Here is a 55,949-nt window from a genome sequence, read left to right on the forward strand (position 1 = left end):
CTGGCGCGGCGCGGAAGTGGACAACATCCTGCGCTTTGAACAGGACTTCCCCGGCGCGACGGTGATCCGGCTGGAGCGCAATTACCGCTCCACCGGCCATATCCTTGGCGCGGCGGCAGGCCTGATCACCGCCAACAAGGCGCGCCTGGGCAAGACACTGTGGACCGAGGATCAGGCGGGCCACAAGGTTCAGGTGTCCGGGCTCTGGGATGGCGAGGCCGAAGCCCGCTTTGTCGCCGACGAGATCGAGGCGCATATCAAGGGCGGCGGGCGTCATTCCGACATCGCGGTTCTGGTGCGTGCGTCCTGGCAGATGCGGGCGTTTGAAGACCGCTTCATCATGCTGGGCCTGCCCTACAAGGTGATTGGGGGGCCGCGCTTCTTTGAACGTGCGGAGATCCGCGACGCCCTCGCCTATCTGCGGCTGGTGCGCAGCCTGTCAGATGATCTGGCGTTCGAGCGTGTGGTGAACACGCCCAAACGCGGCGTCGGCGACACCAGTGTGCAGAAGATCGCCATGGCCGCGCGCGGGGCGCAGGTGTCGATGGCCGAGGCTGCGCGCCTGATGACACAGACCGACGAGATCAAGGGCAAGGGCCGCACCGGCCTCATCGCCTTCCTGCGCGATCTCGACCGCTGGGCCGAGCAGGCCGAGACCATGCGCCATGACGAGCTTGCGGAAGTCATTCTCGATGAAAGCGGCTATACGGCCATGTGGCGCGAGGACAAGAGCCCGCAGGCCGCGGGCCGGCTCGACAACCTGAAAGAACTCGTCCGCTCCATGGGCGAGTTTGACAGTCTTGAAGCCTTCCTTGAGCACATCGCCCTCGTCTCGGACGCCGACCGCACCGAGAACGGCGATGAAGTCTCGATCATGACGCTGCACGCGGCCAAGGGCCTCGAATTCCCGCTGGTCTTCCTGCCGGGCTGGGAAGAGACGGTCTTCCCCTCCCAACGCTCCATGGATGAAGGCGGCACGGCGGCGCTCGAAGAGGAACGGCGCCTTGCCTATGTGGGCATCACCCGCGCCCGCGAACGCGCCGTCATCAGCTTCACCGCCAACCGGATGATCTTTGGCCGCTGGCAATCGGTGCTACCCTCGCGCTTTATCGACGAAATGCCGGCCGAGCATTGCGAAGCGAAATCGGAGACCGGCTATTACGACGCCGGGCCGGGTTTTGAGGGCGTCGCCGAAGTCGCCGACCCCTTCAAGTCGAGCTATGAAAGCCCCGGCTGGAAACGCTTCCAAGCCAGCAAGGCGTCCGGCCGCCGCGCCGATCCCGGCGTCATCGAGGGCAAGGCCACGCTGATCGACACCAGCTCGGTGGGCGGAGACTCGAAATGGAAACGCGGCGACCGCGTCTTCCACCAGAAATTCGGCTACGGCACCGTCAAAGCCGCCGACGGCGCCAAGCTCACCGTCGCCTTTGACAAGGCCGGCGAGAAAAAGGTCGTCGCGAGCTTTGTGGAAGAGGCGCCTTAGGCGTTTGATTCTGAGGGAGGCCCCGGCTCAAGGCCGGGGTTTCAAGTGATTTTAAAAGGTGAAACCCCGGGCGAGCGCAGCGAAGACCCGGGGCCTCGCTCAGAATAAAGCGCCCGGTTTTTTAGCCCGAAATATCCGGATAAAGATCTCTCCAGTCCGGGTTGGCCTGTTCGATAAGCTCAACCTTCCAGACGCGTTTCCAGCGCTTCATACGTCGCTCTTGTTCTGCCGCTGCGGTCACATCTACGAAGCCCGAGAACCAGACCAAACGCTTGCAGTTGTATTTGTGCGTGAAGGATGATCCGCCGCCTTCACGATGCTCCCATATTCGGCGCCGCAAATCGGCATTGCACATGCCTGTATAGAGTACGCCATCTGGCCTGTTCGTGAGCATGTAGACCCAGGCGCGTGTCATAAATCCTCTCCCTTTCCCGACTGACCAAAGGGAGGCGGGGTCTAAGTCAGAGTATAGCGCCCTATGCTGAAGAAGGCCCCGGGTCTTCGCTACGCTCGCCCGGGGTTTCAGTTGGTTGAAATGTTTATGGGCGCTAGTTTGATCCGAAATCAGAACCGGATACCCCCATGCGCCTCGCCCTCTGTCTCACCGCCGCCCTCCTCCTCGCCACGCCTGCGTGCGCTCAAGACCCGTACGCCGACGCGCGCCCGATCAGCTGGCGGGATCTGCTCGACCGGGAACGTGCGCCCGCCGACGCCCGGATCGCATACGGCCAGGGCGAGGAGCAGTACGGCGAGCTGTGGCTTCCCGATGGCGACGGTCCCTTCCCGCTGGTGATCATGATCCATGGCGGATGCTGGCAGGCGGCCATTCCGGGCACCATCCTGCAGGACCAGCTGAACGCCGATCTGAAAGCGCGCGGCATCGCCGTGTGGAACCTCACCTATCCGCGTCTGGGGCATGAGACGGGCGGATATCCGGGCACGTTTGAAAGCGTGGCCATGGCGACCGATTATGTCCGGGCGCTGGCCGAGACCTATCCCATCGACCTTGAGCGCTCCGTGCTGATGGGCCATTCCGCGGGCGGGCATCTGGCATTGTGGGCCGCCGCGCGCGGCCAGCTGCAGGACACGCCGCTTTCTGTGGAAGACCCGTTCATCCCCAACGGCGTCATCACGCTCGCGGGCATCAATGATCTTGAGCTTTACCGCGCTGAAGGCCCCGGCCGCTGCGGCGAGCCGGACACGGTGGACGCCCTGATCGCCGGCCATCCCGGCGATGCGCCCTATGCCGACACCTCACCCGATCAGCTGCTGCCCCTGCATGTGGAGCAGGTGATCGTTTCAGGCGAACTCGACCCGATCGTGCCGCCGCAGTTCGGCGCGGCCTATGCCGCTGAAGCCGAAGCCGCAGGTGATACGGTGACCGAGATCAAGCTGGAAAACGCCGGTCATTTCGAGCTGATCGACCCGACGGCGCCCGCGTGGGCGGTTATTCTGGATGAGGTCGAGCGGTTGCTGGGGGAGTAGGCGCTCACTTTCTCTTCCCCTGCATAGGCAGGGGCCCAGAGCCGACAACGCAAAGTCCTGATGATCACTGGGTCCCCGCCTTCGCGGGGAAAGAGGAAATTCAAATACCTCGCACACATGTCATCCCCCGCGTCATGCGGGGGATCCATGCCGGTGGCTCAGATCACAGGTCACGGCATGGGTTCACCGGAAAAACCGGTGAATGACACGTTGAGAGGGAGGGGCGCTCACCCCCCGATGAGCGCCAGCCATTCATCCTCGGTCATCGTCTGGACGCCCAGCTCCTGCGCTTTCTTCAGCTTGGAGCCCGCGCCGGGACCGGCGACGAGGATGTCGGTCTTGCCCGAGACGGAGCCCGAGACCTTGGCGCCGAGTGATTGCGCCTTGGCCTTCGCCTCGTCCCGGGTGAAGCGTTCGAGAGAACCGGTGAACACCACCGTCTTGCCCGCGACAGGGCTTTCGGCGGCCACCTGTTCGGCGTCTTCGACCGTCACATGGGCGAGCAGGGCGTTGAGCGCGTCCTGATTGTGGCTTTCGGCGAAGAATTCGGCGAGAGCTTTGACCGCCGTCTCGCCAATGCCGTCAATATCCATGAAGGCGGCGAAGGCTTCGCCGGGCTCGTTCGCGGCTTCCGCCGTCTCGCGCACGGCCTGCCAGCTGGTGAAGCTGCGCGCGATCAGACGCGCGGTTTCCTCGCCCACATGACGGATGCCTAGGGCGAACAGGAAACGCGCGAGGCCAATCGTGCGTCGCTGATCGATGGAGCCAAAAAGGTTCGCCGCCGAGCGCTCGCCCCAGCCTTCGCGGGTCTGGATGGGCGGGTTGATCTCGCCCGCCTCGTTGCGTGCGCGCAGGGTGAAGATGTCGGCGGGTTGCTTGACGAGGCCTTCATGGAAGAAGGCCTCGATCTGTTTCGCGCCCAGCCCTTCAATGTCGAAGGCCTTGCGCGAGACAAAATGCTTGAGCCGCTCGACCGCCTGTGCGTCACAGATGAGACCGCCCGTGCAGCGACGGACGACCTCGCCCTCCTCGCGCACGGCATGGCTGCCGCAGACGGGGCACAGGGTGGGGAAGGCGAAGGGTTCGGCGGCCTCGGGGCGCTTGTCGAGGACGACTTCAACCACCTGCGGGATCACATCGCCGGCGCGCTGGATAATCACGGTGTCGCCCACGCGCACATCCTTGCGCTCGATCTCATCCTGATTGTGCAAGGTGGCGTTCGACACCACCACCCCGCCCACGGTGACGGGTTCGAGCTTGGCGACAGGGGTCAGCGCGCCTGTGCGGCCCACCTGGATCTCGATGGCGTTGAGCCGGGTGACGGCCTTTTCGGGCGAGAATTTGTGCGCAATCGCCCAGCGGGGCGCGCGGGCGACAAAGCCCAGCCGCTCCTGCCAGTCGAGCCGGTCCACCTTGTAAACCACGCCATCAATGTCATAGCCGAGATCGGCGCGTTTGGCTTCGAGCGCGCGGTAATGGGCGAGCACATCCTCGACGCTCTCAACCCGCACCATGTCGTCATTGATGACGAATCCCAGCTGCCCGAGGCGTTTGACGGCGTCATACTGGGTCTCGGCCAGAGGCTCGCTCAGCTCACCCCAGGCATAGGCGAAAAAGCGCAGCGGGCGCTCTGCCGTCACATTGGGGTCGATCTGGCGCAGGGAGCCGGCGGCGGCGTTGCGCGGGTTCTTGTAGGCGGGCTTGCCGCGTTCTTCCTGCATGGCGTTGAGCTGGGCAAAGTCGGCATGGCTCATATAGACCTCGCCGCGCACCTCCAGCACGTCCGGAACATCGCCCTCAAGCCTGTGGGGAATGTCGGCGATGGTCTTGAGGTTGGCGGTGACGTTCTCGCCCGCCCGGCCATCGCCCCGCGTGGCGCCGATCACCAGCTCGCCCTTTTCATAGCGCAGATTGGCGCTCAGCCCGTCGATCTTGGGCTCGGCGGTGAAGACGAGTTTCTCGTCCCTGAGATTGAGGAAGCGGCGGATGCGGTCGGCGAAATCGCGCACATCCTGGTCCTCGAAGGCGTTGCCCAGCGACAGCATGGGCACGGCATGGACCACTTCACCGAACTGCTCGGCGGGTTTCGCGCCGACGCGCTCAGACGGGCTGTCCTTGCGCTTGAGATCGGGAAAGCGTTCTTCGATGGCGCTGTTGCGCGCGCGCAGGGCGTCATAGGCTGCATCCGAGATCTTCGGCGCGTCCTTTTCGTAATACGCCTTGTCGTGCCTGGAGATTTCGCGGGCGAGACGGTCGAGTTCAGTGGCGGCTTCTTCGGAGGTCAGCGCCTCCACATCCTTCATCGCAGCGTTCATGAGCCCATCAGCTGGTCGGCGGCGGCGCGGGCCGCATCGGTGATCTCCGCGCCCGACAGCATGCGGGCGATCTCTTCGCGGCGGTCGGCTTCGGCGAGGCGCCGCACCGTGGTGCGCATGCCTTCGCCCTGCTCCGCCTTTTCGATACGATAGTGCGCGTCGGCGCGGGCGGCCACTTGCGGGCTGTGGGTCACAACCAGCGCCTGACCGGTTTCAGCGAGACGTTTCAGGCGCGAACCGACCGCATCGGCGACCGCGCCGCCCACGCCCTGATCCACCTCGTCAAACACCATGGTGCGGGCGTCATCGCCCACAAGGCAGACCTTCAGCGCCAGCGCAAAGCGCGAGAGCTCGCCGCCCGAGGCGATCTTGTCGAGCGGTCCGAACGGCGCGCCGGGATTGGTGGCGACTTCAAAGGCGACCTTGTCCCAACCCGAGGCGCCGGGTTTGGCTTCATCGGTTTCGACGCGGACACGGAAGCGCGCCTTGTCCATTTTCAACGGCGCGAGTTCGGCCTCGACCGCGCCAGCGAGCGTATCGCCCGCGCTCTTGCGCTTTGCGGTCAGGGCTTTCGCGGCGCGGCCGTAATCGGCTTCAGCGGCCTTGAGCGCGCCTTCGGCCTCTTTCAGCCGGTCGTCGGCGTGCTCGATCATGTCGAGACGACTGGCGAGGCGATCGCGCAGCTCGGCCAGCTCATCCACGTCCACATGATGCTTGCGAGCGGCGGCGCGCAGGGCGAACAGGCGCTCTTCCACCTCATTGAGCCGGCCCGGCTCCACATCAAAGCGGGCGGCGGCTTCAGACAGCGCCTCCTCGGCCTCGTTGAACTCGATGAGCGCGCGATCGAGCGCCCCCGCGGCGCGCTCGACCGAAGCATGGGCTGCGCCCGCCTCGCCTTCCCCGCCCTCCGCGCCTTCAAGAGCCGCGCGCACGCGTTCGAGACCCCGCAGGGCGGTGTTGAGACGGTTGGAGAGGCCATCGCCCCCGGCCACCGCATCCATGGCGTCGTTAAGTTCGGAGAGCGCTGATTCGGCCTGCTGGAGGAATTTGCGCTCGGCGGCGAGACCGTCCTCTTCGCCGGTCTGCGGGTTGAGCGCTTCAAGCTCTTCCACGCTGTCACGCAGGAACGCCTCTTCGCTCGCGGCCTTGTCGCGCGCATCCGTCAGCTCATCCAGGCGATGGCGGGCTTCGCTCAAGGCTTTCCAGGCCGCCTTCACGGATTTGAGCTCAGCGTCCGCATCGGCATAGGCGTCCAAAAGGCCGCGATGGCTCTTGGGGTCCATGAGGCCCCGCCCGTCATGCTGGCCGTGGATCTCGACCAGCACTTCGCCGAGTGAGGCCAGAAGACCCACGCTGGCGGGCTGATCATTCACATGAGCGCGGGAGCGACCATCGGCGGTCAGGGTGCGGCGCAGAATCACCGGCTCACCCGGCTCCACAATGACGCCCGCCTCATCGAGCAGCGCATAAACAGGATGGCCGACAGGCGGTTCGAACAGGGCGGTCGCCACGGCCTTGTCGGCGCCGGCGCGCACCTGGGCTCGCTCGGCGCGCTCGCCGCAGGCCAGTCCCAGAGCGCCCAGAAGTATGGATTTGCCCGCACCGGTCTCGCCCGTCAGCGCGGACAGACCAGCGTCAAACGTCAGATCGAGCGTGTCGATCAGGACAATGTCGCGGATGGAGAGCGAAGCCAGCATTCAGGTTCGCAATCTGGTTCGAGCCTAGCCGAAGACGCGGTTCAGGGCGCGCCGCAGCAGGGACGGTTCGCGCTCCTGATCCTCCGATCCCGGCACGGCGATACCGCGCGAGGTCAGAAGGTCATAGCTGTCCTCATACCACTCCGAGCCCGGAAAGTTGTAACCCAGAACGGCCGCGATCTGACGCGCTTCCTCGTCGACGCCCAGACTGACATAGGCCTCGACCAGTCGGTGCAGCGCTTCAGGCGTATGGCTGGTGGTCTCGTAATCGCGGATGACGTTCTGGAAGCGGTTGATCGCCGCCAGGTGGTAGCCATTGCGCAGATACCAGCGGCCCACGCTCATTTCCTTGCCCGCCAGGTGGTCGCGGGTCATGTCGATCTTCAGACGCGCATCCTGGGCGTAGGGCGTGTCGGGATAGCGACGCACCACCTGCTCCAGGGCCTGCAGCGCCTGCTGGGTGGTGGACTGGTCGCGGCCCACATCATAGATGCGCTCATAATAGCTCAGCGCAATCAGGTAATAGGCGTAAGGCGCGCTGGCATTGCCCGGGTGGAGCGCGATGAAGCGCTGCGCATCCGAGATCGCCTCGTCATACTTGGACTGGCGGTAGTTGGCGTAGGCGGCCATCAGCATGGACCGGCGCGCCCATTCGGAGAACGGGTGCTGGCGCTCCACCTCGTCGAAATAGGCGGCCGCCTCGTCATAGCGACGGCGCTGCATCTTGTCGAAGGCTTCCGCGTAGAGCGTCTCGACAGGCTGCTCCACATAGGCCAGCTCTTCGCGATCCCGCCCTGCACAGGCAGTCAGGGACAAGGCGACGGCGCCCAGTAGTGCAACACGCAGAACAGTCTTCATGGACGTACGCCCTCAAGCCGGCGACCGCCTGCCCCGGGGTTCGGAACGCAGCGGACTCTTAGGTATTGAGAATGGTTTAACCCATCGCGGGCGCGGGCAAAAGCACCCTGTCAGGCCGAGTGTGAATAAGATCGGCTTTTGACGGGAAAATCAGGAATGAACGAGGCGTTCGCTCTGCACCGTGCTGTCGCTCATGGAGGTCCAGCGCCAGGCGCTTTCATCGGCCAGCAGCGCCGCGAGGGCCTTGGCGTTCAGGCCATGCCCCGGACGATGCGCCTTGTAGAGCCCGATGATCGGGGCGCCCAGAAGATACAGATCTCCCAGTGCATCGAGCGCCTTGTGACGCACGAACTCGTCCGCAAAGCGCAGACCCTCGGGGTTGGCGACGCCGTCATCATCAACCACCACGGCGTTTTCCATGGAGCCGCCGCGCGCCAGTCCCGCCTTCAGGAGCGCGCTGAACTCACGACGGAAACCGAAGGTGCGCGCCGGCGCGACCAGCTCCTGGAAATTGGCGCGGCTCACCTCGAAGGCGAAGTGCTGGCGACCGATGGCGGGGTCGTCAAAGTCGATCTCGACATCAATGCCGGGGCGCAGGGCCGGCAGGAAGACCGCATGACGCGACCCATCCTCGACCTCGACGGGCTTGAGCACCTGCAGCGCCTTGCGCGGCGCCGGGCGGGTCTTCAGGCCGGCATGCAGGATCAGGTCGACAAACGGCGCGGACGAGCCGTCCATGGCCGGCACCTCAGGACCGTCGAGCTCGATGATCAGATCATCCACGCCCAGACCGGCCAGCGCCGCCATCAGATGCTCCACCGTCGCCACCGAGGCGCCGGCGTCATTAACCAGAGTGGTGCCCAGATCCGTCGAGCGCACAAACTCGCGGCGCGCAGGAACAAGACGGTCCGACACATCGAGATCGGTCCGCTCAAAGACAATGCCCGACCCCAGAGGGGCGGGCTTCATCGCCATGCGAACACGGGCTCCGGTGTGCAGGCCGATCCCGGCGCAAACCGCCGGCGCCGCCAATGTTGCGCGTTCAATCATGAAGCAAGCCCAATCCAGTCTTTTATCAATCCAGGAGCCTGACATGCAGGAAGATGCTTAACAGGCTCCGCCCCTCGCCCTGCACACTACGGGCCGTGATGCATCCCGCAATTAAAGGATTGTTGCACCGTGTTACGAAACCGGGGGCGCAATGAAAAACGCGTCGCTCTGGACTGACAGAGCGACGCGTTTTCAAGGAGTTGGCGCTAGAGCCTAGTTGGCCTGGCGACGCAGGAAGGCCGGAATTTCCAGCTCGTTCTCGTCCAGTTCCTCGCCGAACAGGTCGCCAGACGGCTGGCTCGGGCGCGGTGCGGACTCGACCGGACGGACCACAGAGGGGCGCTCGGGCTGGGCCGGCGCCTTGTTCTCGACCGGGGCGGACTTGCGGCGGCCGAACAGCGACAGACCGCGACGCGGCTCACGGGCAGGCTGGGAGTCTTCGGCCTTGGGCTGTTGAACCGGTTGCTGCGGCTGGACCTCGACCGGCTGCTGGTGCTGCATGTGCGCCTGCGGCTCGGCCGGGTGGGTCATTTCACGCTCAAGGCGCTCACGGGTCTCGACAACGGCCGGCTTGGCGACCGGATGGACCGGCTGTCCGCCGGTAAAGCTGTCCGGCGCACTGACCGTGTCGCCACCGCGCGCCGTGACTTGCGGCGCTGACGGAGCTTCGGCCCGCGGCGTTTCATTCACCGCCACCGCGTCAGAAGCGCGACGCACCAGGGGCTCGGCCTGACGCTGGGGGCGGGTTTCACGACCTTTCCAGACCGGAGCCACCGGCTCGGCGCCCTGACGGCGACGCGGGTCATGCATTTCGTTGAGTTCGGCGTCGATGCCGGTGGCCACGACGGACACGCGGATGATGCCTTCCAGCTCGGGGTCGAAGGTGGAGCCGACGATGATGTTCGCGTCCGGATCGACCTCGTTGCGGATCTCGTTGGCGGCCTCGTCTACTTCGTACAGCGTCATGTCCATGCCGCCGGTGATGTTGATGAGCACGCCCTTCGCGCCCTTCATGGACACATCGTCGAGCAGCGGATTGTTGATGGCGTTGTGAGCGGCTTCCACGGCGCGTTTCTCGCCGCTGGATTCGCCGGTGCCCATCATCGCCTTGCCCATCTCGTTCATCACGGTGCGGACGTCAGCGAAGTCGAGATTGATCAGGCCCGGCATGACCATGAGGTCGGTGATGCCGCGGACGCCCGAATGCAGCACCTGGTCGGCCATACCAAAGGCTTCCGCAAAGGTCGTCTTCTCGGTGGCGATCCGGAACAGGTTCTGGTTCGGGATGATGATCAGGGTGTCCACATGCTCCTGCAGGCGCTCAATGCCCGATTCGGCCAGGCGCATGCGGCGGGTGCCCTCGAAATGGAACGGCTTGGTCACGACGCCGACGGTCAGGATGCCCTGCTCCCGCGCAGCGCGCGCGATTACAGGGGCAGCCCCGGTGCCGGTGCCGCCGCCCATGCCGGCGGTGATGAACACCATGTGCGCGCCTTGCAGGTGCTCCTGGATTTCCGCCAGGGAGTCTTCCGCCGCCTGTTCACCCACTTCCGGGCGCGCCCCAGCGCCCAGACCTTCGGTGATCGCAGCGCCCATCTGGATGCGGCGATCGGTGCGCGCGCGCTGAAGCGCCTGCGCATCGGTGTTGGCGACCACAAAGTCCACGCCCTCGAGCTGGGCGTCGATCATGTTGTTAACGGCGTTGCCCCCGGCGCCGCCGACACCACACACAAGAATGCGAGGTTTCAGTTCGGTGGTTTCCGGCGCGGACAGGTTCAAGGGCATGGCAGGTCTCCGTGGGGCGGCAGGGTTAACGAATCACCCCGTGAGACTGCGCTCGCTTGTTTAATCGAGCGTTAAGCCGCTCCCCTCAGAGCAAACCTTTTTTCGCATAGAATAACAGGACCCTGAGTCTGTTCGAGGAGTCTAGAAACTTTCCGCGAACCAGCGCCAGACCGCCTTCATGCCGCCCTCGCCCGTCGCCCGTTCGCGAATGCGGGCCGGACCCTGGTCAAACCGGGGCGGGCCGGAGATCGCTTCGGATGGCCCCTGAACACATCGCAGCAGCAGACCGGCCGCCGCGCTGAAGCCCGGACCGCTGACCGCATCGCCCAGTCCGGCGAGCGAATCTGGACGCCCCAGACGCACCTGCTTGCCCAGCACCCGACCGGCCAGCTGGGCGGCGCCCGGCAATTGCGCCGCGCCGCCAGTCAGGACCACAGAGCGGCCCGACGCGCTGGCGGCGCCGGCGGCGTCCAGCCGATCACGCACCATTTCGAAGACTTCTTCCAGACGCGGCCGGATGATGGCGTTCAGAAGCGCCTTGGGCTGCTGGTTCATGGTCACCACGCCAGACCCGGCCACGGGGGGCGTCTCGATCATGATCTGATCGTCATCGGGACTATCAAGCGCACAGCCATGCAGCGCCTTGATCCGCTCGGCCGCGTTGACCGGCGTGGACAGCCCCCGGGCGATGTCGTTGGTGACATGGGCGCCGCCGACCGGCACCCCGTCCACATGCTGTAGAGAGCCTTCATTGAAGACGGCCACTGTCGTTGTGTGTGCGCCCATATCGATCAGCAGCGCGCCGAGATCGCGCTCATCCGGCGCCAAGGCCGCAATGCCGGAGACATAGGGCGTCGCCGCCACGCCCGCGACGGTCAGCTGGCAGCGCTCGACGCAGGAAATGAGATTCTGCAAGGGGTCGGCGGCGGCGCTGACCAGATGCAGGTCCACGCCCAGGCTTTCGCCGAACATGCCGCGCGGATCCTTGACGCCGCGATGGCCGTCCACGCGCCAGGAGAGCGGCAGGGCGTGCAGGAGAACCCGGCGTTGTTCATGGTGACGGCGCAGCGCCTCGGCGAGAATGCGGCGCAAATCCCGGTCGGTCACTTCACGGGCGGCGAGATCCATCTCGACGGAGATGCGCGCGCTCGCGGGGGCGCCCGCGGACGCCGCCAGATACACCTCGCTGACCGTGTGCCCGGCCATGCGCTCGGCGTTCTCCACCGCCGCGCGGATGCTGTCCACCGCCAGATTGACGTCCACCACCTGACCGGCGCGCACGCCACGCGTGGACTGGTGGCCGACCCCGATCACCCGCGGACGCAGGCCCGCCAGCGTCTCTTCGGTCTTGGCGATGAAACACACAGTCTTGGACGCGCCGATATCAAGCGTGGCGAACACGCCCGCCTTGCGCGGCGGCGTGGCGGCGCTTGCAGCGCCTCCTGACTTGAAAAACCCCATCGCACCCATCGCTTAAGCCCCTCGCCCTGCGCGTTCCGCCGCCCGGTCCGGCCAGGGGCGCATGACCATCTCCCCGGCATTTCGAAGATCAAGGATCTGCGCCTCGTAATCGAGCACGCCGCGTTCCTCATGCATCGCCGCCAGCAACGCCAGCGCACTCGCCGGATCATCCTCTGGCAACAGCACATCGCCGCCGCTCTGCAGGCGCAGATTCCAGCGCCGCTCGCCCACGCGAATGGCGTTGGTCACACGGTCGCGAATTTCAGGATGAAGCTCGAGCAGCGCAATCACGGCATGGGCTTCACGGTTCGCGCCTTCTCCCACCACGCGCGGCAGGTCCAGAAAGTCGCGGGGATCCGCCGCATCGATGACATAGCCATCGGGATCAATCACATGATGGGTCTGGTTGATCTGCCAGATGGCATAAGGCTGGCGCTCCTCGATCAGCACCGCGATCCGGTCCGGCCACAGGCGCAGGACCTCGGCGGACTTCACCCAGCTCAGTGACTGGATGGCGTCGCGCGCTGCATTGAGATCCACGCGGCTCAGCCCCCGGCCAGGCGCGGCGCCCACTGCGAGGGCCACTTCTTCAACCCCCGTGCGTTCAGCGCCCGCCACATCAAGCCAGTCCAGCGTATAGCCCGCGGTTTCAAGCTCGCGCTCGGCCCGACTGGCCAGCATTCCGCCCACATCATCGATCTGGCCAAACGCGGTGAGGATCAGGACCGTGCCCGCCAGGAGGACGCCGCAAACGGTGAGAATCAGCTTGAAGGCGTAGCCCGCCCGGTTGCGCGCCGCACGCCATTGCGCCGCCGCCCAGTTGGACAGCTTGCGCCCGCCCGCCGCTTTGGGGGCTGTCTTTGACTTGCGCCGGGCTTTCGATGTGTCTCGAGCGCCGGCGGCCTTCAGTTTGGACACGCCGCATTCTCCACCATCCACGCTACGAGATCGGGAAAACCGATGCCGCAGTGCGCCGCCTGTTCGGGCGCGAGGGATGTGGGAGTCATGCCGGGTTGGGTGTTAATTTCGAGTAACCACACGCCGCCTGTTTCCGGATCATACCGGAAATCGGACCGGGTCAGGCCGCGGCACCCAAGGACCTGATGGGCCTTCAGCGCCTCGGCCATGCACTCGTCAAAAACAGCTTGCGGCACATCGGCGGGCAGCTGGTGCACCGAGCCGCCATCGGAATACTTGGCGTCGTAATCATAGAAGGCGGTCTTGGGGACGATCTCGGTGACGGTCAGCGGCTTGTCGCCCATGACCGCAACAGTCAGCTCGCGGCCCGGAATGAAGCGCTCGATCAGCACTTCCTCGTCATAGGGCCAGTCCTCCGAGCCCAGAATGGCCGGCGGACGGTTCGCGCCCTCAGGCACGATCACCACGCCCACCGAACTGCCCTGCGCATTGGGCTTGGCCACATAGGGCGGCTTCATGACATGGTCACGCGCGGCTTCGAACCGGCTGATCAACTGGCCTTCAGGGCACTGGATGCCCGCCTCGCGCAGCACCGCCTTGGCGCGTTGCTTGTCCATGGCCAGCGCCGACGCCGCGACGCCCGAATGGGTGTAGGGATAGCCCAGATAATCGAGCACGCCCTGCACCCGGCCATCCTCGCCCCAATCGCCATGCAGCGCATTGAACACCACATCAGGCTTTACGCCGTCGAGTTGGTCGATCCAGTCGTGATCGCGAGGATCGATGGGGGAGACCTGATAGCCCTTGGCTTCCAGCGCCTCGATCACCTTCCTGCCCGATACAAGCGAGACGTCGCGCTCCGGACTGCGCCCGCCCAAAAGAACCGCCACATGCTTGCTCATTCGGGCTCTCCGATCCGTTTGACTTCCCAGTGCAATTGAACGCCGAACTTGTCTTTCACCTCGGCGCGCACGGTTTCGCCCAGGGTTTCGAGATCGCTGGCGGTCGCCGTGCCGTCATTGATCAGGAAATTGCAATGCTGTTCGGAAAAGCGCGCGCCGCCAATGGGTTTGCCGCGCCAGCCCGCCGCATCCACCAATTGCCAGGCCGAGCGCCCGCCCGAGGTTTCCGGATCGGGGTTCTTGAAGGTCGAGCCGGACGTCTTCTCGCGAATGGGCTGGCTCGCCTCGCGCCGCTCGGTGATGGCGTTCATGCGTTCTGTGACGGCTTCAGGATCATCCGCCTGCCCTTCGAATACCGCCTCGATGAAGATCCAGTCTTCCGGCGCGTCCGAATGGCGATAGGCGTAGCCCAGCTCTTCCACCGGCGCGATGATGCGTCGTCCGGTGCGATCAAGCGCGACGGCCTCGACCAGAACGTCCTTGGTTTCGGTCCCGTAGCAGCCCGCATTCATGCGCAGCGCGCCGCCAATGGCGCCGGGCACGCCCACATAGAATTCCAGTCCGGCGATCCCGGCTTTCGCGGCCGCCTTGGCGACCATCTTGTCGAGCGCGGCGGCGCCCGCGCGAATGCGATTGTTCTCCAGCGCCTCGACCTTGCCGAAGGCGGGGGTGAGCTTGACCGTCACGCCCGGCAGGCCGCCATCGCGCACCAGCGTATTGGAACCGGCGCCCAGCACCCGCACGTCGATATCGCGCGGAGTTTCGGCCAGAAAGCGCGCCAGATCAGCTGCGTCGGCAGGCAGGAACAGAACCTGCGCCGGACCGCCCACACGCAGCCAGGTGATATCAGCAAGGGACGCGTTCTCGATCAGCTTGCCGCGCACGGACGGCAGGCGATCCAGAAGGGACGGCCAGCCCATGCTCAGCCCTCCAGACGGGCAGGCAGGTCTGCGGCCCAGGCGGTGATGTCGCCTGCGCCCAGACAGACGATCAGATCCCCCGGCTGCATCACCGATTTGAGGTCGTCAGGCAGGGTCTCGCGGGTCGTCGCATTGGGATTGCGATGGCCGTGACGTTGCAGGCCCGCCACCAGGGAGTCCTGGCTCGCCCCCTCGATCGGGGCTTCGCCCGCAGCATAGACCGGGGTCACCCAGACGCTGTCGGCGTCGTTGAAGCAGGTGCAGAAATCCTCAAACAGATCATGCAGGCGCGAATAGCGGTGCGGCTGCACCACGGCGTGCACCCGTCCCGCGCCCACGCGCTGGCGCGCGGCTTTCAGCACCGCCGTGATCTCGACCGGGTGATGACCGTAATCATCCACCACCGTCACGCCGTGTGCTTGACCGGTGATGGTGAAACGACGCTTGACGCCGGTGAAACCCGACAGCGCCGTGCGCGCTTCCTCCTCGCCGCCGCCCAGCGCCTGAACCACCGCCAGAGCGCCTGCGGCGTTGAGCACATTGTGCTCGCCCATCATGGGCAGGCTCATCCCCGCCCAGGTGACCGGCTCGATTCCACGCGGCTGGAAGGTCAGGTCGAAATGACCGCCCGTCTCGTCCATGACGAGATTGGACAGGCGCACATCCGCTTGCGGAGAGAAGCCATAGGTGATGACCCGGCGATCCTCGATCCGTGCGGCCAGCGCCTGCACTTCAGGATGATCGATGCACATCACCGCAAAGCCATAAAACGGCAGGTTCTCGACAAACTGGGCAAAGGCGTCGCGCAATGCGTCGAACGAGCCGTAATGCTCCATATGCTCGGGGTCGATATTGGTGATGATCCCCACCGAGCCACGCAGCTTCAGGAAGGAGCCGTCGCTTTCGTCGGCCTCGACCACCATCCACTCGCCCTCGCCGATCTTGGCGTTCGAGCCATAGGCGGAAATGATCCCGCCATTGATCACGGTCGGGTCAAAGCCCGCCGCATCCATCAGGCAGGCCACCAGCGAGGTCGTGGTGGTCTTGCCATGGGTGCCCGCCACCGCCACCGCGTGCTTGAGACGCATCAGCTCCGCCAGCATCTCGGCCCGGCGCACCACCGGGGTGCGTTTGGCGCGCGCGGCGACGAGTTCAGGATTGTCCTTCTTGACGGCGCTCGAGACGACGAGCGCGCCCGCGCCCTCCACATTCTCCGCGGCATGGCCGATATGGACGACCGCGCCCTTCTCACGCAGGCGCTGGACATTGGCGCTGTCCTTGATGTCCGAGCCCGTGACCTTGTAGCCGAGCGTCAGCATGACTTCGGCGATGCCGCTCATGCCGATGCCGCCAATGCCGACGAAGTGAACAGGACCAACCGAGGCGGCGAGATCAATGGGCGGCATCAGAGTTTCGGCTCCGCAGCTTGTACAATCAGATCAGCAAGACGCTCATGAGCGTCAGGTCGGCCCTCTGTCCGGGCCAGGCGCGCACGCGCAAACAGAGCTTCGCCGTCCGCCAACAGGGTTTCAAGGCGCGCCCGCAGGTGATCCACGGTGAAGTCGGCCTCGGTGATCATGTCGGCTGCGCCCTTGCGCACCAGTCCTTCGGCATTCGCCGTCTGGTGATCATCCATCGCAAGTGCGAGGGGCACGAATATGGCGGGACGGCCGATCGCGGCGATTTCGGACACCGATGACGCGCCCGAGCGCGAGATCACGAGATGGCTCTCGGCGTAGAGCCGCCCCATATCGCGGAAGAACGGGCTGAGCTCCGCCTGAACACCGGCTTCGGCGTACACCTGGCGCGCGCTATCAAGGCTCTCTTCACGCGTCTGCTGAACGACCTTCAGGCGCAGACGCAAGTCTTCCGGCAAGGCTGCCACCGCCCGGGGCACGGTTTCAGACAGGATGCGCGCGCCCAGCGACCCGCCCAGCACCAGAAGCCGGATCTCGCCTTCCGGCCCGGGCGGCGCATAGTCAACTTCACGCGCCTGAAGCACATGGGCGCGCACGGGATTGCCGGTGACGGCGTGCACAGCGCCCTGGGGCATCTTGTCGAGCCGCGCAAAGCCGGACGCGACGCTGACCACCGAGCCCGCAAACAGGCGATTGACCCGTCCCAGAACGGCGTTCTGTTCGTGAATGATACGGGGAATGGAATAGCTCCACGCCGCGCTCAGAACCGGAAAGGCGGGATAGCCGCCAAACCCGGCGACCACATGGGGCTTGAATTCAGCCATGATGGTGCGGGCCTGAAACACGCCCCGGGTCAGCTTCATCACCGACTGCGCCATCCTGACCGGGTTCTTGGCGAAGGGGCTCGACGCCTCGATCTCACCCACCGGCTCTCCGGGAAAGTCTGTCGCGTGACGCGCCCCGCGCGCATCGGTGACCAGCTTCACCGACCAGCCGCGCGCCATGAGCGCGTCCGCTGTGGCGCGGGCCGGAAACATATGGCCGCCGGTGCCGCCGGCGGCGATGAGCAGACGTTTGGGGGTCACGCGGACAAATCTCCCTGACGAGGGCGAGGCGCATAGGCGCCGGGACGGCGGCGGGTCAGCGCCAGCAGCAGGCCCGCAGAGAAACACAGGGCCAGCATGGACGATCCCCCGTAGGAGATGAAGGGCAGGGTCATGCCGGTGGGCGGGGCGATATCGAGATTCACGCCGATATTCACAAGCGCCTGCAGCGCGAAGAGCAATGCCAGGCCCGACGTGGCGAGCTGGGCGAACGGATCGTTCAGACGCAAACCCAGCATCCAGGCGCGCGCGAACAGGAGCGCGTAAAGCCCGATGATCGCGAGGGAAGCGATCAGGCCATATTCCTCCGCCGCCACCGAGAAGACGAAGTCCGTATGCGCTTCTGGCAGGAGGTGCTTGACCTGTCCCTCGCCGGGGCCCGCGCCCCAGACGCCGCCGCGCGCCATGGCGTCGAGCGCGGTTTCGGTCTGTGTGCGCTCGCCGCCCGGGCCAATGAAATCCAGGATGCGATCGCGCACATGCGGCAGGGCGACATAGGCGCCGCCGCCGCCCACAAGCGCCAGAGCGCCCAGAACCATGGAATGCAGCCAGGACAGGCCGCCCGCCCACAAGAGCGCGCCAAACACCAGCGAGATGAGCACGGTCTGGCCAAAATCGGGCTGCAGCATGAGAAGCACGACCGAGACGCCGTAGAAGCCGAACGCCACCAGCCGTCCCGGCACCGGCGCGCCGCGATCCTCTTCGGAGAACAGCCAAGCGGCGATGACCACGAAGGCCGGCTTGAGAAATTCGGAAGGCTGCAGTGAAAAGGATCCGATCCTGATCCAGCGCGTCGCGCCCTTCACATCCGCGCCCAGCACCAGCACCAGAACCAGCGTGATTAACGCCGCAACGAGCGCCAGCCCCGCGAACCGCCGGACCCCTGTCACGGACAGCGCGGAGGTGAAGCCCAGAATGCAAAGCCCGGCCCCGACGAAGAAGAGCTGGCGATACAGGTAATAGAACGGATCGTCGATCCAGCTGGTGCGCTCGACTGCCGCCGGGCTGGCGGCGAAGGCCAGAACAATCCCGATCGTCATCAGAAAGATCACGATGACCAGGATCGGGCGGTCCAGTCCGCTCCACAATCCGGCCTTGCGACGGGTGCTCATGGGCTCTTCCTAGTTCGGCGGCTCCTTGCGCGGCTCAGACCGGCAAGCGCGCCCTATCGCAGCTTCAGGGTCGACAGGCCGATCAGGGCCAGAACGAAGGCGATGATCCAGAACCGCACCACAATGGTGGATTCCGCCCAGCCCAGCTTCTCGTAATGATGGTGAATCGGCGCCATGCGGAAGACCCGCTTGCCGGTGAGCTTGAAACTCGCCACCTGGACCATCACCGACACGGCTTCGAGCACGAACAGGCCGCCAATGATCACGAGAACGATCTCGTGCTTCACCGCCACGGCGATCGTGCCCAGCGCGCCGCCCAGAGACAGCGAACCGGTATCGCCCATGAACACCATGGCGGGCGGGGCGTTGTACCAGAGGAAACCGAGACCCGCGCCGATCATGGCGCCGCAGATCACGGCAAGCTCGCCGGTGCCCGGGGTGAAGTTCAGGAACAGGTATTCGGAATAGACCGAGGAGCCGACGAAATAGGCGATGAAGCCGAAGCTGCCCGCCGCGATCATCACCGGCACGATGGCGAGGCCATCAAGGCCATCGGTGAGGTTCACCGCATTGGACGCGCCCACGATCACCACCATGCCGAACAGGTAAAAGGCGAAGCTGAGCGGGACCATCAGATCCTTGAAGAAGGGCACGGCCACGGACGTCGCGAAGTTGTCCGGCGTGTCCGGCGCGGTGTCGAGCAGGTAGACCATGGCCACCACCGCCACCGCCGCGATGGCGAATTGCAGGATCAGCTTGCCCTTGCCCGACAGGCCCTCGGTGGATTTCTTGGTGACCTTGCGCCAGTCATCAATGAAGCCGATGCCGCCAAAGCCCGCGGTCACGAAGATCACCACCCACAGATAGGGGTTGGAGATGTCCCCCCAGATCAGCGTACCCGCCAGAATGCCCGCGAGGATGATGAAGCCGCCCATGGTGGGGGTGCCCGCCTTGGCGACGATATGGCTTTCCGGACCATCGGTGCGAATCGGTTGGGAGCCCTTCGTGCGCAGCCAGCCAATGAAGGGATTGCCGATGGCCAGCGCCAGGATGAAGGCGGTCATCATTGCCGCCCCGGTCCGAAACGTCAGGTAATTGATCAGGTTAAGGGCCTGGAACTGGTCTGCGAACGGAGACAGCAGAAGATAAAGCATAGTCGGTCAGGCCCTTCAGGCGGAGGCAGGTTTGGCTTTGTCGCGCAGCGATGACACAAGTTTATGAACACCGGAAGCGTTTGATCCCTTAACAAGGACCACATCGCCATCCCGCGCCAGTTCGCTCAAGGTTTCAATTGCGCTCTCTGCGGTCTCGCACCAGGCGGCGCGATGCTCCGCAGGCAAGGCATCCATCAACGCCCGCGCGCCCTCGCCCACCCCGATCACCTGATCGACGCCCGCGGTGATGAGCGGTTCCGCCAGAGCGGCATGCAGGGCGCGACTGTCAGGCCCGAGCTCAAGCATTTCGCCAATAACGGCGATCTTGCGGCCCTGCCCTGACGGCTTGCGCAGCTTGAGCGCGCCAAAGGCCGCCCGCATGGAGGCGGGATTGGCGTTATAGCTCTCATCGACGACGTCGATGACGCGCCCCCTGGAGAGCTGGGCGTAAAAGGCGACGCCCCGACCCTCGGTCGGCTTCAGCTCTGACAGGGCGTCCAGCGCCAGGTCCGGGTCGACGCCGGCGCCCAGCGCCGCCGCCACCGCGCCCGCCGCATTCACCGCCTGATGCGCGCCGGGCAGGCGCAAGCGGAAATCCATCGGCTTGCCCATCACATCCATGCGGCCCACGCCTCCATCCGGTCCCTCGTCATAGGACAGGATGCGCACCGCGGCGCCGGGAGTAAGACCGAAATCAAGCATGAATCCGGCGCCCGATCCCTGCACCGCCTGCATCAGTCGCGGGGCGAACTCGTCATCGGCGGGGATCACCGCCACGCCGTCCGCTTCAAGCCCTTCAAAGATTTCGGCCTTGGCGTCGGCGATGGCCTCCATCGAGCCCAGATTCTCAAGATGGGCGGGCGCGATCTTGGTGATCATCGCCACATGCGGACGCACCATGCGGGTCAGCTCGGAAATCTCACCCTTATGGTTCATGCCCATCTCGAAGACGGCGTGACGGGTCGCTTCAGGCATGCGCGCCAACGTCAGCGGCACGCCCCAGTGATTGTTATAGCTCTTCTCGGACCAGTGCGCCGGGCCGGCCTTTCTGAACACCGCCGCCAGCGCCTCTTTCACGCTGGTCTTGCCCACAGACCCCGTCACGCCCACGCGCACGGCGTCCGAGCGGCGACGCGCGCCCTCGCCCAGACGGATCAGACCGTCGAGCACATTCTCGACCACCAGGCGCGGCCCCGAGCAGGCCTCCGGATTGGACACGAGAACCGCGGCTGCGCCCTTGTCGAGCGCAGCCTGAGCGAAGTCATGGCCATCGCGCTGCGCAGTGAGCGCCACAAAAAGATCGCCGGGTTGCAGGGTCCGCGTGTCGATGGAGACGCCGGACGCAGCCCAGCCGCCTTCAGTCAGCCGCCCCTGCGACGCTTCGGCGGCGTCCCTCGCCGTCCAGAGCGGTGCGGTCATGCCTCGCCCCCCAGCTCCTTGAGAATGCGGGTGACGATCTCGGTCTCGTCAAAGGGAATTATGCGATCGGCGAGGATCTGACCGGTCTCATGCCCCTTGCCCGCCACCAGCAGCACATCGCCCGCTTTCAGCATCTCGATGCCGGCCCGGATCGCCGCCTCGCGGTCACCGATCTCCTGCGCGCCCGGACAGGCGGCCAGAATGGTCTTGCGGATACCGGCGGGGTCCTCAGAGCGAGGATTGTCATCGGTGACGATGGCGACATCCGACAGGCGAGCGGCGATCTCACCCATTGGGGCGCGCTTGGTCGGGTCGCGATCCCCGCCCGCGCCAAACACCAGAATGATCCGCCCCTGGGTGTGCGGACGCGCGGCGCGCAGCAGCTTGTCCAGGCCGTCGGGCGTGTGCGCGTAATCGAGCAGCACAGGCGCGCCATCCTTCGTTGTGCCCACCGTCTGCAAACGTCCGGCCACACCTGTCAGCTGGCCCATGGCTTCAAAAGCGGCATCCGGCGAGACGCCGCTGGCGATCGCCATGGCCGCAGCGCCCAAGGCGTTCGCCGCCTGGAATTCGCCAATCAGCGGCAGGTCGACCTCCCGCTCCTCGCCCTTCCAGCTGAATCGCACCATCTGGCTCGCCGGATGCGGCGTGATTTCGTGCACGGTCAGATCCCGACCGCGCCAACCGATTTCGACCGGCGACAGACCCGCCGATTGCGCGGCCTGGGCGACACGCTGGGACCAGTCGGAATCCATGTTGATGACGGCGGGCGCGCCCATCGGGGCCAGCGCCGAGAACAGCCGCATCTTGGATGAAAAATAGTCCTCGAAATCAGGATGGTAGTCGAGATGGTCCTGGGTGAGGTTGGTAAAGCCCACCAGCGACAGGCGCACCCCGTCCATGCGGCGTTGCTTGAGCCCGTGCGAGGAGGCTTCCATGGCGAGATGGGTCACGCCCTCCTCGGTCAGCAGGTCCAGGCTCTTGTGAAGGGCGATGGCGTCCGGGGTCGTATAGCCCACATCGGTGCGACCCGAAGCGCGGGTGACCCCAAGCGTGCCCAGCGCCGCCGCCTCGATTCCGGCCTTCGCCCAGATCTGGCGCAGGAACTCGACGGTGGAGCTCTTGCCATTGGTGCCGGTAATCGCAGCGATGGTGGCGGGCTGACGCGGATAGAAATTCGCCGCGATGGCGGACAGGGCTTCGGCGGGATCCTCGGCCTCGATCACCGGGACGGGGGCGGTCACGCCCTTGGGGGCCAGAATGCAGACCGCGCCCTTTTCGATCGCCATCGGGATGAATTGCGCGCCGTCCACCTTCACGCCCGGCAGGGCCGCGAACAGATCGCCAGGCCTGACCTTGCGGCTATCGAGCGCCAGCCCCGTCACCTCTACGCCATCCGCTCCCTGGGGCGCGCTCAGCGTCTCGGGCAGAAGGTCAGCAAGCGTGCGGATCATTGCAGGTCCTCGGTTTCGGCGTCTTCCAGCGCGACCGGCTCTTCGGACGGAGCCACCAGCCGCGGACGGGGCGCAAACAATTCAGCGACGACTGAGACTTGAGCCTCAGGGTCGGCGTCATGACGGTCAATGTCCAGCACGCCGGCCAGCGACCGAATGATCTCGCCGGCTGCTGGCATGGAGGTCCAGCCCGCGGTCGAGAAACCATGGGTTTCCGGGGTCGGCTGAGGCCGGTCCATGGACACGGTCAGCACATATTGCGGATCATCGAACGGAAATATGGCGACAAAGGTGTTGAAGGTGTTGCGCTCCATATACTGGCCGCCCACCACGCGTTCCGCCGTGCCGGTCTTGCCCGCCACCGCCAGGCCTTCCACATCGGCCGATCCGGTCTGGGACCGCGCCACATATTCGCGCATCACGCCCAGCACCTGCGCCGCCACGCTGGGACTCATCACGGGCACCCCGGCGACCGTTTCGCCCGGAGCGACCGGACGCAGGGTCGGCGGCGTATAGACGCCGCCATTGGCGAGCGCGGCATAAGCCGCGGCCAGCGCCAGCGGGCTGACCTGGAAACCGTGCCCATAGGATGCGGTCATGGTCTGGATGCGGCCCCAGCGACGCGGCAGGTTCGGTCCCGCCGCCTCCATCAGCTCGATGGGCGGCGCCTCGAACAGACGCAGGTCGGAATAGAACCCTGTCAGATCATCCGCGCCAATGACATCCGCCATGCGGGACGCAGCGATATTGGAGGAATAGAGCACCATTTCCCGCGCCGTCAGCGGCCGGTTCTCGCCGCGATAGTCGCCGATCGTGTGTCCGCCAATCCGCACCGGCGAGGACGCATCATAGACGTCATCCATGTGCACGCTGCCCGCTTCCAGCCCGGCGGCCAGCGCCAGCGGCTTGAACACCGAGCCCAGTTCGTAGACGCCCTGGACCGGCTGGTTGAACAGGGGATCAATGTCAGAGCCCGGCGCCGTCGCTTCGGCGAAGCGGTTGGGGTCATAGTCCGGCAGCGAGGCCATGGCGATGATCTCGCCCGTCCCCACGCGCATCAGCACGGCGGAAGCGCCCGCCGCCTGGTGCGCGGCCATGCGTTCGCGCAGCACGCTCTCGACACGGTATTGCGCCGTCAGGTCAATGGACAGGCTGACCGGGCGGCCGCCCTCCGCGAGCTCCGCCTCGAAGGCGCGCTCGGCGCCGGCGACCCCCTGCATCTGTCCGTCCACATAGCCCACAAGATGCGCCGCAACGCGCTGTTTGGGATAGATGCGACCCGGCTCGACCTCGAAATAGATGCCAGGCAGGCCCAGAAGGTGGATCGCCTGGCGCATGCGCGGGCTGAGCCCGTCCGCGATGGGCACATAGCGGGAATTGGACGACAGGCGCCGGGTCAGACGCTCCACATCGAGATCCGGCAGGACCGTGGCCAGCTGCTGCGCCACCTCTTCCGCATCCCAGACATAGAGCGGGTCAGCGTAGACCGAGTGAAAATCGAGTGTGGCGGCGAGGATTTCGCCATCACGGTCCAGAATCGAGGCGCGGCGCACCGGAGCCGTTTCGGCGACCACCATTTCCTCTTCGTCATTCGCCAGAGCGCCAAAAGCAGCGATCTGCACCGCGCGGCCCGCCGAGATGACGAAGCCGACGCTCAGAACAAGGCCAATGACGCTGAGACGCGAGCGACGACGCCCCGCCTTGTTGGCGCGGTTCTCGATCCGAACCCGCTGCATGGCCCGCGCCGGGGCGCTCTCCACCGGCGCAGGCGGCGTGGCGCGACGGTCATCACTGACCCGCACTCGCCGCGAGAAGCGCCGGAGGAACTTCATCATTGACGTCCGGGTTGAGCGTAGGAGACACGCGCCGTCGCCAGCGCGTCCTGCGGTTCGCGCAGGCCTTCCGGCGCATCCTCCGCGCTCAGACGCGGCAGCTCGGAAAAGGCCAGCTCCTGTTCGGGGCGCACCGGCTCAAAGCCCAGATAGGCGCGCGCCAGACGGCGCAGATTCTCGGGCTCTTCCTGGTGAGAGATCTCTGCGTCCAGCGCACTGATCCGCCCCCGCTCCCGTGCGAGCTCGGCCTGGAGCTGAGCGAGCTTCTCCTGATCGTTCGCCGTACCGGACTTGGCCACGTAAAGCGCGGCGAGCAGAACGGCGGCGACCAGAACGCCGACGATTTCAACGATGCGGATCATTGAACACACTCCTCAAGACGGCGATAGGACGGAACGCCCGCAAAGCCCTCATCCTCACGCGGCCAGGCCTCGTGCTCATTGCGGATCGCGGCGCGCAGCTTGGCCGACCGAGAGCGCGGGTTTTCAGCGGCCTCGGCTTCGGTGGCGGACAGGGCCTTCTTGCTGACCAGCGCAAAGCTGGGTTCGCGTTCAGCCTGGATTTCCGGTTGATGGCGCGAGCCGCCGCCCGTGAGCCCGGCGCGTTCGCGCAGAAAGGTCTTCACAATGCGGTCTTCCAGCGAATGGAATGTCACGACCACCAGACGCCCGGCGGGCCGGAGCACGCGTTCGGCGGCCTGCAGGCCCCGTACAAGTTCGCCCAGCTCGTCATTGACGTAGATGCGCAAGCCCTGAAACGAGCGGGTGGCCGGATGGATGCGCCCCGGCTTGCCGCCGACCGCCCTGCCGATGATATCGGCCAGCACCAGCGTGCGGGTGATCGGCTCGACCTCGCGGGCGCGCACGATGGCGTTCGCGGCGCGGCGCGCATGACGCTCCTCGCCATAGACCTTGAAGATCGCCGCCAGCTCATGGGCTTCAAGATGGTTCACCGCATCCGCCGCCGTCGGGCCGGACTGGGACATGCGCATGTCCAGCGGGCCGTCCTTCTGGAAGGAAAAGCCGCGCTCAGCCTGATCAAGCTGCATCGAGCTGACCCCGAGATCGAGCACTACGCCGTCCACGCCAGAGCTGCCCGCCGCCTCGATGATGTCTTCCATCATGGAGAACGGACCGAACCCGAAGGCGAACCGGCCCTTGTAGGCGGGCTTCATCCGTTCGGCGGTTTCCCGCGCGCTCGGATCGCGGTCGATCCCGAGCACCCGGCAGTCCGCGGCGCCCAGAATGCCGCGCGTATAACCGCCCGCGCCGAAGGTGCCATCCACATAGAGGCCGCCATCGCGCGGCTGCAGATGGGTCAGCACCTCGTCGAGCATCACCGGGATATGCGGCTGATCGCTCATGCCTCATCTCCCCGGCGGCGAGACGGACGACGCAGCGCAGACTTGTTGTCGCGCGCAAAGCTCAGATCATCGACCTGTTGTTCGGCATGGGCGGTCGGATCCCAGATCTCGAAGCGCTTACCCATGCCGATGAAGACCGCCTGCTTGTCGAGGCCGGCATGGTCGAGAAATTCCTTCGGTAAAGAGACCCGGCCCGTGGAGTCAAAGCTCAGCGCCTTCGCGCCGCCAAAGATCACACGCTCGAACGCGGTCCGGGCCGGATCATACGGGTCCAGATCCTCGATGGCGTCCGAATAGTCTTCGAGAAGGCGCTGGCCGCCCCCTTCCAGGAAGGGGCCGTTGAAGGAGCGCCAGACATAAATGCCGGGAAAGCCCTGGCCGGACACGGTCGCGCGGAAATCGGCCGGTACAGACACCCGCCCCTTCGCATCAATTCCGTTTGTCGTCGTGGAGACGAACATGACCGGTTAAGCCCCATACTCACCCGCGCCCCATCTTGGCGGGTTAACTATGGGATAACATGGGAAAGCATGGGTTACAATGGTTCTAACCTGTTGCGCAGATCGTTTTCCCGCATGAAAACAGAAAATCCCGCGTAAAGCGGGACACAAGATCAAGAACAGATTGAGAACAGATCAGGCGTCGCGTTAACCTTTTGCGCACCATAAACACCTGAAAAACAGGATCAGAGGGCCTGTAAGCCGGGTTCTGTCCCATGTCATCCCATGTGATGACCGGGGGCGACCATTCCTCTAGGACGCCGCTTGCACGACGCCTCCAGCAACCTACCCGGACCTCGACGCGGAGGCGCGTCTGCTGCGCCGAAGCGCAGCGCGGGTCCCTATTCGGTCTTGCTCCAGGCGGGGCTTGCCGTGCCCCCTTCCTTGCGGTCGGGGCGGTGGGCTCTTACCCCACCGTTTCACCCTTGCCGCACCGGAGTGCGGCGGTCTGATTTCTGCGGCGCTGTCCCTGAACCGGCGAACCGGCCCGCCGGGATTTCCCCGGCGCCTTGCCTCCATGGAGCCCGGACTTTCCTCTCCTGCAGGGTTTCCCCTCTCGCAGCAGCGGCCGCCCGGCCCTCTGATGGATCATCCCATCAAGAAAAAGGCCGCCGCGGTCAAGCGCGACGGCCAGTCTGTCTGACTGCGAGGCAAGCAATCAGCGGATAGAAAGCTCAAGCTCGACGCCCGCCTCTCCAACAGTCACGGCCGCATCGCGGAACCGGGGCGGACCGAAATTCATGGGCGGATCATTGGAGATCACAACCGGCTCGGCCGGGATGCCGAACGCCATGGTGCGCATCTCGCCATCCCCTTCAGGGTCCCGCCAGACCTGCACCGCCCATTGCCCCGCCGGCACATCGTCGAACACGAAAACGTCTTCAGCCGTCGCGGCCCGGCGCAGGCCATGCTCGCAGGCGCCGCTCAGGAAGGTGTCTTCCGAACAGATGGAGACATACATGTCGCCTTCCGGGTTCGGCGTGCTGACGGTGACGGACACGGAGCCCAGAGCGGCGATCAAGGACAACAACATGGGGCAAGCTCCTTTGCTTTATTGCCCCGAGACTGCCCGTGTCCCGCCCCCTGATCAGGTTGCAGGCGTCACCTTTTCGAAGTGACAGATGTCACCTTCCGACGCAGACCCTCGATGAGGACGCACGTCTCCTCATCCGCATTTCCGCTCAAGAGGTCTGGACGGAAGCGTCGCTGGAAGGCCAGAACGACAGACTTCAGGGCGTCGTCATAAGCCCCCGTACGCGCAACGCCATAACCGATCTCAAAGAGGGACTGACGCAAGGCCTCGACAGCCTCGCCGTCATCGCCAGGCGCAGACGGCGCAAAACCGGCCGGCGCCGGATCAGGCCACAGACCAACGCCATTCTCGGCCAGGCGCTTCCAGGGAAATTTCTCGCCCGGATCCTGCTTGCGGTCAGGCGCAAGATCAGAGTGTCCGATGACATCACAGGCCGCGATGGGATGACGGGACAGGATGGCGCGGGACAGGGCCAGAACCGCCACGATTTGCGCTTCGGGATAGTCCGGCAGACCGAAATCATGGCCGCCATTGACGATCTCGATGCCGATGGAGGCCGAATTCACATCCTCGCAGCCACGCCAGACGCCCTTGCCCGCATGCCAGGCGCGCTTGTCCTCGGCGACCATCTGGATGATCCGACCTGTCTCCTCGACCACATAATGCGCGCTGACGCCCGCATCGGAATCGGCCAGACGCTCGATCGCGGCCTCCCCCGTTTCCATCCCGGTATAGTGCAGGACCAGCATGGAGAGCGGCAGGCGGCGCTCGTTGAAATTGGGCGAGGCGTGCTTGATCACCTGCATTCCGATCTCCTAACGCGGTCGCCCCATGGGCGTCGCCGGATCGACGGTCTTGGCGCGGCGCGCGGCGACCACGCCGACGCCCGCCAGCGCCAGCAGGCCGCCAACGATCAGCTGCCAGGTCACCGGATCGCCCAGCAACACCACGCCCAGAATGACCCCGATCAGCGGGCCCATCAGCGTCATGGGCGCAATGAGCGAGGCGTCATAGCGGCGCAGGAGGTAATAGAAAGAGCCATGGCCAAAGATGTTCACCAGCAGAACCGTAAAGGCCAGCGAGGCGACGAACAGCCATCCACCGTCCAGAGAGGACGCGATCTGGTCGCGTTCGAACAGCAAGGTCATGATCAGCAGCGGCGGCCAGGAGATCAAACCGATCCAGGCCTGGAGCGACATGGCGGACATGTCCGCCTTCTTCACAAGGATCGAGCCCGCCGCCGCCGCGAAAGCCGCGCCGACACCGGCCAGCAGCCCGGCCGTAAAGGAGAACTCGGCCGGTTTGAACACCACCAGCGCCGCGCCCACAAAGGCGATCGCCATGCCCGAGCCCCGCACCCAGCGCACTTTCTCCTTGAGGAAGAGAATGGAGAGCACTGTGGTGAAGGGCACGGCGAGCTGCACCACGATCGCGATCGCCGATGGGGAGGCGTATCGCAAACCCACGAACAGGAGCGCGAACTGGATCGCGCCCATGGTCAGCGCCGCCCCGATCACTGCGCCCATGCGCTTGGGCACGGGCCGCAGCCAGGGACCGAGCACGGCGTAGAGCAGAAAGAATCTCAGAAACGCGAAGAAGAAGGGCGGACTGCCCTCAAACCCTTCCACCAGCACAGGCGTGCCTGAGAGCGACCATTTCGCAACGACGAAATTGAAGCCCCAGACCAGGCAGATACCGAACAGAAGAGCGAAGTGGCGTAAAGACATGAACCGGCTCTAAGCGAGCCGGCCCCAGCCTGCAAGCACTGTATCGCTCACGATGCTTTTCAGAGTGTGACGCCTAGGCGCCGCGGGGCTGGTCCTCACCATCCACCGTCCAGCCGTGGGGGCCGCGGCGGGCCACCAGAACCGTCTCGTCCGCAGATCGCTTGTGCGAGCCCCGGGTCAGCTTCCGCCAGGCCCAGTAGCCGGCCGCGCCAACGGCGGCGACGCCGGCGACCACAAAGGCCGCCATGGTCAGAAAGGCTGCAAGCACCAGGACAAGACCTATCACGGCGATCGCCGCGACACCGGCGAGAAGCGCACGCAACGCGTTCATGAGGTTGCCCCCGTCAAAGGTCGGTTGGTGCGTCATAATCAGCTCTCCACGGTGAGTCATCAGTCCCAGCCTTACAGTGATCATCTGGGAAGTGAACGCCTCAGGTCAATGTTCGATCCCGAACAGTGAAGGATTTGTCATTCAGCAGGGGCGGCCAGTCCGCCGCCCGTTTGTCTCTGGCGATTGATGGCGGCGTAGGCGGCGTTGATCACCGCCATCTTCTCCACCGCAATGCGTTGCATCTCCGCCGGCGCGCCGCGCGCGATCAACCGGTCAGGGTGATTTTGAGACGCCACGCGGCGATAGGCTCTCTTCACCGCCTGATCATCCGCATCCCGATCAATGCCGAGAATCACATAGGGATCATCCTCGGGCGCCCCAAGATGCCCCACGCGGATACGGTCATACTCGCGCTCGGAAAATCCGAACAGATTGGCGACCTGCGCGAGGAAGTCATCCTCGTCCTTCGTCACGCGGCCATCGGCCTTGGCGATGTGGAACAGACCATCCAGAACATCTTCGAGCACAGCCGGATGATCCTTGAAGCGCCGCCCCAGTCTGCGGGCGTAGCCGTCAAAGCCCAGGGTCGTCTGCTTGGCGAGATCGAAGGCGCGACGCAGGGATTCCTCAAAGCCGGGCGGCGCCCGGAAGACCTGCAGGAAGGCGCGCTCTTCATTGCGCGTCACCACGCCATCGGCCTTCGCCATCTTGGCGCCGAGCCCGATCAGGGCCATGGCGAATTCCGCATCATCCACCGCCCGTCCGGGCGGGCAGTCCTTGCCCCGGCATTCGAACGGATCATGATGTCCGGTGATGAAATCGGCCAGTCTGCGCCAAAAGCTCATGCCCCCGCCTCCCGTGGCGAGCCGCCGCCGAGGCGGCATGGGATGAAAGGACGACGCTGCATCCGCGAAATAATACCCAAGAGGGGACCTTTGCGCCATGATTTCCCGCATCCGACTCCTGTCGCACATGTGGGCGCGTTCTTGCTCTGTCCGGGCAAGGTATGCTGTTCATAGCGGCAGGCCTTCACAGTCGCCGCCAAGGAGTTCCGCGTGACCCGATCTCAAGCCGCCCAAGCCGAATGGGAAATCTGGATTGATCGGGGCGGCACGTTCACGGACATCATCGGGCGAGCGCCGGACGGCGAGCTCAAGGCCCTCAAACTCCTGTCCAACTCCGACGCCTATGAGGACGCCGCGACCGAGGGAGTGCGTCGTCTTCTGGGCGTTGAGACCGGCGCTCCGCTGCCCCAGGGCGCGCTCGCTGCGGTGAAGATGGGCACGACCGTGGCCACCAATGCCTTGCTGGAGCTCGATGGCGCCAAGACGCTGTTCCTGGTGACGTCCGGATTCGGCGACATTCTGAGTATTGGCGACCAGACCCGCCCGGATATTTTCGCGCTGGAGATCAAGCGCCCCTCGCCCCTGCCGGCCCAGACAGTCGAGGTCAAAGGCCGCATCGCCACGGATGGTCAGGAAGTCGAGGCGTTTGACGCCGAAGCGGTCAAGGCCGCGCTGAAGACCGCCCGGTCGGACGGGTTTGAAAGCGTCGCCATCGCCTTCATGAACGCGCACGCCAATGACGCCCACGAACAGGCCGCCGCCTCTCTGGCGCGCGAGGCCGGGTTCGAACACATCACCTGTTCCAGCGAGGCGAGCCCATTGATCAAGCTCGTGCCGCGCGCCTCAACCGCCGTGATCGACGCCTATCTCGAGCCTGTGCTGCGCGACTATGTGGGCCGGGTGGATCGGGGCCTCGAAGGCGCGCCGCTCTATTTCATGCAATCGGGCGGCGGTCTTTCGAGCGCCCGGCATTTCAAGGCGCGCAATGCGGTGTTGTCCGGGCCTGCCGGCGGCGTGGTCGGGATGGCTCTGACCGCCAAATCCGCCGGGCATGACAAGGTCATCGGTTTTGACATGGGCGGCACCTCGACGGATGTCTCCCGCTTTGACGGGGACAGCTATTCGCGCACCGACATGGCCAGCCTTGATGGCCGGGTGCTGCGCGCGCCCATGCTCAGCGTGCATACGGTGGCGGCCGGCGGCGGCTCCGTGCTCGACTTTGATGGCGAACGCGCGCGGGTGGGGCCGCGCAGTGCGGGCGCCGATCCGGGACCGGCCTGCTATGGACGCGGCGGACCTGCGGCTGTCACCGACGCCAATGTGGTTCTGGGCCGCATCCAGCCTGACTGGTTCCCCAAGGTGTTCGGCCCCAATCATGACGGGCCGCTGGATGTGGACGCGGCCCGCACAGCGCTTGGCAAGCTGGCGGACAAGATGGGGCTCGACAGTCCCGAGGCCGCTGCGGAAGGCTTCCTGTCGGTCGCGATTGAAGCCATGGCCGACGCCATCAAGCAGATCTCCACGGCTCAGGGCGTGGACCCGCGCGGCTATGCGCTGAACGCCTTCGGCGGCGCGGGCGGCCAGCATGCCTGCAAGGTGGCTGAAGCGCTTGGCATGCGCACCGCGCTGATCCATCCCAAGGCCGGGCTTCTCTCCGCCTATGGCATCGGCCTCGCTCCGCTGCGCGACACGCGTCAGGCCGGGCTTGAGATTGTGTTTGACGATGAGGGCCTGGCCGCTGCGGAACGGGTTCTGGCCCAGCTGGAAGACGAGGCGCTGTCCTCACTCAAGGCCCAGCACGCTCGCGACATCAAGGTCAGCCGGGAAGTGCGCATCAGGGTCCAGGGTTCTGACACCGCCCTGCCCGTCGCCTGGACGGACGACGCGCAGATGCGCAAGGACTTTGACGCCGCCCACAGTCAGCTCTTCGGATTCATGCCGGAGAACGCCGTGCTGATCCTGGATTCCGCTGCTGCGGATGCGGAGGGCGCGCCCGCCGGCGCGCCGCGTGCGGAAGCCGATTTGCCAGCACAGAGCGGCGATGTGGACGCCCGTGCAGAGGCCTCCATGCACATCAAGGGCGAAACCCGCTCCGTGCCGGTCTACGACCTCGCCGATCTGGGCGCTGAGGCGCGCGTTCAGGGCCCCGCCCTGATCATGGACGCCAACCAGACCATCGTGCTCGATCCGGGCTGGCGGGCGGATCGCCTTGCGGACGGCATGCTGGTGCTGACCCACGAAGCCGCCGCCCCCCTGCAAGCGGGCGATACGAGCCTTGATCCGATCCGGCTTGAATTGTTCAACCGCCGCTTCATGTCGATCGCCGAACAGATGGGCGTGGTGCTCGAACGCACGGCGCACTCGGTGAACATCAAGGAGCGGCTCGATTTCTCCTGCGCGGTGTTTGACGCCGAGGGCGGTCTGGTCGCGAACGCGCCCCACATGCCCGTCCATCTGGGCTCGATGTCCGCCAGCGTCCGCGCGGCGGTGGATGCGCATCCCGATCTCGGCCCCGGCGACGCGGTGGCGGTGAACGCGCCCTATAATGGCGGCACCCACCTGCCGGACGTCACCGTGATCCAGCCCGTGTGCGACGAGCGCGGCGAGCGGATGTTCTATGTGGCCTCACGGGGGCACCATGCCGATATCGGCGGCATTGCGCCGGGCTCCATGCCGCCCTTCTCGAAAACCATCGACGAGGAGGGCGTGATCTTTGACAGCGTGAAGATCCTCACCCGGGGCCGCTTCGAAGAAGACGCCGTGCGCAAGGTCCTCGCCTCGGGCGCCCACCCCGCCCGCAATCCCGATCAGAACATTGCCGACCTCAAGGCCCAGCTTGCCGCCTGCTCGAAAGGCGCAGCCGAGCTGACCAAGCTCAACACGCTTGAGGGCACGGCGGTGGTCCGCGCCTATATGGGGCATGTGCAGGACAATGCCGAACGCGCCGTACGCCGTGTGATCCAGGCGCTGAAGGATGGTGAAGCGGAAATGCGGCTCGAGGACGGCGCGGTCATCAAGGTGAAGATCAACGTCGACCAGAAAGACCGCACCGCTGTGATCGATTTCACCGGCACGTCCGAACAACGCCCGAGCAATTTCAACGCGCCCAGCGCCGTGACCCGAGCGGCGGTGCTTTATGTGCTGCGGTGCCTCGTGGATGACGCCATCCCGCTCAATGAAGGATGCCTCAAACCCATCACGCTCATCGTGCCCGAAGGCAGCCTGCTCAATCCCGTGCCGCCCGCCGCAGTGGTGGCCGGCAATGTGGAGACCAGCCAGCTGGTGGTGGACGCCCTGTTCATGGCGACGGGCCGCATGGCCTGCGCGCAAGGCACGATGAACAATTTCACCTTCGGCGACGAGACTCGCCAGTATTACGAGACGATCTGCGGCGGGGCCGGCGCAGGCTATTATGCTGACGGTTCGGGCTTTGCCGGCGCCAGCGCGGTACACACCCACATGACCAATTCACGGCTCACCGATCCCGAAGTGCTTGAGGCGCGCTATCCGGTCCGGGTGCAGACCCATGCGATCCGCCAGGGCTCTGGCGGCCAGGGCCGTTTCCCGGGCGGAGACGGTTCAATCCGGCGAATCACATTTCTGGAGCCAATGCAGGCGGCGCTGCTGTCCGGGCGCAGGAGCGAGCATCCGGCCGGACTTCGCGGCGGCGGCCCCGGCGCCACAGGCGCACAATGCCTCTGGCGAACCGATGGCAGCCGGCAACTTCTGGATGCGCTCTTCAGAATTGAAGTGAACCCAGGCGAAACACTTGAAATCCTTACTCCGGGTGGCGGAGGCTCCGACTAGACAGGCAAATACAGCTCACAATGAATACGCGTAAAACTGCTTAGAACTACAATAAATGCGTTCACTGTAACGAATTCGCCTTTTTTCGTCGGCTGACTTCCATAAGTTCCTAACAAGTTTGAAGGAATCCATCAGGAGACTTGGGTGTTCCGAGTCGCATATCGCAGCGTATTGCGCGCCGATCTCGGCGTAGCGGAAATTGAATCGTTGCTGACCAGCAGCGCAGAACATAACGCCCGTGTCGGCGTGACCTCTGCCTTCCTGATGAATGACCGGCGCTGCCTGCATGCTATGGAAGGCTCCCCGAAGGTCATCCGCTCAATTCTCGAATGCATATGGGATGATCGGCGCAATGAGGAATTCGCCATTCTGGACATCGCCTATGGCGAAGCGGCGCTTTTTCCCGACTGGCCGCTCAAGGTGATCACCGCTGAAACCCTGCAGGAGGATGACAGCCTTCAGCAGCATCCCGGCGTCCTCTGGCTCGCCAATATGGGGGGCGGTCTGGACGTGTACTTCCAGCCCGCGCAGCGCGGCGCGGACTAACGCCCGATTGCGCCGGGACGCTCAACCCCCGGTCGAACGTAAAAATTTCCTGTCATTAGTGAACTGAGATTGATCCGGTTGCGCAGACGCTGCGTAACCATGGGTGTTCCAGTCGCATTGGAACGCCGGCAGGCATACCGTCTGCAGGCCTGATCACACCCATATGGGAGACCAGACATGCGTAAACTGACTGTTCTGACCGCCGCCGCTCTGAGCGCAGCCCTGGCCGCGCCGGCGTTTGCGACCCCCGCCGAAACCTCTGCTCCGAAAATGAGCAAGGACCATCACGCCAGCCAGCCCTCCATCGTCAGCATCGCCACGGGCGATGAGAACTTCTCCACCCTGGTGACGGCGCTTCAGACCGCCGGCCTGGTCGACGCCCTGTCCGGTGATGGCCCCTTCACCGTGTTCGCGCCGACCAATGACGCCTTCGCCGCCGTGGGCGACGATACGCTCAACGCGCTTCTGCAGCCGGAAAACCGCGATCAGCTGACCGCGATCCTGACCTACCATGTGGTTCAGGGCGAGTATTTCGCCGAGGACGTTGCGCCGGGTTCCTATGACCTGACCACCCTGCAGGGCGACACGGTCAATGTCGTTGTGGGCGACGACGGATCCGTCATGGTCGACGGCGCGAATGTCATCGCCGCCGATGTGGACGCCTCGAACGGCGTCGTGCACGTCATCGACAGCGTGATCATGCCGGGCATGTAATACCGGATCGCCCGGGCGCTCCCTGAGCGCCCGGGCGTTTTCTTATTCCGCCGCTCCGGCGTCAGTCGCCTTGGTCTTGCGGCGGCGCGCCGGCGGACGGCGCAGGGCGCGCACATGGGCTTCGATATGATCAATGATCATCTCGGCCACATCCTTGCCGCTCGACTTCTCGATCCCCTCAAGACCGGGCGAAGAATTCACCTCGAGGACTTTCGGCCCTTCATCCGAGCGGAGCATGTCCACGCCCGCCACAGAAAGCCCCAGCGCACGCGCCGCCTTCACAGCGGCGGAGCGCTCTTCCTTTGAAATGCGCACACGGCTGGCCTGGCCGCCGCGGTGCAGGTTGGAACGGAACTCGCCCGCCTGGGCTTCGCGCTTCATGGCGGCGACCACCTTGCCGCCAATGACAAAGCAGCGAATGTCCACGCCCGAGGCTTCCTTGACGAAGTCCTGAACGATGAAGTTCGCATCCAGCCCGCGGAAGGCGTCAATCACGGATTCGGCCGCCTTGCCGGTTTCCGCCAGCACCACGCCTCGGCCTTGTGTGCTCTCCAGCAATTTCACCACCAGCGGCGCGCCGCCCACATGCTCGATGAGGTTCTTGGTGTCCTTGGGAGAGTGGGCGAACGCCGTCGTCGGCATGCCGATCCCTGCGCGCGCCAGCACCTGATGGGCGTAGAGCTTGTCCCGGCTGGCGCCAATGGCGTCAGGCGTGTTGAGAATATAGGCGCCCGTCATGGCGAACTGGCGCAGAACCGCCATGCCGTAATTGGTCATCGACGCGCCAATGCGCGGTATGACGGCGTCATAGCGCGGCAAGCGACGACCATCATAATAGATCGCCGGGGACAGGGCGTTGATCGCCATGGTGCAACGCGCCGTGTTGATCATTTCCGCCACGTGGCCCTGGGCCTCGGCGGCCTCTTTCAGACGCTGGGAGGAATAATTCTTCGGCTCACGCGTCAGAATGGCGATGCGCAAGGGACGGTGCACCGGCTTGCTGCGCGGCAGGTGCTGATAAAGATCATAGCTCAGCGCTTTCTGGGCGCAGGACTGGGTCGGGCTGACCACCATGTCATCAAGGATCGCCGAGCGCCCGAGCAGCATGCGGTACGCCATGTTCTCGCGATTGGTCAGCGTGACCTCGATGGGCCAGGTGCGCTCACCTATGGTGACTTTCGCCTCGATCACCCAGCGCAGCTCGGTTTCGCCATTCGAGGACGTCACCTCCCGGCGATCCACCGCCGGGGCGGCGCAAACCACCTCCAGATCCGGCTGATCCGGGATCGGGTGCATGACGAAGCGGACCTGCGGCTTGTTGGCAGGACCGAAGGGCTCGATCGCCACGGCATGCAAAGCGCTGGTCTTCGCGCCGGTGTCAATCTTGGCCTTGATGGCGGGAAGCGCCAGCCCGGGAAAGGCGGCCCATTCTTCCCAACCCAGGACGAACGGCTCTTGGGACATGCCGTCGTTTCCTCCGGTAAATAGTCAAAGGCGATGCGTTACAGCGCTCCTAGGGTTTCGTCCATCGCGACATGATGCAAGGACTGATTATTCTCAAATCGGAAAAGCTGCCTGTCTGATTGCGCCCTCGCCTTCAGGGTGTCTGGCCCCCATCTTCCTTCTGAACAAGGAAAACGGAGGCTTTGATGAGCGCTCACTATCGCCCCATCGTCAAAATTACCCAAGGCCGTCCCACCTCTGATGGCGCGGGCGTGAAGCTGACGCGCCTTCTGGGCACGCCCGATCTGCAGGTGCTCGACCCGTTCCTGATGCTGGACAAGTTCCACTCGGACAATCCGGGCGACTATCTGGCGGGCTTCCCGCCCCACCCGCACCGCGGTTTTGAAACCGTGACCTACATGGTCGAGGGCCGCATGCGCCACAAGGACAACAAGGGCCATGAAGGCGTGATCGAGCCGGGCGGCGTGCAGTGGATGACCGCCGCACGCGGCATCGTGCATTCCGAAATGCCCGAGCAGGAAGACGGGCTGATGAGCGGCTTTCAGCTCTGGGTGAACCTGCCCAAGGCGGAAAAGATGAAGGATCCCGGCTATCAGGAGTTCGACGAGAACCGGGTGCCCTCTGACGTGCGTGAGGGCGTGGTCGCCAAGATCGTCACCGGCAGGACCTCCGCCGGGATCGAGGGTCCTGTGCGCGACGTCACCGTCGAGCCGCTCTACGCCGAACTGCGCATGGAGCCCGGCGCGACCTTCGAGGAACCGATCTCTGACGCCAAGACGGCTTTCATCGCCGTACACACGGGCGATGTGGAAGCGGGCGGCCTGAAGCTGACCGAAGCCCAGCTCGGCGTGTTCGGACGCGGCGACACGATCCGCATCAAGGCCGGCCCCAAGGGCGCGCGCCTGATGCTGGCGGCCGGCAAGCCCATTGGAGAACCCATCGTCTGGGGCGGTCCGTTCGTGATGACCACCGAGGGCGAAGTGCGCCAGGCGATGCTCGATTACCAGCAGGGCCGGTTCTAGGTCGGCTCATCACTCTGCAGGGGCGCAAACAAGGAGAAACTCATGGGATTGCTCGTCGACGGCGTCTGGCATGATCAATGGTACGACACCAAGTCCAACGGTGGGCGCTTCAAGCGCTCTGAAGCCATCTTCCGCAACTGGGTGACAACGGACGGTTCGGCCGGACCGACTGGCCAGGCCGGGTTCAAGGCCGAGCCGGGCCGCTACCATCTTTATGTGTCACTGGCCTGCCCCTGGGCGCACCGCACCCTGATCTTCCGCCGGCTCAAGGGCCTGGAGGATATGATCGATCTCTCGGTCGTGCACTGGCTGATGCGGGAAAACGGCTGGACCTTCAAGGACGGGCCCGGCGTCATTGCGGACCCGCTGCACGATGCCGAATTCATGCACCAGGTCTATACCGCCGCAAAGTCCGACTATTCGGGCCGGGTCACGGTGCCCGTGCTGTGGGACAAGAAGACGAACACCATCGTCTCCAACGAAAGCGCGGACATCATCCGAATGTTCAACTCCGCCTTTGACGGCGTGGGCGCCGAGCCGGGCGATTACTATCCCGAGGCGTTGCGCGAGGAGATCGATGCGGTGAACGCGCGCGTCTACGACGAGATCAATAACGGGGTTTACAAATCCGGCTTCGCCACGACGCAGGACGCCTATGAAGAGGCGGTGACGACGCTGTTTGAAGCGCTCGACTGGATTGAGGACCGCTTGTCAGACGGCCGCGCCTATCTGATCGGCGATGACGTGACCGAGGCCGACTGGCGGCTCTACACCACGCTGGTGCGCTTCGACCCGGTCTATCACGGCCACTTCAAGTGCAATCTCAAGCGCCTGATCGAATACCCGCACATCAACGCCTATGCCCGGCGCCTGCACACGCAGCACGGGGTCGGTGATGTGTTCAATCTCGAACACGCCAAGCGGCACTATTACGAAAGCCATAACATGATCAATCCGACCGCGGTCGTTCCGCTCGGACCGGACGTGCATGTGGCGGATGGCGACGCTGAATAGATCCTATGGGGCTGGCGGCACTGTAACCTCAACGGGGTCCCTGAAGGATCCCTCTGGCGTCCAGGCCGTCAGCACCCAGTCTCCTTCCGGCAGCATCAGCGGCAGCCTCTCTCCCGGATAGAGCATCAAACGCTCGACGGGGATCATCCCAAGGTCCTCACCGGGCGCCCGGGCCTCGATGATGATGCGCGTCTCTTCCGGAAGCAGGGATGCAGGAACGGCGACAGGCCGATCGCCGATGGCGTAGCGCCAGTCGGGGCGTCCATCGGTAAAGCGCATGGGCGGACGCCCGAGAAACAGATCAACCCAGCCCGGCTGCCTCTGGGTGACGAGCAAGCCAGAGCCATCCACCAGCGGGCTTTCGGTCAGGACGTCCATCCCAGCCCCTGACTCGACGCTGCAAGAGGTCTGGGAAATCGTCAGGGGATCGATGCCCGTCTTGTCACGCAGGCGCGCGGCGAACCAGCGCGACGTCTCCTCGCCGTCTTCGCCGCCGACTTCATTGAGATGGCTATACCCGACATGCACCAGGATGCGGGCGTCCGGATATGCTTCGAGCGCATTTGCGATGAAATTGACCGCCTGCGCCTCCTCGCGCTCGGCAATGCTCGCCATGTATCCTTCGCTCCGATCCACAAGGCGTTGCTCGCGCGTGATCTCGTAAGCCGCGAAGCGGTATCCAAGATCGACCAGCGTCCTGAGCTGACGCCCGTAAATCGGCTCGCTTGAATACCAGCCGATATCCATGCTCGCTTCTGGAACAAGCGCCTCCACATCCCCTTCGTTTGAAAAGGTCTCGGCAGCGAAGATCGTGAAGTCAGGCGCCAGCGCTTCGGCCAGTCGGGCGATGACCCAGCGATGATAGGGATCGTCATGCGCCTCGTTGATCATGACGATCCGGGCGTCTCCAACAGCCTCCAGGACCGCCTGCAAGCCGTCTTCACGCAGCACAGGACACGTTGGCTGCGTGTAGGCGGTGTCCTGCAGGCGCTGGGTCAGATCCTCGCGCCCGACAAAACTGAAGAGCTGTGTCGCCATGCCGAGTTCATTGCCGTCTGGCGCATAACCCTCGAGCACCTCTGGCGTCATGTCGAAGTAGGACACGATCCTGTCAGGCAGCCCGTTGTCCGGCCCGGCATCTGACTGAGCGAATGCCGACTGAAAAAGCATTGCGCCTGCAAAGGCGACATAGATGATCTTGTGCATCGAGTTTCTCCCCTTGGGAGAACCAAACCATGATGCTACATTTGTCGCAAGCGTTTTCTATTCGGCCGCTTCCGCCGCCGCAACCGCCTCTGCATCCGGCTCATAACCGAGGATTGGAGCGAGTTCCTTCTCCGCCCGTTTCAGGGTCCAGCCCTTGCGCTTGGCGTAGTCCTCGACCTGATCCCTGGCGATCCGGCCCACCGCGAAATAGACGCTGTCGGGATGGGCGAGGTAGAGCCCCGACACGGACGAGGCCGGGCTCATCGCCCAGCTTTCCGTCAGGCTGATGCCCGTACGGTCGGTCGCTTCGAGAAGCTTGAACAGCAGACCCTTCTCGGTGTGATCGGGCTGAGCGGGATAGCCCGGCGCCGGGCGGATGCCGGCGTAGGCTTCCTTGATCAATTCCTCATTGGACAGCGTCTCGTCGGACGCATAGCCCCAGATCGAGCGGCGCACGCGCTGGTGGAGATATTCCGCGAAGGCTTCGGCGAACCGGTCCGAGAGCGACTTGAACAGGATCTCGGAATAGTCGTCATTGTTCGCCTTGAAGCGGTCAATGATCGCCTGCTCGCCCTCGCCCGCCGTCACCGCGAAACCGCCGATCCAGTCGTCCTGCTTGGCCGAAATGAAATCGGTGATCGAGAAATTGGGCTTGTCGCCCTCTTTCCTTGATTGCTGGCGCAGACCGAAGAAGCGCCCGGCCTCCGCGCTGCGTTCCTCATCAGCGAAGACAATCACGTCATCGCCGTCGCGGCGCGCCGGCCACAATCCGACGACGCCCCGCGGCTTGAGCCAGTCCTCTTCAACCATGGTCTTGAGCATGGCCTGCGCATCCTTGAACAGGTTGCGCGCCGCCTCGCCCCGGTTGGGATCGTCGAGAATGGCGGGATAGCTGCCCTTGAGCTCCCAGGAGAAAAAGAAGGGCGTCCAGTCGATATAGTCCACGAGATCGGACAGCCGGACATCGTCGATGGTGGTCAGGCCGGTCTTTTGCGGCGCTACGGGTTGATAGTCGCCCGCATCGGCGTCGAACGCGTTCTGACGGGCGTCCTCGATGCTGACGCGTTCGCGACTGCCCTGGGTGCGGGCGCGGGTTTCACGGATCTTTTCGTAGCGGGTCGAAACTTCGTCCCAGAGCGGCTGCCGCTCTTCCCTGGACAGAAGGCGCGAGACCACGCCCACAGCCCGGCTGGCGTCGGTGGTGTGGATGACGGGCGCCTTGGAATAGGCCGGTTCGATCTTCACCGCGGTATGGGCGGGCGAAGTGGTGGCGCCGCCGATCATCAAGGGCAGGTCAAAGCCCTGACGCTGCATCTCGGACGCCACATGCACCATTTCATCGAGCGACGGCGTGATCAGGCCGGACAGGCCGATAATGTCGGCCTTCTCGGCGCGCGCGGTCTCGAGAATGGTCTCGGCGGGCACCATCACGCCCAGATCGACCACGTCATAGCCGTTACACTGCAGCACGACGCCGACGATATTCTTGCCGATATCGTGCACATCGCCCTTCACGGTCGCCATGATGATCTTGCCGGCGGCCTCTTCCTCGGCGCCGCTCGCGAGGCGCTCCTCCTCCATGAAGGGGAAGAGATAGGCGACGGCCTTCTTCATCACGCGCGCGGATTTGACGACCTGGGGCAGGAACATCTTGCCTTCGCCGAAGAGGTCGCCGACCACATTCATCCCCGCCATCAGCGGGCCTTCGATCACGTGCAGCGGACGTTCGGCGGCCTGACGGGCCTCCTCTGTGTCCTCTTCCACATAGGCGTCGATGCCCTTGACGAGGGCGTGCTTGAGCCGCTCCTCCACCGGCAGGGCGCGCCAGGCTTCATCCTGTTTCTCGGCGGCTTCGCCAGAATCCCGATAGCGCTCGGCGGCCTCGAGAAGGCGCTCGGTCGCATCCTCGCGGCGGTTGAGGATCACATCCTCGACAAGCTCGCGCAGCTCGGCGTCAATCTCGTCATAGATGTCGAGCTGGCCGGCGTTGACGATCCCCATATCCATTCCCGCCTTGATGGCGTGGTAGAGGAAGACCGAGTGCATGGCCCGGCGCACCGGCTCATTGCCGCGGAAGGAGAAGGAGATGTTCGACAGACCGCCCGAGACGTGACAGCCGGGCAGGTTCTCGCGGATCCAGCGGGCGGCCTCGATGAAGTCCACCGCATAATTGTTGTGCTCCTCGATCCCCGTCGCCACCGCAAAGATATTGGGATCAAAGATGATGTCGTTGGGGTCAAAGCCGATCTTGTCGACGAGGATCTTGTACGCGCGCTCGCAGATCTCGATCTTGCGCTTGGCCGTGTCCGCCTGCCCCTCTTCGTCGAACGCCATCACCACGACAGCGGCGCCATAATCCTTGCAGGCCTGGGCGTGCTTGAGGAACTCGGCCTCGCCCTCCTTCATGGAGATCGAGTTGACGATGGCCTTGCCCTGCACGCATTTCAGGCCCGCCTCGATCACCTCCCATTTGGAGCTGTCGATCATGATCGGCACGCGGGCGATGTCGGGCTCGGCGGCGATCAGATTGAGGAAGGTGGTCATGGCCTGCTTTGAATCCAGCAGGCCCTCATCCATGTTCACGTCAATGATCTGGGCGCCCGCATCCACCTGCTGACGCGCCACATCGAGCGCAGTCGCATAATCGCCCGCCTTGATCAGCTTGCGGAATTTCGCAGAGCCAGTGACGTTGGTGCGTTCGCCCACATTGACGAACGTCGCGCGAGAGGGTGAGGCGTCAGACATACGGGCTCCTCAGGCCAGCTCGAAGGGTTCAAGACCGGACAGGCGCATGGCCCTGGGCCGGTCATCGCGTTTGCGCGGCGCGCCGGCGCGCGCGTCCCGCGCAATGGCGGCGATATGGGCGGGCGTGGTGCCGCAACAGCCGCCGGCGATATTGATCAGGCCCGATTGCGCCCAGTCCGCGATGAAGGCGGCGGTCTCGTCCGGGGTCTCGTCATACTCGCCAAAGGCATTGGGCAGGCCCGCATTGGGATAGGCCAGCACATGGCATTCCGCGATCCGCGCCAGCTCGGCCACATAGGGTCGGAGTTGCTTGCCGCCGAGAGCGCAGTTCAGACCCACCGCCCAGGGCTGGGCGTGTCGGATGGAATTGTAGAAGGCTTCGGTGGTCTGGCCCGACAGGGTCCGGCCCGACGCGTCGGTAATCGTGCCCGACAGGATGATCGGAATGTCGGCGTCGATCCGGCCTTCATTGCGCAGATCGAGAATCGCCTTGATCGCCGCCTTGGCGTTGAGCGTGTCAAAGATCGTCTCGATCAGGAAGAAGTCCACATGTTCGGCCATGGCCTCGACCTGCTCGGCATAGGCCTCGCGCACCTGATCGAAGGTCACTTCGCGAAAGCCGGGATCCTCCACATTGGGCGACAGCGACAGCGTCTTGTTGGTCGGGCCAATCGCCCCCAGCACGGCCTTGGGCGAACCGGTCTCGGCCTCGGCGGCATCGGCGGCCTCTCGCGCCAGACGCGCCCCCTCAGAGGCGATCTCGGCGGCGAGGTCTTCCATCTTGTAGTCGGCCTGGGCGATCTGGGTGGCGGAGAAGGTATTGGTCTCCACCAGGTCGGCGCCAGCGTCGAAATACTCTTTATGGATGGCGCGCACGGCGTCGGGGGTCGACAGGTTCAGGATGTCGTTATTGCCCTGGATCGGGCAGGACCAGTCCGCGAATCTCTCGCCGCGATAGCCCGCCTCATCCAGCTTCAGGGTCTGGATCTGGGTGCCCATCGCGCCGTCCAGGATAAGAATGCGCTCCAGCGCCAACGCGTCCAGCGCGGCGCGGCGTTCAGCTTTGGTCATGTCGCTCGTCCTGTCAGGCGGCTTTAACGTCTTGAAGGGATTTAACGCCCAGCAACGCACAGGTCGACAGCGCCAGTCCGGCCCGGTTCAGGGTGTAGAAGTGGAACGCGTCGGCCCCGCCCTGATTGAGCGTTTCGCACATTTCGGCGGCGAGGTGAGCGGTCACCAGTTCGCGCGTATCGGGATCCTCGTCCAGACCCTCATAGACGGCGTGAATCCGGTCGGGTATGTGCGCGCCGCACATTTGCGCCATGCGCTTGAGCCCCTTGAAGTTGGGCTGCAGCATCACGCCCGGCACGATCGGAATGTCGATGCCGGCTTTGCGCACGCGTTCGAGATAGCGGAAATACACGTCCGGATCGAAGAAGAACTGGGTGATCGCCCGGGTCGCGCCCGCGTCGATCTTGGCCTTCAGCATATCCAGATCCGCATCCCAGTCCGCACTGTCGGGATGTTTCTCGGGATAGCAGCCGACAGACACTTCGAAATCGCCAATGGCCTTGATGCCCCTGGTCAGATCCGCGGAATTGCCATAGCCGCCCGGATACGCCTGATACCGCTCGCCCAGCCCTTCGGGCGGATCGCCGCGCAGCGCCACGATGTGGCGCACGCCCGCATCCCAGTAATCGCGAATGACCTCGTCCACCTCCTCGCAGGTGGCGGAGACGCAGGTCAGGTGCGCGGCCGGCTTCATGTCGGTTTCGGCCACGATGCGGCGCACGGTGCGGTGGGTGCGGTCGCGGGTGGAGCCCCCCGCGCCATAGGTCACGGAGACGAAGTCGGGGGCGAGCGGGTACAGCCGTTCAATGGACGACCACAATTTCGCCTCGGCTTCCTCGCTTTTCGGCGGGAAGAATTCAAAGGACACTTTCGGCCCTTGTGAAGAGGAGCGGCCCATAACGGTCATCACCATCCTGCCCTGGCTGGCGCCGCGCCGACCGCGCGACACATCCACATAAAGATATCTTTATGCGATTATTGATGATCGAGCAAGGCTGTATTCACTCCGGAACAGTACCTAATGGATCACACTGACTTGATATCGCGCCCCCAGACACGACATTGCTCCCAACCGAATATACGACCCAAAGGACCCTCCATGCGCATTGACGCTCTGACCTCTTACGCCGCAGTCCTGCTGGCGGCGCTCAGCCTGACCGCTTGCGCATCGCGTGAGCTGGCGCAGGAGACCGGCGACCCGTTCGAGCCGACCAACCGGGCCATCTTCGCGGTGAACCAGACGCTGGACGATGCGGTGATTGGTCCGGGCGCGCGCGCCTATGACGCCGTCACGCCCGATCCGGTGCAGACCGGCGTGCGCAATTTCATGACGAATCTCAACCAGCCGGTGGTGTTCGCGAACGCCCTGCTGCAAGGCGATGTGCATGCGGCGGGCGATACGTTCGGCCGTTTCCTGATGAACACCACGATCGGCGTGGCGGGCGTTTTTGATGTCGCCACCCATGAGGGCGTGCCCGAACATCGCCGCGACTTTGGCCAGACCCTCGCCCATTGGGGCGTTGGCGATGGGCCGTATCTGGTGCTGCCCGTGATCGGCCCTTCGAACGTCCGCGATGCAACCGGACGCTTTGTCGATCGTTATCCTCATCCGCTCAACTGGAATGAAGAGGAATCCGGCGAGGCCTGGGCCTGGGGCGTCCGCGGACTGAATGGCGTTCAGACCCGCGCCGACCTTGATGACGCCATCGGCAGCCTCAATCGCACCGCAATCGACCCCTATGTTCAGGCGCGTTCAGCCTGGCGTCAGTCCCGCCGCGCCTTCATCCAAAGCCAGGGTGAGACGGACGAGGATTACCAGGACCTGCCTGAGTTCGAATAAGCACGCCGAAACGGCGGCAAGGAGCACTCCCCGATGATGAAACTGCTGATTTCGGCGTTTGCGCTGGCGCTGGCTGCGCCTGCAGCTCTCGCCCAGTCCACAACGGCTGAAGACGCCGAAGCCTTTGTCCAGACCCAGGCCAACCAGGTCATCGAAACCCTGTCCGAACTGCAATCAGGCCAGACCGATCTGGAGGCCGTTCGCCAGGACTTCCGTGATCGCATCGACGAGCTCGCCGATGTGGAGCGCATCTCCAACTTCGTGCTGGGCCGCTATCGCCGCACCGCCTCCGAGGCCGATCTGAACGCGTTTCGCACCGCATTCCGCAACTACGCGATCGGCGTCTATGAAAGCGAGCTGAGCGCCTATGCCGGCCAGCAGCTGGACGTGACCGGTTCGGTGACCCGCAATCCGGGTGACTACATCGTCCGTTCGCGTGTCTTCGGCGGTCCCCAGAACGAAGAGTACGAAGTGAACTGGCGCATTCTGGAAACCGATGGCGACCTCAAGGCCGTGGACGTGGAAGTGCTGGGCGTGTGGCTCGCCCAGACCCAGCGCGAACAGATCCTGTCGGTGATCGGCGACAATGGCGGCGATGTGAGCGCGGCGACCGAGATGCTGCGTAATCGCGAGCCGGGTCAGGACAGCTAGACCCACGACTTGGCGTCGCGCCTGGGCGACCTCAGTTGAATGGCCCGCCGGGGCGCGCTAACGAGCGCGCTCCGGCGGTTTCGTATCCGGCCTTCGCGTCGCATGATCCGCCTCTGTCAGACCGGACCCGCGCCATGACCGCCTTTCCCGCCCCAGAGATCCTCCCTGCGCAGAGCACGCCGTTTGAGCGCACCGCCCAGCTGAGCTGGTTTGACGGCATGGACGATCCGCGGCTGAACCTCAGCGCCGAGCTGGAAGCGCCGGATTTTGTCACCAAGGCCAAGTCCGGGGTCCTGCCCCCCTTCGCCGTGCTGTTTCACGCGATTTGCGGAGCCAGTCTGGATGTGGACGCCTTCCGCTGGCGCCTGACATCGGACGGTCAGCCCTTTCGCATCAATGCGCTGTTGCCCAGCTACACGGTCCGGAACGCCCAGGGGCATGTGAATTTTTCCTACGTCCCCTTCACTGAAGATCTCGACGCCTTCATCACCGCCTATCACGCCGACAAGCCCGAAGCGGAGAGCGCGACCGAGATGCGCACCAATGTCGAGACCGGGCCGGAATGCGGCCAGCTCTATTGCACCGGCCTGCCCTTCCTGCGCTTCAGCTCGATCGAGCATCCCAGAAGCGGCGGCGGCGCCTTTGCGGCGACGCCCAATATCGCAGCCGGCCAATGGCGCATGGAAGCCTGGGGTCGCCTCACCCTGCCGATGTCAGTCCAGGTCCATCACGGACTTGTGGACGGCGCGCATGTGGCGGACTGGTTCGAGGCAGTGAGCACAAGGCTTGAGCGCTTCGTGAAGGGCTAGGTCCTGTCCAGAAATCTCAGCAGGGCATCGGGCATGCCCGGCGCAGGATGGGCGGGCGGCGCATCGGATCTCAGATCGAGATAGGCCGTCACAGCCGCCTGCAGTGCGTTCCGAACAGCATCGGGGTCAGCCTCCGCCAACGTCGCCTTGAGCGCTTCCGCCCCCGGCGCGTCATCGAGCTTGCGCACGCCGCGTTCGGGCCAGCCCAGACGCCGCGCCAGCATCGGCCCCAGCACCTGCTCGCGGAAAAAGCCCAGCATGCCGATGGCCTCAAACACTTCGCCCCGGCCCAGCTTGGCCGCCCCGTAGTGCAGCCAAATCCAGGCCCGGTCCTCGAGCCATTGCGCATCGGTCTGCGGCCAGACGATCTGCGCCTGATCCAGTCGCGCCTCCAGCGCCGCCCGGTCCCGCGCCCATAAAATCGCCGGACGCTCCACCCGGTGATCAAGGTCGGTCGGGTCTGCGAACTTCAGATCCACGTGCAGAAGCTCGGGCCCGTAAAGCGTGATCAGCAGCCGCGGCTCTCCCACATGCTCTCCGGTGAAGGACGAAACCAGATCCCCCAGCCGCATCGCCAGCGCGCGCTTGTCATTCAATGTGACAGGCGGAGCGTCGTAAACGAGCACCAGATCAAGATCGGACCAGGCGTCAAACCCGCCATGGACCAGAGAGCCGCCGCCCAGGACCGCGGCCAGTCCCGGTTCCTGAGCGAAGACAGCGAGGGCGCGGTCCAGAAACCGCTGATGAAGTTCGAGAAGCGTGCTGGTCATACCATCCTCCAGGCCAGCACCTCAGGATTATCGAGGCGCCCCCGCACGCGCAACGCCAAACCTGCCCCGTCAGGAAAACTTCACGCCTAGCCCGGCGCGGTCAGGAAAGCCGGCAACAGCCCTTGCGCCGCCAGCGCGCCCAGCCCGACCCCCAGCGCATTGTTGACCGCATGAGCGAGTATGGCGGGCCAGATCGAACCAGATTGCTCATAGAGCCAGATCAGGACGAGCCCCATCACCGCCGCATTGATCGCCTGATGCGGGACGATATGGGACGCCCCGAAGATGATCGAGGAGACAAGCGCCGCCAGCCAGACCGGACGATGTCCTTTCATCCATTTATAGACAAAGCCGCGAAAGAAGACTTCCTCGGCGAACGGCGTGACCACAAGCGTCATCCCCACAAAGGCCGCGATCATGCCCGGCGAGGCGGACGGTCCGAAATCAAACGGCGCCCGGGTCATCATCGCCCAGGACGGGATCAGCCCGGTCAACGCCTTCACCAGCATCAGCCCCGTCACCGTGAAGCCCAGGCCCGCCGCCGCGCCGGTCAGAAGCCAGCCTGTTCCAACGGGCCTTAATCCCACCGCACGCCAGTCGAGCCCCTTGAGCAAAAGTCCCAGCCCCCAGAGCACGCCCAGAAGCGCGACCGCCTTGCTGAGCTGACTGATGACGAGGATTTTGAGCGGCAGTCTGTCGCCGGAGCCAAGATAGGCCTCCATGCCGACCGTCTCGCTGACGAGCGCCATATGCGCCCAGCTTAGCGCCGTGTAGGCGGCCATGGCCGTTGCGAGCACAACGATCCCGTCCCGAAACCGCCACAGCGGCTGTGTCACATCTTGATGCATGATGTCCTCCCTTGAATGGGAGGAGGCTGTCGCGCGGAGGGTTTTGCGCCTATCGACGGATGTCATTGATCTGTCAGTCTGCAGATGTCAGCGCGCCGCCGCGGGCGAGTTTCATCGCCTCGCCGCGCCCTTGAACGCCCAGCTTGGCGTAGAGGGTGCTGTTATAGGTGCGCACGGTCGTCGGAGAGAGATTGAGCCGCCGCGCAATCGCCTTGTCGCTCAACCCTTCCGCCAGAAGCGCCAGCAGGGCGCGCTCACGCTCTGTCAGCTGATCCGCGATGACCGGGTCCAGCCCCGCCTCTTGTCGGGAGGCTCGCTCGATGGACAACAGAGCGCCAGAAGCCGGGGCGTAACGCGCGGTCAGCCAGACGCCCGGCGTCACCGCGCCCGCCATATCGTCCTCAAGCGTGAACCGCCGCCCTTCAAGCTCCAGCGTCGCACTCAGGCCTGAGAACAGGCCGGGACGTCTTCGCCAGTAAACATGGGCGACGCCGCTGTCCGTTTCGACCGCATCGCCTTTGAGATCATCCAGTGCGCCGCGCCATTGAAGGGGCGCACGCCAGCACCGCGCCGCGACGATCAGCACGGGCAGCAGAAGCACCAGAACAGGGGAGCGGAACACCCATTCGGGCCGAGCAATCATGAAAACGATGAGCGCGGCGCCCGTGAGCGCCGCGCAGATCACCGCCAGAGACGCCCACCGCCGTCCCGCCATAAATGCGGTCAGGCGGCGGCGTTCAGCGGACGTCATCGTGAAGCTCTTAGCGTTCGAACTTCTGGAACTTCACGCGCTTGGGCACCAGGGCGTCATCGCCCAGGCGGCGCTTCTTGTCGGCCAGATAGTCGGTGAACGAGCCTTCGAACCATTCCACATGGCTGTCGCCTTCAAAGGCGAGGATGTGGGTGGCGATCCGGTCGAGGAAGAAGCGATCGTGCGAGATCACCACGGCGCAGCCGGGGAAGTCCTCGAGCGCGGCTTCCAGGGCCGACAGGGTTTCAACGTCGAGATCGTTGGTCGGTTCGTCGAGGAGGAGCAGGTTGCCGCCCTCCTTGAGCATCTTGGCGAGGTGCACGCGGTTGCGCTCACCGCCGGACAGGATGCCGACCTTCTTCTGCTGGTCGCCGCCCTTGAAATTGAACGCGCCCACATAGGCCCGGCTCGGCACTTCCTGCTCGCCCAGCATGATCATGTCATTGCCGTCGGAAATCTCTTCCCAGACCGTCTTGTTGGGGTCGAGCGCGTCACGCGACTGGTTCACATAACCCAGTTTCACGGTCTCGCCGAGGGTGACAGACCCGCTATCGGGCTGCTCGTCGCCGACGATCATCTTGAACAGGGTGGTCTTACCCGCGCCGTTCGGACCGATCACCCCCACAACGCCGCCCGGCGGCAGTTTGAAGTCGAGATCGTTGATCAGCAGGCGATCATCAAAGCCTTTCGACACATGGTCGAACTCGACCACATTGCCCCCGAGGCGCGGGCCCGGGGGAATGCGGATGACGGCGGTCGAGATCTTTTCCTTCTCCGCCGCGTCCCGCTTTTCCTCATAGGACTTGATACGCGCCTTGGACTTGGCCTGACGCGCTTTCGGCGCGGCGCGGATCCATTCCAGTTCGCGAGCCAGAGCGCGCTGCTTGGCGCCCTCTTCGCGGGATTCCTGCTCGAGGCGTTTGGCCTTCTGCTCCAGCCAGTCCGAATAGCCGCCCTTGTAAGGCACGCCCTGACCGCGATCGAGTTCGAGAGTCCAGGTGGTGATGGCATCCAGGAAGTAACGGTCGTGGGTGACGATCAGAACGGCGCCGGGATAGTTCTCCAGGTGATTCTGGAGCCAGGCGACGCTTTCGGCATCGAGGTGGTTGGTCGGTTCGTCGAGCAGCAGCATGTGCGGCTTGGACAGAAGAAGCTGGCAGATCGCCACGCGGCGGCGCTCACCGCCCGAGAGGTTCGTCACATCCGCATCCGGCGCCGGGCAGCGCAGGGCGTCCATGGCCATCTCGATCTTGGAATCGATGTCCCACGCATCACGCGCATCGACCTGCTCCTGCAGCTCGGTCATCTTCTCCATCAGCTCGTCGGAGTAATCCTCAGCAAGCTGCATGGCGATGGCGTTGTAGGCGTCATAGATCTGCTTGTCCTCAGACCCCTCAATGACGTTCTCCCACACGGTCTTGTCGGGGTTGAGCTTGGGCTCCTGCGGCAGATAGCCCACGCGCACGCCCTTTTCCGCCCAGGCCTCGCCGGTGAAGTCATTGTCCTGACCGGCCATGATGCGCAGCAGCGAGGATTTACCTGCGCCGTTGACGCCCACGACGCCGATCTTGGCGTCCGGCAGGAAGTGCAGCGAGATGCCGGAGAAGACCTGTTTCCCGCCGGGATAGGTCTTCGCCAGATTGTCCATGTGATAGACGTATTGATACGCGGCCATAGGCGCAGCGCTCCATTGATGAGGGGCTGAAACTTTGCGCCCGCTATACCGGAGATAGGGGGGCGGATGCAATCGGGGCTGTAGGCCAGACCGCGCAACGCTTTCCAGAGTGTAACGTGAAACCGCGCGAGCGACGTGTCAGGCTTTCCCCAAACGGGGGAGATGCTCATGAACGCCTTGATCGCGCTGGCGCTGGCCGCCGCGCAGCAGACCGCCCTGCCGAACTCGGTTTCGGTCAGCCGGACCGGGGAGGACTGGAGCTCGGTCACCATCACGCTGGGCTTTGACGCGGAGGCGGGCGACAGCCTCGCCTTGCGCTTCCCCGAGCAATGGGGACCCGCGGAAAACCTGACGCAGCTTGTCAGCGAAGTACGCGTCAGCGGCCCGGATGGGCCTCTGGCGTTCGAGCGGGCTGGCGCGTCCCTGTCTGTAACCGCCCTGCCCGCTGGCCCGATCGAGGTCCGCTATGACATCGCGCAGGATTATGAGGGTGAACCGCAATGGGGCGCACAGCGCCTGCCCGGCATGCGGCCCGTCCTGCAGCCGGACTACGCCTTCTTTGCGGGCGGCGCGGTGCTGCCGGACTTTGAGGGGGCAATAAATGAAGTCCGCGTCAGCCTGCCTGAGGACGGCGCGTTCAACCGTCCTGTTGATGAGGCAGGCGAAAGCGCGCCCCTCTCTTACACTGCGCTGACCAACGGCCTGTTCGCTTTTGGGGCGTTCCGGATGGAGACAACGGATGTTGACGGCCTTGCCCTTCGCTCTGCGATCCGTGGAGACTGGGCGCTCGATGACACGACCTTGCATGCCGTGACAGCGGACACGCTGGAGCAGGCGGCAAGCCTGTTTGAGGACCCGGCGTTTGCGCAATACTTCGTCATGGTGACGCCGCTGCCGGATCTGCCCCAGGGCTCGGCGGTGATCGGGTCAGGCTTTGATGAGGCCTTCTTCCTGCTCGCCACGCCCAATGCCGATCCTGAAAACCTCATCCACACGATCACCCATGAAGTCCTGCACGAATGGATTCCGCGCCGGGCCGGTCAGACCGATGAGGCGACCGATCCTGCCCGCGCCTGGTTCACCGAAGGCTTCACCGAGTATTTCACCCAGCGCCTGCTCCTTGAGACCGGCCGCATCACGCTTGATGAGTTCGCGGCCAACATGGATGCGTTGTGGACGGCGTACAGGACATCGGACGTGAACACCCTGCCCGCCGAGGCGCTCAATGAGCGCCTGTTTGACAGCGAACAGACCGAGCGCCTGCCCTATCAGCGCGGCGCCTTGCTGGCGCTTCATTGGGACACGATCCTGAAAGCGGAGGGCGATGAAGGCCTGACCCGCGTGCTCGCCAATCTCATTGACCGCGCCGACGCACTGGAAGCGGAGGGACACGCGCGCACCCTGTCAGACACCGCGCTGCACGCCGCCCTGCGCGACGCGCTCGGCGAGCGGTTCGACGCCGATTACCAGCACTACATCGTTGAGGGCGGGCTGATCGATCTGCGCACGCTGACCCTGCCTGAGTGCCTGGAAGCCGACGCCCACGCCCATCTGCGGATCAAGCCGGGTTATGGGGCGCTTGAGGCGTGTGCGGCGGGGATTGTGGGGAAATAGTCGCGAGCCACTCAGGGCATTCTCAAGAGCCGAAAATGGCGTATGGTTTCTCCAATAGGGGGAAATCACATGAAACGGCTCATTCTTCCAGCCCTGCTTCTGGCCAGCCCGCTCCTTGCCGCCTGCGAGCCTGAAACGCCGCGCACGGTGACAGTGACCGCCGAAGGGTGGGCAGTGGAACCCGCGCACTATGCTGTGGTCGAAGTTCACCTCGGCGCACGCGCAGAGACTCAGGCTGAGGCTTTAGAACAAGCGCAAGCCCTTTTCACGACGTTAAACAGTCAATTGCCCCGATTAGAAGGCATGGAGAGCTTCGCCCTGAGCACTCAAGAACTTGATATTCAGCAAGACTGCCCAAGGGGCCAGAACCGCAATATCTACAGGGGGGCACCATGCGAGGCGGAGGGATATGTGGTGACTCAACGCATCACAATTACAATGTCGCCGGCAGCTCTAGCTGGAAACATGGCGAGCCTTGCCAACGAGCTGGGCGCAGCCGATGCCAGCATTTACGACTTTCTCGCTGGAGATGCGGAGAGCGTTGACAGAAGAGCGTTGCAGGATGCCTTGGCGAACGCCCAGCACAGCGCCAATGCCTTGGCTGAGGCCTCCGGTCTCGAGCTTGGGGACATCATCTCCATTCAACCCGCATACGGGCGCGTAGATGTGAATCGCAGGCGTGTTGATGAGGAAACAATCACCGTAACCGCGCAGATGCGCGCGCCCGTTCAAGAATTGGATATCTCGCCCTCGGATATCCGGGCAGGTTCAGAAATCACCGTCGTCTTCGAACTCGTCGATCCGGTCCCAGCCTCTAACGACTAACCCCTACTCCGGCCGCTCCACATTCGCGCAGGCGTATTCGGCGATATGGCCGGAGATGGCGTTCGGGTCGATGGGCTCGAAATGGTAATTGCGGTGGTCCGCGTTCATCTCGTCCACCGTATGGCCCTGCCCCAGATAACGCACGAGGCCCTCGCGGCAGTTGATCTCGCGCTGCACGAAGGTCTCCCCGCGACGGCCCACGCGGCGGGTGACGATCTCCAGATTGCCGCCGCGGATCGGCACCAGCATCAGCACGTCATAGCGCGCCGCCGGATCATTCGGCACGTCGATCACGGGGAAACGCTGGGCCTGCGCACTGACGGCGAGGCTGGCGGAGAGGGCGAGAGTGACGAGTACAGGCATGGACGCCTCCCAGAAATTGAACGCTTCCGGACATTCTCAGTCTCGCCGAAGAATGCTTAAGATCAGTTACGAGGCCGCCCTGACATTGTCCCCCGCGCGAGCTGCCTGTAGCTTCGCGCCCGACAGAACAAGAGAAGGGGAGTTCTCATGCGCCACGCCCTGTCCACCTGCGTGTGCCTGCTGGCCTTGATCGCCTGCGCGCCATCCACAGACATCCAGGCCTCCGAGCCCGCAGACCCGGCGGCCCTGAGCATTGATGATGTGTTCGGCAGCGCGAACCTCGCCGGCGCCACGCCGCGCGGCCTGCGCTTTTCACCCGATGGCGAGCGCGTGACCTTCCTGCGCCCCAAGGATGACGACCGCACGGTGACCGATCTCTGGGCGATGGATCTCAGCGATGGCCGGACCTACATGCTGGTTGATTCCGCCGTGCTGGCGCCCGATGAGCGGGAGCTGTCCGAAGCCGAGATCCAGTATCGCGAGCGCGCCCGCATCTCCACCTCCGGCGTCGTCAGCTATGACTGGGACGAGACGGGTGAAGCCATCCTCGTGCCGCTCGATGGCGATGTCTTCTATGTGGATGTGAACACCGGCGAGGCCGAGCGCCTGATGCAGACCGAGGCGTTCGAAACCGACGCCCGCGTCAGCCCGGACGGGTCCTATGTGAGCTTCATCCGCGACCAGAACCTCTGGGTGCACGATCTTGAAACCGGCGAGGAGCGCGCCCTGACCACCGAGGGCGGCGATGCGATCAGCTGGGGCGTCGCCGAATTCGTCGCCCAGGAAGAGATGAGCCGTTACACCGGCTATTGGTGGAGCCCGGATGGCCGCTATATCGCCGCGGCGCGCATTGACGAGACCCCGGTCGAGATCGTGCCCCGCTTCGGCATCAACGCCGAGGGCGTCACCATCACCGACCAGCGCTATCCGCGCGCGGGCACGCCGAACGTGCTGATCGAGCTGCATGTCATCGATGTGGCCACCGGCGAACGGACGCAGGTCGATCTCGGGGAAGAGACCGACATCTATCTCGCCCGGGTGAACTGGAGCCAGGACAGCGGCACGCTGTACGCCCAGCGCCAGAACCGCGCCCAGACCGTGCTCGACATTCTGGCCGCGAGCCCGGAGACCGGCGCGACCGAGACCGTCCTCACCGAGCAGAACGACGCCTGGATCAACCTCACCAATGATTTCCGCGCGCTCGAGGATGGCGGCTTCCTGTGGACCTCCGAACGCACGGGCTTCCGGCACATCTATCATGTGAGCGCGGACGGCGCGGTGCGCCCCCTGACCTCGGGCGAGTGGGTGGTCGATGATATCGCGGGCCTGTCCGAAGACGGCGCGACGGTCTATTTCGAAGGCTGGGTGACGAGCCCGCTCGAGCGTCATCTGTACGCCGTGCCCTTTGAGGGCGGCGAGCCGGTCCAGATCACCGAAGGCGAAGGCCGCTGGAGCGTGAGCCTCGGTCAGGGCGGCACGGGCTTTATCGGCAGCTATTCCGATCCCGACACCCCGCCCCAGACCGCGCTCTACGACATTTCCGGCGAGCGCGTGGCCTGGATCGAGGAAAACACCATCGATGAAGACCACCCCTATGCGCCCTTCCTCGCGAGCCATCTGGTTCCCGAATTCGGCACGGTCCTCGCCGATGACGGCGCAACCGAGCTCTACTGGTCCATGCTCAAGCCGGACCACTGCTCGGCGGCCAATCCGTGCCCGGCCATCGTGCAGGTCTATGGCGGCCCGCACGTCCAGACCGTGTCCAAGGGCTGGGTCGGCGCGCGCGATCAGCTGTTCGCGGACGAGGGCTATATCCTCTTCAAGCTCGACAATCGCGGCAGCTGGAATCGCGGCCTCGCCTTTGAAGCGGAGCTCCATGACCGCATGGGCACGGTCGAGGTGCGCGACCAGCTGACGGGGCTCGATTACCTTGAAAGCCTGGATTTCGTGGACAATGACCGCATCGGTCTGTGGGGCTGGTCCTATGGCGGCTACATGACGCTGAAGCAGTTGCAGGCCGATCCGGGTCTCTACGCTGCAGGCATCAGC

Annotated in this window: 48 protein-coding genes and 1 other RNA gene; 13 read left to right on the plus strand and 36 right to left on the minus strand. The window is 64.6% G+C overall.

All coding sequences use genetic code 11. From position 1 onward, the window contains the following. A partial coding sequence (locus tag B2Z70_RS13005) for an ATP-dependent helicase (protein ID WP_292983781.1) occupies window positions 1-1,483 on the plus strand: 1,483 nt, incomplete at its 5' end. Window positions 1,484-1,604: 121 nt separating this feature from the next. On the opposite strand, the gene B2Z70_RS13010 is transcribed toward B2Z70_RS13005, so the two are convergent. Further along, window positions 1,605-1,898, minus strand: coding sequence for a GIY-YIG nuclease family protein (locus B2Z70_RS13010; RefSeq protein ID WP_292983783.1), 294 nt, complete (start codon window positions 1,896-1,898; stop codon window positions 1,605-1,607). Window positions 1,899-2,065: 167 nt separating this feature from the next. Between B2Z70_RS13010 and B2Z70_RS13015 the strand changes: the two genes are divergently transcribed. Beyond that, entirely contained in the window at window positions 2,066-2,968 is a 903-nt protein-coding gene (locus tag B2Z70_RS13015) for an alpha/beta hydrolase (RefSeq protein WP_292983785.1), read from the plus strand. Between the two features lie 227 nt (window positions 2,969-3,195). On the opposite strand, the gene ligA is transcribed toward B2Z70_RS13015, so the two are convergent. The 25 genes from ligA to B2Z70_RS13140 form a co-directional block, all read right to left on the minus strand. Continuing rightward, window positions 3,196-5,283 (minus strand): NAD-dependent DNA ligase LigA, encoded by a 2,088-nt coding sequence (gene ligA / locus B2Z70_RS13020; RefSeq protein WP_292983787.1) that lies wholly within the window; start codon window positions 5,281-5,283, stop codon window positions 3,196-3,198. Continuing rightward, window positions 5,280-6,980 carry a DNA repair protein RecN gene (gene recN, locus B2Z70_RS13025; protein ID WP_292983789.1) on the minus strand — a complete coding sequence of 567 codons (1,701 nt, stop codon included), beginning with the start codon at window positions 6,978-6,980 and terminating at the stop codon, window positions 5,280-5,282. The genes ligA and recN overlap by 4 nt, the downstream gene beginning before the upstream one ends. A gap of 24 nt (window positions 6,981-7,004) precedes the next feature. Next, on the minus strand, window positions 7,005-7,838 hold the full coding sequence (locus B2Z70_RS13030) for an outer membrane protein assembly factor BamD (protein ID WP_009801477.1): 834 nt from the start codon (window positions 7,836-7,838) through the stop codon (window positions 7,005-7,007). Between the two features lie 150 nt (window positions 7,839-7,988). After that, window positions 7,989-8,888, minus strand: coding sequence for a UDP-3-O-acyl-N-acetylglucosamine deacetylase (lpxC, locus tag B2Z70_RS13035; protein ID WP_292983791.1), 900 nt, complete (start codon window positions 8,886-8,888; stop codon window positions 7,989-7,991). Window positions 8,889-9,101: 213 nt separating this feature from the next. After that, window positions 9,102-10,673 carry a cell division protein FtsZ gene (gene ftsZ / locus B2Z70_RS13040; protein ID WP_292983793.1) on the minus strand — a complete coding sequence of 524 codons (1,572 nt, stop codon included), beginning with the start codon at window positions 10,671-10,673 and terminating at the stop codon, window positions 9,102-9,104. 141 nt (window positions 10,674-10,814) lie between these two features. Continuing rightward, window positions 10,815-12,134 (minus strand): cell division protein FtsA, encoded by a 1,320-nt coding sequence (gene ftsA, locus B2Z70_RS13045; protein WP_292983795.1) that lies wholly within the window; start codon window positions 12,132-12,134, stop codon window positions 10,815-10,817. Between the two features lie 12 nt (window positions 12,135-12,146). Beyond that, a complete protein-coding gene (locus B2Z70_RS13050) occupies window positions 12,147-13,052 on the minus strand; it encodes a cell division protein FtsQ/DivIB (RefSeq protein WP_292983797.1) in 906 nt (301 codons plus the stop codon). Next, window positions 13,040-13,954 carry a D-alanine--D-alanine ligase gene (locus tag B2Z70_RS13055; RefSeq protein ID WP_009801482.1) on the minus strand — a complete coding sequence of 305 codons (915 nt, stop codon included), beginning with the start codon at window positions 13,952-13,954 and terminating at the stop codon, window positions 13,040-13,042. The genes B2Z70_RS13050 and B2Z70_RS13055 overlap by 13 nt, the downstream gene beginning before the upstream one ends. After that, window positions 13,951-14,874, minus strand: a complete 924-nt coding sequence (gene murB, locus B2Z70_RS13060) for a UDP-N-acetylmuramate dehydrogenase (protein ID WP_009801483.1) — start codon at window positions 14,872-14,874, stop codon at window positions 13,951-13,953. Before murB ends, B2Z70_RS13055 begins: the two co-directional genes overlap by 4 nt. Before the next feature lie 2 nt (window positions 14,875-14,876). Then, window positions 14,877-16,271 carry a UDP-N-acetylmuramate--L-alanine ligase gene (gene murC / locus B2Z70_RS13065; protein WP_414690870.1) on the minus strand — a complete coding sequence of 465 codons (1,395 nt, stop codon included), beginning with the start codon at window positions 16,269-16,271 and terminating at the stop codon, window positions 14,877-14,879. Between the two features lie 8 nt (window positions 16,272-16,279). After that, window positions 16,280-17,377, minus strand: coding sequence for an undecaprenyldiphospho-muramoylpentapeptide beta-N-acetylglucosaminyltransferase (murG, locus tag B2Z70_RS13070; protein ID WP_292983801.1), 1,098 nt, complete (start codon window positions 17,375-17,377; stop codon window positions 16,280-16,282). Further along, window positions 17,374-18,507: an FtsW/RodA/SpoVE family cell cycle protein gene (locus B2Z70_RS13075; RefSeq protein WP_292983803.1), complete on the minus strand. Its 1,134-nt coding sequence runs from the start codon at window positions 18,505-18,507 to the stop codon at window positions 17,374-17,376. The genes murG and B2Z70_RS13075 overlap by 4 nt, the downstream gene beginning before the upstream one ends. A gap of 53 nt (window positions 18,508-18,560) precedes the next feature. Further along, a complete protein-coding gene (gene mraY / locus B2Z70_RS13080) occupies window positions 18,561-19,661 on the minus strand; it encodes a phospho-N-acetylmuramoyl-pentapeptide-transferase (RefSeq protein WP_009801487.1) in 1,101 nt (366 codons plus the stop codon). A 15-nt stretch (window positions 19,662-19,676) separates the two neighbouring features. Further along, window positions 19,677-21,080, minus strand: a complete 1,404-nt coding sequence (locus B2Z70_RS13085; RefSeq protein WP_292983805.1) for a UDP-N-acetylmuramoyl-tripeptide--D-alanyl-D-alanine ligase — start codon at window positions 21,078-21,080, stop codon at window positions 19,677-19,679. Beyond that, window positions 21,077-22,534, minus strand: a complete 1,458-nt coding sequence (locus B2Z70_RS13090; protein WP_009801489.1) for a UDP-N-acetylmuramoyl-L-alanyl-D-glutamate--2,6-diaminopimelate ligase — start codon at window positions 22,532-22,534, stop codon at window positions 21,077-21,079. Before B2Z70_RS13090 ends, B2Z70_RS13085 begins: the two co-directional genes overlap by 4 nt. After that, entirely contained in the window at window positions 22,531-24,366 is a 1,836-nt protein-coding gene (locus tag B2Z70_RS13095) for a peptidoglycan D,D-transpeptidase FtsI family protein (RefSeq protein ID WP_162010968.1), read from the minus strand. Before B2Z70_RS13095 ends, B2Z70_RS13090 begins: the two co-directional genes overlap by 4 nt. Further along, window positions 24,366-24,728 carry a cell division protein FtsL gene (gene ftsL / locus B2Z70_RS13100; RefSeq protein ID WP_292983809.1) on the minus strand — a complete coding sequence of 121 codons (363 nt, stop codon included), beginning with the start codon at window positions 24,726-24,728 and terminating at the stop codon, window positions 24,366-24,368. Before ftsL ends, B2Z70_RS13095 begins: the two co-directional genes overlap by 1 nt. Further along, entirely contained in the window at window positions 24,725-25,729 is a 1,005-nt protein-coding gene (gene rsmH / locus B2Z70_RS13105) for a 16S rRNA (cytosine(1402)-N(4))-methyltransferase RsmH (RefSeq protein WP_292983811.1), read from the minus strand. Before rsmH ends, ftsL begins: the two co-directional genes overlap by 4 nt. Then, window positions 25,726-26,145, minus strand: coding sequence for a division/cell wall cluster transcriptional repressor MraZ (locus B2Z70_RS13110; protein WP_348764603.1), 420 nt, complete (start codon window positions 26,143-26,145; stop codon window positions 25,726-25,728). Before B2Z70_RS13110 ends, rsmH begins: the two co-directional genes overlap by 4 nt. A 265-nt stretch (window positions 26,146-26,410) precedes the next feature. Beyond that, window positions 26,411-26,813, minus strand: an RNA gene (gene rnpB, locus B2Z70_RS13115) — RNase P RNA component class A. A 74-nt stretch (window positions 26,814-26,887) separates the two neighbouring features. Continuing rightward, a complete protein-coding gene (locus tag B2Z70_RS13120; protein ID WP_009801494.1) occupies window positions 26,888-27,262 on the minus strand; it encodes a DUF2141 domain-containing protein in 375 nt (124 codons plus the stop codon). A gap of 68 nt (window positions 27,263-27,330) precedes the next feature. Next, the gene (locus B2Z70_RS13125) at window positions 27,331-28,068 is read right to left on the minus strand and encodes an N-acetylmuramoyl-L-alanine amidase (RefSeq protein WP_009801495.1); all 738 of its coding nucleotides are present in this window, start codon (window positions 28,066-28,068) and stop codon (window positions 27,331-27,333) included. A gap of 9 nt (window positions 28,069-28,077) precedes the next feature. Then, on the minus strand, window positions 28,078-28,989 hold the full coding sequence (locus B2Z70_RS13130; RefSeq protein ID WP_292983815.1) for a DMT family transporter: 912 nt from the start codon (window positions 28,987-28,989) through the stop codon (window positions 28,078-28,080). Between the two features lie 73 nt (window positions 28,990-29,062). Continuing rightward, entirely contained in the window at window positions 29,063-29,356 is a 294-nt protein-coding gene (locus B2Z70_RS13135) for a hypothetical protein (RefSeq protein ID WP_009801497.1), read from the minus strand. 101 nt (window positions 29,357-29,457) lie between these two features. After that, window positions 29,458-30,165, minus strand: coding sequence for a molecular chaperone DjiA (locus B2Z70_RS13140; protein ID WP_292983818.1), 708 nt, complete (start codon window positions 30,163-30,165; stop codon window positions 29,458-29,460). A gap of 210 nt (window positions 30,166-30,375) precedes the next feature. Between B2Z70_RS13140 and B2Z70_RS13145 the strand changes: the two genes are divergently transcribed. The 3 genes from B2Z70_RS13145 (at window position 30,376) to B2Z70_RS13155 (ending at window position 35,232) form a co-directional block, all read left to right on the plus strand. Further along, window positions 30,376-33,972: a hydantoinase B/oxoprolinase family protein gene (locus B2Z70_RS13145; RefSeq protein WP_292983820.1), complete on the plus strand. Its 3,597-nt coding sequence runs from the start codon at window positions 30,376-30,378 to the stop codon at window positions 33,970-33,972. 144 nt (window positions 33,973-34,116) lie between these two features. Next, complete coding sequence (locus B2Z70_RS13150) at window positions 34,117-34,518, plus strand: BLUF domain-containing protein (RefSeq protein ID WP_162010969.1); 402 nt, start codon at window positions 34,117-34,119, stop codon at window positions 34,516-34,518. A gap of 177 nt (window positions 34,519-34,695) precedes the next feature. Then, entirely contained in the window at window positions 34,696-35,232 is a 537-nt protein-coding gene (locus tag B2Z70_RS13155; protein ID WP_009801501.1) for a fasciclin domain-containing protein, read from the plus strand. Between the two features lie 42 nt (window positions 35,233-35,274). Here B2Z70_RS13155 and rimK read toward each other — a convergent pair whose 3' ends face one another. Further along, a complete protein-coding gene (gene rimK / locus B2Z70_RS13160; RefSeq protein WP_292983824.1) occupies window positions 35,275-36,696 on the minus strand; it encodes a 30S ribosomal protein S6--L-glutamate ligase in 1,422 nt (473 codons plus the stop codon). A 185-nt stretch (window positions 36,697-36,881) separates the two neighbouring features. Between rimK and B2Z70_RS13165 the strand changes: the two genes are divergently transcribed. Further along, the gene (locus B2Z70_RS13165) at window positions 36,882-37,718 is read left to right on the plus strand and encodes a pirin family protein (protein WP_009801503.1); all 837 of its coding nucleotides are present in this window, start codon (window positions 36,882-36,884) and stop codon (window positions 37,716-37,718) included. A gap of 42 nt (window positions 37,719-37,760) precedes the next feature. After that, window positions 37,761-38,732, plus strand: a complete 972-nt coding sequence (locus tag B2Z70_RS13170) for a glutathione S-transferase family protein (protein ID WP_292983826.1) — start codon at window positions 37,761-37,763, stop codon at window positions 38,730-38,732. A 3-nt stretch (window positions 38,733-38,735) separates the two neighbouring features. Here B2Z70_RS13170 and B2Z70_RS13175 read toward each other — a convergent pair whose 3' ends face one another. The 4 genes from B2Z70_RS13175 to metF are packed head-to-tail and all read right to left on the minus strand — an operon-like array spanning window position 38,736 to window position 44,667. Beyond that, window positions 38,736-39,938 (minus strand): hypothetical protein, encoded by a 1,203-nt coding sequence (locus tag B2Z70_RS13175; protein WP_292983828.1) that lies wholly within the window; start codon window positions 39,936-39,938, stop codon window positions 38,736-38,738. 57 nt (window positions 39,939-39,995) lie between these two features. Then, window positions 39,996-42,683 carry a methionine synthase gene (gene metH / locus B2Z70_RS13180; protein WP_292983830.1) on the minus strand — a complete coding sequence of 896 codons (2,688 nt, stop codon included), beginning with the start codon at window positions 42,681-42,683 and terminating at the stop codon, window positions 39,996-39,998. Window positions 42,684-42,692: 9 nt separating this feature from the next. Beyond that, on the minus strand, window positions 42,693-43,754 hold the full coding sequence (locus B2Z70_RS13185) for a homocysteine S-methyltransferase family protein (RefSeq protein WP_292983832.1): 1,062 nt from the start codon (window positions 43,752-43,754) through the stop codon (window positions 42,693-42,695). Between the two features lie 13 nt (window positions 43,755-43,767). Beyond that, window positions 43,768-44,667, minus strand: a complete 900-nt coding sequence (gene metF, locus B2Z70_RS13190; protein WP_040613106.1) for a methylenetetrahydrofolate reductase [NAD(P)H] — start codon at window positions 44,665-44,667, stop codon at window positions 43,768-43,770. A 186-nt stretch (window positions 44,668-44,853) separates the two neighbouring features. Between metF and B2Z70_RS13195 the strand changes: the two genes are divergently transcribed. From B2Z70_RS13195 to B2Z70_RS13205, 3 genes are all read left to right on the plus strand, one after another. Further along, window positions 44,854-45,594: an MlaA family lipoprotein gene (locus B2Z70_RS13195; protein WP_009801509.1), complete on the plus strand. Its 741-nt coding sequence runs from the start codon at window positions 44,854-44,856 to the stop codon at window positions 45,592-45,594. A 33-nt stretch (window positions 45,595-45,627) separates the two neighbouring features. Then, complete coding sequence (locus tag B2Z70_RS13200; RefSeq protein WP_009801510.1) at window positions 45,628-46,245, plus strand: MlaC/ttg2D family ABC transporter substrate-binding protein; 618 nt, start codon at window positions 45,628-45,630, stop codon at window positions 46,243-46,245. 134 nt (window positions 46,246-46,379) lie between these two features. Beyond that, window positions 46,380-47,054 (plus strand): CatA-like O-acetyltransferase, encoded by a 675-nt coding sequence (locus B2Z70_RS13205; RefSeq protein ID WP_292983837.1) that lies wholly within the window; start codon window positions 46,380-46,382, stop codon window positions 47,052-47,054. On the opposite strand, the gene B2Z70_RS13210 is transcribed toward B2Z70_RS13205, so the two are convergent. From B2Z70_RS13210 to ettA, 4 genes are all read right to left on the minus strand, one after another. Beyond that, the gene (locus B2Z70_RS13210; protein ID WP_292983839.1) at window positions 47,051-47,824 is read right to left on the minus strand and encodes a nucleotidyltransferase domain-containing protein; all 774 of its coding nucleotides are present in this window, start codon (window positions 47,822-47,824) and stop codon (window positions 47,051-47,053) included. The two genes, B2Z70_RS13205 and B2Z70_RS13210, sit on opposite strands and share 4 nt — an antisense overlap. 86 nt (window positions 47,825-47,910) lie before the next feature. Then, window positions 47,911-48,672, minus strand: coding sequence for a CPBP family intramembrane glutamic endopeptidase (locus B2Z70_RS13215; protein WP_292983841.1), 762 nt, complete (start codon window positions 48,670-48,672; stop codon window positions 47,911-47,913). Between the two features lie 73 nt (window positions 48,673-48,745). Then, window positions 48,746-49,423, minus strand: coding sequence for a helix-turn-helix transcriptional regulator (locus B2Z70_RS13220; protein WP_292983843.1), 678 nt, complete (start codon window positions 49,421-49,423; stop codon window positions 48,746-48,748). A gap of 10 nt (window positions 49,424-49,433) precedes the next feature. Next, complete coding sequence (ettA, locus tag B2Z70_RS13225; protein WP_292983845.1) at window positions 49,434-51,098, minus strand: energy-dependent translational throttle protein EttA; 1,665 nt, start codon at window positions 51,096-51,098, stop codon at window positions 49,434-49,436. Between the two features lie 168 nt (window positions 51,099-51,266). On the opposite strand from ettA, the gene B2Z70_RS13230 reads away from it, so the two are divergent. Both B2Z70_RS13230 and B2Z70_RS13235 read left to right on the plus strand, forming a co-directional pair. Next, window positions 51,267-52,712 (plus strand): M61 metallopeptidase family protein, encoded by a 1,446-nt coding sequence (locus tag B2Z70_RS13230; RefSeq protein WP_292983847.1) that lies wholly within the window; start codon window positions 51,267-51,269, stop codon window positions 52,710-52,712. A 69-nt stretch (window positions 52,713-52,781) separates the two neighbouring features. Beyond that, window positions 52,782-53,537, plus strand: coding sequence for an SIMPL domain-containing protein (locus B2Z70_RS13235; RefSeq protein WP_292983849.1), 756 nt, complete (start codon window positions 52,782-52,784; stop codon window positions 53,535-53,537). Between the two features lie 3 nt (window positions 53,538-53,540). Here the strand turns inward: B2Z70_RS13235 and B2Z70_RS13240 are convergent, their stop codons facing one another. Then, on the minus strand, window positions 53,541-53,900 hold the full coding sequence (locus B2Z70_RS13240; protein ID WP_009801518.1) for a hypothetical protein: 360 nt from the start codon (window positions 53,898-53,900) through the stop codon (window positions 53,541-53,543). A gap of 147 nt (window positions 53,901-54,047) precedes the next feature. Here B2Z70_RS13240 and B2Z70_RS13245 point away from each other — a divergent pair. Continuing rightward, window positions 54,048-55,949: S9 family peptidase (locus tag B2Z70_RS13245; protein ID WP_292983851.1), on the plus strand; the 1,902-nt coding region annotated here is incomplete at its 3' end.

This window comes from Oceanicaulis sp. UBA6590, from assembly GCF_002433705.1.
In the GTDB taxonomy this organism is placed as follows: domain Bacteria; phylum Pseudomonadota; class Alphaproteobacteria; order Caulobacterales; family Maricaulaceae; genus Oceanicaulis.

Coding starts and splice junctions, on each gene's coding strand:
- B2Z70_RS13010 (WP_292983783.1), bottom strand. CDS start 1,898: ATGACACGCGCCTGGGTCTACATGCTCACGAACAGGCCAGATGGCGTA.
- B2Z70_RS13015 (WP_292983785.1), top strand. CDS start 2,066: ATGCGCCTCGCCCTCTGTCTCACCGCCGCCCTCCTCCTCGCCACGCCT.
- ligA (WP_292983787.1), bottom strand. CDS start 5,283: ATGAACGCTGCGATGAAGGATGTGGAGGCGCTGACCTCCGAAGAAGCC.
- recN (WP_292983789.1), bottom strand. CDS start 6,980: ATGCTGGCTTCGCTCTCCATCCGCGACATTGTCCTGATCGACACGCTC.
- B2Z70_RS13030 (WP_009801477.1), bottom strand. CDS start 7,838: ATGAAGACTGTTCTGCGTGTTGCACTACTGGGCGCCGTCGCCTTGTCC.
- lpxC (WP_292983791.1), bottom strand. CDS start 8,888: ATGATTGAACGCGCAACATTGGCGGCGCCGGCGGTTTGCGCCGGGATC.
- ftsZ (WP_292983793.1), bottom strand. CDS start 10,673: ATGCCCTTGAACCTGTCCGCGCCGGAAACCACCGAACTGAAACCTCGC.
- ftsA (WP_292983795.1), bottom strand. CDS start 12,134: ATGGGGTTTTTCAAGTCAGGAGGCGCTGCAAGCGCCGCCACGCCGCCG.
- B2Z70_RS13055 (WP_009801482.1), bottom strand. CDS start 13,954: ATGAGCAAGCATGTGGCGGTTCTTTTGGGCGGGCGCAGTCCGGAGCGC.
- murB (WP_009801483.1), bottom strand. CDS start 14,874: ATGGGCTGGCCGTCCCTTCTGGATCGCCTGCCGTCCGTGCGCGGCAAG.
- B2Z70_RS13075 (WP_292983803.1), bottom strand. CDS start 18,507: ATGAGCACCCGTCGCAAGGCCGGATTGTGGAGCGGACTGGACCGCCCG.
- mraY (WP_009801487.1), bottom strand. CDS start 19,661: ATGCTTTATCTTCTGCTGTCTCCGTTCGCAGACCAGTTCCAGGCCCTT.
- B2Z70_RS13085 (WP_292983805.1), bottom strand. CDS start 21,080: ATGACCGCACCGCTCTGGACGGCGAGGGACGCCGCCGAAGCGTCGCAG.
- B2Z70_RS13090 (WP_009801489.1), bottom strand. CDS start 22,534: ATGATCCGCACGCTTGCTGACCTTCTGCCCGAGACGCTGAGCGCGCCC.
- B2Z70_RS13095 (WP_162010968.1), bottom strand. CDS start 24,366: ATGAAGTTCCTCCGGCGCTTCTCGCGGCGAGTGCGGGTCAGTGATGAC.
- ftsL (WP_292983809.1), bottom strand. CDS start 24,728: ATGATCCGCATCGTTGAAATCGTCGGCGTTCTGGTCGCCGCCGTTCTG.
- rsmH (WP_292983811.1), bottom strand. CDS start 25,729: ATGAGCGATCAGCCGCATATCCCGGTGATGCTCGACGAGGTGCTGACC.
- B2Z70_RS13120 (WP_009801494.1), bottom strand. CDS start 27,262: ATGTTGTTGTCCTTGATCGCCGCTCTGGGCTCCGTGTCCGTCACCGTC.
- B2Z70_RS13125 (WP_009801495.1), bottom strand. CDS start 28,068: ATGCAGGTGATCAAGCACGCCTCGCCCAATTTCAACGAGCGCCGCCTG.
- B2Z70_RS13130 (WP_292983815.1), bottom strand. CDS start 28,989: ATGTCTTTACGCCACTTCGCTCTTCTGTTCGGTATCTGCCTGGTCTGG.
- B2Z70_RS13135 (WP_009801497.1), bottom strand. CDS start 29,356: ATGACGCACCAACCGACCTTTGACGGGGGCAACCTCATGAACGCGTTG.
- B2Z70_RS13140 (WP_292983818.1), bottom strand. CDS start 30,165: ATGAGCTTTTGGCGCAGACTGGCCGATTTCATCACCGGACATCATGAT.
- B2Z70_RS13155 (WP_009801501.1), top strand. CDS start 34,696: ATGCGTAAACTGACTGTTCTGACCGCCGCCGCTCTGAGCGCAGCCCTG.
- rimK (WP_292983824.1), bottom strand. CDS start 36,696: ATGTCCCAAGAGCCGTTCGTCCTGGGTTGGGAAGAATGGGCCGCCTTT.
- B2Z70_RS13165 (WP_009801503.1), top strand. CDS start 36,882: ATGAGCGCTCACTATCGCCCCATCGTCAAAATTACCCAAGGCCGTCCC.
- B2Z70_RS13170 (WP_292983826.1), top strand. CDS start 37,761: ATGGGATTGCTCGTCGACGGCGTCTGGCATGATCAATGGTACGACACC.
- B2Z70_RS13175 (WP_292983828.1), bottom strand. CDS start 39,938: ATGCACAAGATCATCTATGTCGCCTTTGCAGGCGCAATGCTTTTTCAG.
- metH (WP_292983830.1), bottom strand. CDS start 42,683: ATGTCTGACGCCTCACCCTCTCGCGCGACGTTCGTCAATGTGGGCGAA.
- B2Z70_RS13185 (WP_292983832.1), bottom strand. CDS start 43,754: ATGACCAAAGCTGAACGCCGCGCCGCGCTGGACGCGTTGGCGCTGGAG.
- metF (WP_040613106.1), bottom strand. CDS start 44,667: ATGGTGATGACCGTTATGGGCCGCTCCTCTTCACAAGGGCCGAAAGTG.
- B2Z70_RS13195 (WP_009801509.1), top strand. CDS start 44,854: ATGCGCATTGACGCTCTGACCTCTTACGCCGCAGTCCTGCTGGCGGCG.
- B2Z70_RS13200 (WP_009801510.1), top strand. CDS start 45,628: ATGATGAAACTGCTGATTTCGGCGTTTGCGCTGGCGCTGGCTGCGCCT.
- B2Z70_RS13205 (WP_292983837.1), top strand. CDS start 46,380: ATGACCGCCTTTCCCGCCCCAGAGATCCTCCCTGCGCAGAGCACGCCG.
- B2Z70_RS13210 (WP_292983839.1), bottom strand. CDS start 47,824: ATGACCAGCACGCTTCTCGAACTTCATCAGCGGTTTCTGGACCGCGCC.
- B2Z70_RS13215 (WP_292983841.1), bottom strand. CDS start 48,672: ATGCATCAAGATGTGACACAGCCGCTGTGGCGGTTTCGGGACGGGATC.
- B2Z70_RS13220 (WP_292983843.1), bottom strand. CDS start 49,423: ATGACGTCCGCTGAACGCCGCCGCCTGACCGCATTTATGGCGGGACGG.
- ettA (WP_292983845.1), bottom strand. CDS start 51,098: ATGGCCGCGTATCAATACGTCTATCACATGGACAATCTGGCGAAGACC.
- B2Z70_RS13230 (WP_292983847.1), top strand. CDS start 51,267: ATGAACGCCTTGATCGCGCTGGCGCTGGCCGCCGCGCAGCAGACCGCC.
- B2Z70_RS13235 (WP_292983849.1), top strand. CDS start 52,782: ATGAAACGGCTCATTCTTCCAGCCCTGCTTCTGGCCAGCCCGCTCCTT.
- B2Z70_RS13240 (WP_009801518.1), bottom strand. CDS start 53,900: ATGCCTGTACTCGTCACTCTCGCCCTCTCCGCCAGCCTCGCCGTCAGT.